This is a genomic window from Streptomyces sp. NRRL F-4489 (genome assembly GCF_001509485.1).
Classification (GTDB): domain Bacteria; phylum Actinomycetota; class Actinomycetes; order Streptomycetales; family Streptomycetaceae; genus Streptomyces.
In genome coordinates, this window is record NZ_LLZI01000224.1 from 1 (window position 1) to 57179 (window position 57179).

A 57179-nucleotide genomic window follows, 5' to 3' on the forward strand; every position below is an offset into this window, starting at 1 on the left:
CAACTGGCCCGATCCGGACCACTTCCGCCTGGTCACGCTGCCCAACAAGGACGATCTGACGGACGCCGTCACCCGAATCGGCGCCTTCCTCGAAAGCTACGGACAGTACTGAGCCGACCCCGCCCCCTATACAGCCCACAACTTTAGACACGGTCTAAGCTAGGATGGCCTCCTAGACGTTTTCAGGAGGCCGTCCCATGTACGAACCGATCCGCACCAAGTCGGTCCACACCATGGCCGTCGCCCCGGGGATCCCGCAGCGCTCCCGCGAGGAGGAGCTGGACATCCGGCTCGCCGGGCAGCTGACCGCCCTGCTCACCGTCACCGACGAGCTGCGCGCCCTGACCGAGTGCGGCGCCCGTCGCGCCGCCCTGACCGAGGCCGCGGACCGCATCGCCGCCGAGGTCGCCCGCCTCAGCGGCCACCCCCCGCTCCGCGCCGAGCCCACCGACGGCGGCGACCCCGCGCGCATCCCCGCCCTCCGCCAGCGCGCCCGCACCCTCGCCGGCAACGCCCTCGCCGTCGCCACCACCCGCGACGACCCCGCCGCCATCACCCTCATAGAGTCCCAACTCCCCCTCCACGAGGCCGGCGACCTGGCCACGGCCTAAAAAGCCCCACCGGCCACCCCACCTGAAGACGCGAGCCGTCCCACCCACCCCAGCCCCCGCCCACCCAATTCCCACCCACCCACGGGAGGGGGTGGTGTGCCGGACGTAAAGCGAAGCAGTCCGGCACGCCACCCCCTCCGGCCCGTCACCGCACCCAAAAGCCCCGCGCAGCGGCTTCCCCGCCGCAGGCGCAACAACGCACCCCGCGACGGGAAAGCCGACCACGCGGGACCGGGCTGACTCACGCCGAACAGGCGCCGCAGGCGCAACGAAAAGACCCCCACGGCGGGAAAGCCGACAACGTACGGCTCACCCCAGGCGCCGCACCAACGCCCGATACTCCTCCCAAAGCTCCTCCGGCGTGTGCTCCCCGAACGTGTTCAGGTGCTCGGGCACCAGCGCCGCCTCCTCGCGCCAGATGTCCCTGTCGACGGTGAGCAGGAACTCCAGGTCCGCGTCGGAGAGTTCCAGCCCCTCGGTGTCCAGCGCCTCCTTGGTCGGCAGCACGCCGATCGGGGTCTCGACGCCCTCGGCGGTGCCCTCCAGCCGCTCGACGATCCACTTGAGCACCCGGCTGTTCTCGCCGAAGCCCGGCCACACGAAGCGGCCCGTGTCGTCCTTGCGGAACCAGTTGACGTAGTAGATCTTCGGCAGCTTGCTCTGGTCCTTGCCGGCCCCGACCTTGATCCAGTGCGCCATGTAGTCGCCCATGTTGTAGCCGCAGAACGGCAGCATGGCGAACGGGTCGCGGCGCAGCTCACCGACCTTGCCCTCGGCCGCGGCGGTCTTCTCGGACGCCACGTTGGCACCGAGGAAGACACCGTGCTGCCAGCTCAGCGACTCGGTCACCAGCGGCACCGCGCTGGCCCGGCGGCCGCCGAAGAGGATCGCCGAGATCGGCACGCCCTTGGGGTCCTCCCACTCGGGCGCGATGGTCGGGCACTGGGCGGCGGGCACGGTGAAGCGCGCGTTGGGGTGCGCGGCCGGAACACCGGATTCCGGCGTCCAGTCGTTGCCCTTCCAGTCCGTGAGGTGCGCCGGGGTCTCCTCCGTCATGCCCTCCCACCACACGTCGCCGTCGTCGGTGAGCGCGACGTTGGTGAAGACGGAGTTGCCCCAGAGGGTCTTCATGGCGTTGGCGTTGGTGTGCTCGCCGGTGCCGGGCGCGACGCCGAAGAAGCCCGCCTCGGGGTTGATGGCGTAGAGCCGGCCGTCCTCGCCGAAGCGCATCCAGGCGATGTCGTCGCCGATGGTCTCGACCGTCCAGCCCGGGATCGTCGGCTCCAGCATGGCGAGGTTGGTCTTGCCGCAGGCGCTCGGGAACGCCGCCGCGACGTACTTGGCCTCGCCCTGCGGCGGGGTCAGCTTGAGGACGAGCATGTGCTCGGCGAGCCAGCCCTCGTCGCGGGCCATGACGGAGGCGATGCGCAGCGCGTAGCACTTCTTGCCGAGCAGGGCGTTGCCGCCGTAGCCGGAGCCGTAGGACCAGATCTCGCGGGACTCGGGGAAGTGCGAGATGTACTTGGTCGAGTTGCACGGCCACGGCACGTCCTGCTCGCCCTCGGCGAGCGGGGCGCCGAGGGTGTGCACGGCCTTGACGAAGAAGCCGTCCTCGCCGAGCTCGTCGAGTACCGCCTGGCCCATCCGCGTCATGGTGCGCATCGACACGGCGACGTAGGCGGAGTCGGTGATCTCCACGCCGATCGCGGAGAGCGGGGAGCCCACCGGGCCCATGCAGAACGGGACGACATACATCGTCCGGCCCTTCATCGCACCCCGGAAGATGCCCTGCTCACCGGTGAAGATCTCCCGCATCTCGGCGGGGGCCTTCCAGTGGTTGGTCGGCCCGGCGTCCTCTTCCTTCTCCGAGCAGATGAAGGTGCGGTCCTCGACGCGCGCCACGTCCGAGGGGTCGGAGGCGGCGTAGTACGAGTTGGGGCGCTTGATCGGGTCGAGCTTCTTGAAGGTGCCCTTTGCGACGAGCTCTTCGCACAGACGCTCGTACTCCGCCTCCGAACCGTCGCACCAGACGACCCGGTCGGGCTGGGTGAGAGCCGCTATGTCCTCGACCCACCTGCGCAGGTCCTGGTGCCGGGTGGGGACGGGAGAGGGAGCCGCGTTGTCGCGCGCCACGATCGCTCCTAGTTGAGGGGTTTGGTCGGCTTTCCGCTCATAAGGCAAGAAAACCGCTTCTTTTACTTCTCTGCCCCTTGGGGGCCGCGACCCGGATGCTTCGTGACCGCTCATCCGGTGCCGACCGCACTCATTTGATCATCCGACCCCGTTTCCGTTCTGTCCAGGGGGCACCGTGGTGACCGTCACCACTTCAGGTAGAACCCGTAACTTACGGTTGCGTAGGTAGCATTGCGCCATGACTTCCGCGCCTGACGCCGGCGTAAGCCGCCCGCCCTCCGCGCCGTCCAGGACCGACTCCGGCTCGGGGGTGGCCGCCGCGGTCGCCGCCGCTGCCGCGCCGCTCAAACCGAAGCTGCGCGGCTGGCTGCACGCCGGAATGTTCCCCGCCGTGCTGCTCTCCGGTGTCCTGCTGACCGCGCTCGCCGACAGCCCCCGCGGCCGCCTGGCCTGCGGTATCTACACCCTCAGCGCCTGCCTCCTGTTCGGCGTCAGCGCCCTTTACCACCGCGGCAATTGGAGCCCGCGGGTCGGTGGGCTGCTGCGCCGCCTCGACCACGCCAACATCTTCCTGATCATCGCGGGCACCTACACACCGCTGACCCTGCTGCTGGTGCCGGGCACCCGCGGGCAGGTGCTGCTGTGGGCGGTGTGGGGGGCCGCGCTGGCGGGCATCGCCTTCCGCGTCTTCTGGGTCGGCGCCCCGCGCTGGCTCTACACCCCGTGCTATATCGCGATGGGCTGGGCCGCCGTCTTCTTCCTCCCCGACTTCCTGCGCACCGGCGGCATCGCCGTCCTCGTCCTCGTCATCGTCGGCGGGCTGCTCTACAGCGCGGGCGGCATCATCTACGGCATCAAGCGCCCCAACCCGTCACCGCGGTGGTTCGGCTTCCATGAGGTCTTCCACTCCCTCACCCTTGCGGCCTTCGCCGTGCACTACGTCGGCATCTCGCTGGTCGCGTACACCCATCGCTGAGCCGGGCCGGGGCCGGGCGGCCGGCACCCCCGGTATCCCGGCCGGCACCCCAGGACGTCCCCCGGCCGATCTCACCTCAGACCCCCCGGCCCGTCTCGCCGCAGGTCTCCCGGCAACCGCCGCGCGCCCTCCCGGCCGGGGCCGGGAGGCGGCGGCCACCCGCCAGGCCAGCACCGCCACCCCGGCCAGCACCAACGCCGTCACCAGCAGACCACCGCCCAGCACATAGCCGCCCACACACAGCGCGGCGGCGAGCGCGGCGTACACATGAATCGCGGGTCGCATCGCGAGCCTCCCCTCCGAGCGTCACTGTCAGTAATCATGCCCGGCTCTCAGCGTGACACACCCCACTGACAATCAGAGATCTGTCAATGCGCCGGACCTCGGCCACGCGCCGCCGCCGGCGCTCCGCACCGCGGCGAGGCGTGGGTGCAGCGACGGATGGGGACAATGAGCCGCATGGTCTCCGCACGCACCCCCGCCGCGGCGCCGCCCGGAACACCCCGGCCCGGACTGCGCGAGCGGAAGAAGCTCCAGACCCGGCACGCGATCCGCCGGGCCGCCTTCCGGCTCTTCGCGGAGCGGGGCTACGAGGCGACCGGTGTCGACCGGATCGCCGAGGCCGCCGAGGTCTCCCCCAGTACGGTCTTCCGCTACTTCCCGGCGAAAGAGGACATCGTGCTCCCCGACGAGTACGACGACCTGCTGGCGAGGGGACTCCGGAACCGCCCGGCCGGTGAGCCGGTCACCGAGACCCTGCGCCAGGTCGCGGTCGGGATCCTGCGCGATATCAGCGCCGCCGACCGCGCCGAACTCCTCCAGCGCATCCGGCTGATCCGCGATGTGCCCGCCGTCCGGGGCCGCACCGCCGAACGCACCGCCCGCCACGTGGACCTCATCAGCACCGTACTGGCCGAGCGCACCGGGCGGCCCGCGGACGACCTGGGCCTGCGGGTCCTCAGCGCGGCCGCCCTGGCCGCCCTCCAGGAAGCGCTGCTGCGCTGGGCCGAGGACGCCCGGGCGGCCGGCCCGGAGCCGCTGATCCACCAGGCGATGGACGTCCTGGCCGGCGGCCTCACCCGCTGAGCGCGCGCGGTGCCAGGCCGGCCGCCACCCGCTCGATGCCGGCCGCCCAGGCGAGCAGCTCCTCGTCGGCGCCCGCCCCGCCCACGAGTTGGAGGCCCAGCGGCAGACCCCCGGCGGACCGACCGGCGGGCAGGGTCAGCGACGGCAGTCCGGCGTTGCTCCAGGGCAGGCACATCACGGAGTTCCCGGTGGTGGCCAGGCCCTCGGGCGCCGGACCGGTGGCCGCCGGGGCGATCCACAGGTCGATCCCGGCGGCCGCCCCGTCCGCGGCGAGCCGTTCCCGGAAGGCGGCGCGGCGTTCCCGGGCGGCCTCGTAGGCGGCGTCCCCGATCGTGTGACCCTCGCGGATCGCGGCCGCGGTCTGCTCCCGGTAGCGGTCGGCGTGGCGGGCGAACCACCGGGCGTGGGCGCGGGCGACCTCGTAGCGGTTCATGGTGAAGAGCTGCTCGGTGATCCGGTCGAAATCGGCCATCACGGGCACCTCGCGGACCTCGTAACCGGCCGCGGCCAGCACGGCCCGCTGCTTCCCGAAGGCGTGCCGCGCCTCGTCCCCGGCCCGCCCCAGATAGGGGCCGACCGGCACGCCGAGCACCGGGAGCCGGGCCGGGGCGCCCGCGTACCCGGTACCGCCCGCGTCCCCGGTGCCGCTGTCCTCATGGGTCCGCCAGTCGTCGCAGAGCACCGACGCGGCCAGCGCGACGCCCGCGACATCCACGGCATAGCACCCGAGCGTGTCGAAACTGACCGCGTTCGGCAGGACGCCGTCGCACGGGATCCGCCCGAACGTCGGCTTGAAACCGACCACCCCGCAGTAGGCGGCGGGCCGGATCATCGAGCCCACCGTCTGCGTCCCGATGGCCAGCGGCACCATCCCGGCGGCGACCGCGGCCGCCGACCCGCTGCTCGAACCGCCGGGCGTGTGCCCGGTGTGGTGCGGGTTGCGGGTCGGCCCCGGTGCGGTGACCGCGAACTCCGCGGTCACCGTCTTGCCCGCGATCAGCGCCCCGGCGGTCCGCAGCCGGTCCACCACGGCGGCCTGCGGACCGGCCAGCTCCTCCGGCGGCAGCGCCGAACCGGCCCGCGTGGGCAGCCCGTTGACGTGCACGATGTCCTTGACACCGACCGGGACGCCGTACAGCGCGGGCCGCCCGGCGGGGCCCGGCGGCCCGGCCGCGGCCAGCTCCCGGGCCGCTTCCCGCAGCCGATCGCGGCGCCCCGGCTCCGGGACGAAGGCGTGGATCCGGTGGTCCACCGCGTCGATGCGGTCGCAGGTGCGCAGCACCGCGGTGAGCGGGTCGTCCGCGCCGGACCGCAGCGCCGCGGCCTCCTGGACGAGGGAACGGCTCCCCAGCAAGGTCGTCACCCGTGCAGGCTACTCCCGGAATCCGCAATCCCCCGGACGAATGACCCACTCGGCGACAGCCGGCCAACGCCCTTGTGTTTTCCTCCCGTTGCTCACAGCTCGACGAGCACGGCACCCAGGTGCTCGCCCGCGATCAGCTCCCGGAGGGCCCGCGGGGCCTGCTCGATGCCCTGGAGGCGGGTGTGCGGGAAGGTGAGGGTGCCGTCGCGCAGCCCCTGGCCGAACAGCCGGTTCCACTCCGGGATCAGGTCGCGGTGATCGTGCAGGGCGACCCCGCGCAGCGTGATGCCGCGGGAGACCAGGGACAGGGTGTCGACCGGGGTCGTGACCCGCCGCCCCTCGGCCAGTTGGGCGGAGAGCGCGCCCACGAGGGCGAGCCGGGCGCCCCGTTTGGCGACCGCGATCGCGGCCTCCAGCTGCTCGCCGCCGACGTTGTCGAAGAGCGCGTCGATACCCTCGGGGGCGGCCGCGCGCAGCTGCTCCTCGATGGGCCCGGCGCCGCGCAGGACCACCGCGTCGTAGCCGAACTCCGCGCGGAGCCGCTCGGCCTTCTCCGGCGATCCGGTGCTGCCGATGACCCGGGCGGCGCCGCGCAGCCTGGCGATCTGGCCGGCCAGCGAGCCGACGCCGCCGGCCGCCCCGGTGACGAACACCGTGTCCCCGGGGCGCACTTCGGCGCCGCGGTCGATGCCCATCAGGGCGGTGGGGCCCTGCGAGAGGTAACCGGCGGGGTCGGGCAGCAGACCGGGCTCCAGGCGCCGCGCCTGGTCGGCGTCCACCAGGGCGTACTCGCGCCAGCCGAAGCGGTGCTCCACCAGGTCGCCGGGGTTCAGGCCGGTCCCCGGGGCGGCGACCACCTCGCCGACGGCCGGGCCGTGGAGCGCCTCGCCGACCACGAAGGACGGCATCGGGACGGGGGCGGTCTCATCCATCAGGGTGCGCATCACGGCGGCGACGGACATCAGGGTGTTGCGTACGAGGACCTGGCCCTCGGCCGGTTCCGGAACGGGGACCTCGGCGATCTCGAAGAGGTCGTCGGTGACCGGGCCCGAGGGACGGGCGGCGAGGCGGACCTCGCGGTGCGTGCGGTTCGTCATGTGCGGAGGCTAGAACGTGCGGCGTGCGGCACGTTCAACCAGGTCTGGGGACCTAGGACTTGAGGCGGGACGGCCGAAGCGGGGCCGGGCCCCGGGGACAGGGGCCGGAGGCCGCCCAACGGGCCACGCCCCGCCCCACCCCCTGGACCGGCGCCTCAGCTGCGCAACCGCCCCGCCAGCTCCTCCGGATCGGTCGTCGGCCGCTCGCAGGTGAAGTGACGGCACACGTACGCGGCGGGCTGCCCGTCGACCAGCGGGCGGGACATCAGCAGCGGCACCTCGGCGGCGTCGTCCGGCCCGGGGGCGCCCAGGGCGACCACCGTCCCGGGGGCGGTGCCGAGCAGGGCGGCGCGGTGCAGCGCGCGGGTGGCCGGGTCCTCCGGCGGGCCGACCACCGCGACCTCGCGCGGCCCGTCCAGCGCGGCCTCGGCGACCGCCAGCCCCCAGCCGATGAAGCGCGGCGCCCGGCCGCCGAGGGCGGTGACGATCCCCAGGGCCCGCTCCGCGGCGTCCCGGTGGAGCGCGCTGCCGGTCAGCGCCCCGTAGGAGAGCAGTGCCCCGGCCGCGGCGGTCCACCCGGAGGGCGTGGCGTTGTCGGTCGGGTCCTGGGGGCGGCGGATCAGCTTCTCGGCGTCGGCGGCGGTGTCGTAGAGGGTGCCGTCGGGCGCGGTGAACTGGACCAGCACGGTGTCCAGGAGGAAGCCGGCGAACTCCACCCAGACGCCCTCCCCGGTGACCGAGGCCAGCGCCAGGAAGCCCTCGGCGGCGTCGGCGTAGTCCTCCAGGACGCCGGTGCTGGTCCCGGCCGTACCGTCCTTGGAGGTGCGGTGCAGCCGCGCCTGCCCGTCCATGTGGACGCGGACCAGCAGATCGGCGGCGTCGGTGGCGGCCTGCACGAGGTCGGGCCGGTCGAAGTAGGCGCCGGTCTCCGCGAGCGCGGCGATGGCCAGGCCGTTCCAGGAGGTGACGACCTTGTCGTCGCGCCCCGGGCGCGGCCGCTGCGCGCGCGCCGCCAGCAGCCGCTGCCGTACGGAGGCGACGCGGTCGGCGTCCGCCAGCGGGCCGCCGGTGTCGGGGAGTTGGAGGACCGAGGCGCCCTCCTCGAAGGTGCCCTCCTCGGTGACGCCGAAATACGTGGCGGCGAACGCGGCGTCGTCCTCGCCCAGGACGGCGCGCAGCTGCTCCGGCGTCCATACGTAGTACGCGCCCTCGGCGTGCCGGCCGGTGCCGTCGTCGCTGTCCGCGTCCAGCGCGGAGGCGAAACCGCCCTGTTCGGTGCGGAGTTCGCGGACCATGAAGTCGGCGGTCTCCAGCGCGATCCGGCGGGCCAGGTCGGAGCCGGTGGCGCGCCACAAGTGGGCGTACAGGCGGCAGAGCAGCGCGTTGTCATAGAGCATTTTTTCGAAATGCGGAACGACCCATTCCCGGTCGACGGAGTAGCGCGCGAAACCGCCGCCGAGCTGGTCGTAGATCCCGCCGCGGGCCATCGCCGCACAGGTCGCCTGCACCATCTCCAGGGCGCCGGCGGAGCCGGTCCGGGCGTGGTGGCGGAGCAGGAACTCCAGCACCATGGACGGCGGGAACTTCGGGGCGCCGCCGAAGCCGCCGTGCACCGCGTCGAATTCGCGGGTCAGGCCCATCAGCGCGGTGTGCAGCTCCTCCGGGCGCGGCGGCCGCCGGCCGTCCTCCGGGAGCGACTCGGCCAGCGAGCGGCCCGCGAGGTCGGCGACGATCCGGCCGGCGACCTCCCCGACCTCCTCCCGCCGGTCGGCCCAGGCGGCCCGGACCCCCTCCAGCACCTGCCCGAACGAGGGCATGCCGTGCCGCGGCTCCGGCGGGAAGTACGTACCGAAGTAGAACGGCTCGGCGTCGGGCGTGAGAAAGACGGTCATCGGCCAGCCGCCCTGCCCGGTGGCGGCCTGGACGGCCTCCATGTAGACGGCGTCGACGTCCGGGCGCTCCTCGCGGTCGACCTTGACGGCGACGAAGTTCTCGTTGACCAGCCCGGCCAGCTCCGCGTCCTCGAAGCTTTCGCCGGCCATCACATGACACCAATGACAGGAGCTGTACCCGACGCTGAGCAGGACCGGGACGCCGCGGCGGCGGGCCTCCTCGAACGCTTCGGGGGACCAGGGCCACCAGTCGACGGGGTTGTCGGCGTGCTGGAGCAGATACGGGGAAGTCTCATGGGCCAGGCGGTTCGGCATGGGGCCATCCTCCCCCAACGGGGCGGCGGATGCCGGGTGCGGCGGGAGTTATCCACAGGGCTGACGCGATCCGCGCGGAGGGGGAACACTGTGCGTAACGGCGGTGATCGCGCCGGGGCGGAGTGCGGTGGCGTGAGCGGCGTACGGCCGGGGCACCGATGATCCGCGGGGAGTGCTGGACTCGCCAGGACTGCTGGCGACTGCTGGAGGGGGACGGGCATGCCGGGCGAAGGAACGGGGCTGCGCGACGGCCACCGCAAGGACGCGCGGGAGCTGCTGAAGCGGACCGTTGAGGAGGAGGTGCGCCGCTCGGGCGGGCGGCTGGACGGGCCGGCGCTGCTGGCCAGAGCGTCCGCGGCGCTGGACGAATTGGCCGCGCCGGCGGCGGAGGAGTACGCCGCGTATGTGCGGGCGCTGGACGAGGCGGCGGCCGGCCGGCGGCCGCTGGCGCGGCGGCTCACGCGCAAGGAGCTGGGGACGCCGGCGGTGACGGCGCTGGTGGCCGCGGTGGCCGCGTTCGGGGCCGATCTGGCGTACGGCACGGGCGGCGGCCCGGCGCTCGGCGCGGGTGGTGCGGCGCTGGTGGCGGGCGCGGCGGCCGCGGTGGTGAAGCTGGCCGCGGGGCACTTCCCGGCGGCGCACCGCCAGGCCGGGATGCGCGGTCAGCCCGGCGGCGCCGAGCAGTTGCGGCTGGCGTGGCTGACGGCACTGGAGGTGCGCGGGGTCCGCCCGTTCCTCGATCAGCAGCGGATGCTGACGGCGTCCCGGAGCGGCGGCGCGTCGTCCGGGCAGGCGGCGGGGAAGGGCTCCCGGGGGCCGCGGCTGCGCGGCGCGGACCGCAGCGCGGCGGCCCGCCGGCGGTCGGTGCTGGAGCGGTCGTTCGGCCAACTCCCGCAGCCGGACGGCCCGTTCGCCGGGCGCCGGGCGGAGCTGGAGCGGATCGACGGGTGGGTGCGGGCCGGCCGGGCGAGCAGCGGGACGCGGCCCACGGTGGTGGTGCTGCACGGCGAGCCGGGTTCGGGCCGGACGGCACTGGCGGTGCGGGCGGCCCATCAGCTGAGCGACCGGTTCCGCGGCGCCTGTGTGGTGGACCTGCGCGGCGACACCCCCGGGGAGGCGCCGCTGCCCATCCGGGACGCGCTGCTGCATCTGCTCAACCGACTGGGCGCGCCGCGCGAGCAGCTGCTGTTCCGCGAGCGCGCCTCCCAGGAGCAGCACGTCAAGCGGCTCACCGAGATCTACCACCGGCATCTGGCCGAGCTGCCGGTGGCCGTGCTGCTGGACGACGCCGCGGACGCCGAGCAGGTCCGCGCCCTGGTGCCGGACGGCTCCGACAGCCTGGTGCTGGTGACCTCCCGTACGCCACTGGACCTCCCGGCGGACCTGCCCGCGCGGGTGCACCAGCTGCCGGTGACGGGGCTGGACGCGGCGGGTACCGAGGAGCTGCTGCGCTCGCCGGCCGCCGCCGGGGAGACACCGGCGGAGGGCGCGGGCCCGTACGACGCGCAGGCCGTCGACCGGATCGCGGAGCTGTGCGGCGGACTGCCGCTGGCGCTGCGGGTGGCCGGCTCGGCGCTGGGCGACCGCTCCCCCGCCGCGCTGGCCCGGGAGCTGGCGGCGGCCGGCGGGGCGGCCCCCGTGGAGCGGGCGCTGGCGCTGCGGTACGCCGACATGCCGCCGCCGGCCCGGCAGCTGCTGCGCCGGCTGGCCCTGGTGGGCCGGGCCAGCCTGGGCACGGCGGCCGCGGCCGCGCTGCTCGGCGTGGCGGACGCGGAAGCCGGGCGGCAGCTGGCCGCGCTGGCCCGGTCCGGGCTGATCGAGCACGTCCGCGGCGAGCGCTACCGCCTGCATCCCCTGGTGCACCGCTTCGCGCACGCCCGGCTGGCGGCCGAGGAGGAGCCGGCCGAGCGCGCCGCGGCCCAGGAGCGGCTGATCCGCGGCTACGCCGAGCTGGCCGACGCGGTGATCCGCCTCGTGGACGGCAACACCTCCACCCGCGCCGACCGCTTCGGCCCGCACGGCTTCGCGTCCCTGGACGCGGCCCTGCAGTGGCTGGACGACGAGACCAGCTTCATCACCGCCGCGCTGCGCCACGCCGACCAGGACGTCGACCAGGAAGCGGTGTCCCATCTGCTGGGCGCGCTGTGCGACTACTGCCTGCTGCGCGGCGACCTCTACCGCCTCGGCGAGCTGAGCGAGCTGACCCGGGCGGCCGGCCAGGGCCTGCTGGTGCGCTCGGTGCAGTGGCGCACCGGCGTCGCGGCCCGCCAGCTCGGCGAGCTGGACCGCGCCCGGGCCACGCTGTCCTCGGTGGTCGACCTGTATTTCGAGGCGCAGCATCCGGTGGGCGCGGCCCGCGCGCTGCGCGATCTGGGCATCACCCTCCAGCAGCAGGGGCAGCTCACCGAGGCCGCGGCCCGGCTGCGGGAGGCGCTGGACCTCCAGTCCGGGCCGGAGATGCGCGGCGACCGGGCCTGGACGCTGCACGCCCTGGCGGCGGTGGAGCGGGACCGGGCGCGGCTCGCCGAGGCCGAGGAGATGCTGCGGGAGTCGCTGGCGCTGCACGAGGAGAGCGAGAGCCTGCACGGCCAGGCGTGGGCGCACTTCCAGCTCGGCCAGGTCCATCTGCGGCGCGGCGACGTACCGGCCGCCGAGACCGCGCTGCACGCCGCGCTGGAGCTGTACGGCCGCACGCACGACGACCGCGGTACGGCCTGGGCGATGACGCAGCTGGCCCGGGCCCGGCTGGTGGCCGGTGACGCCGGCCCGGCCGTGGACCGCCTCCACCAGGCGCTGCCGCTGCACCGGCAGCACGAGGACGCGCGCGGTGAGGCGTGGACGATGTACTACCTCGGCCACGCCCTGGAGGAGCGCGGCGAGCGGGACGCCGCGCTGCGCCAGCTGGAGCGCGCGCGGAACATGTTCAGCCGCATGCAGGACGGCTACGGCCTGGCCTGCGCGCGCCACCACGCGGGCCGGGTGACCCGCGATCTGCGGGCCGAGCAGACCGGCTCGCTGCGCAACAGCGGGTTCGCCCGGCAGCTGCTCCAGGACGCCCGGAGGGACTTCCAGCGGATCGGGGTGGCGCACGGCGAGGCGTGGTCCGTCCTGGAGCTGGTGATCATCGACGCCGGCAACGGGCGGTCGGCGCAGGCGCTGGAGCTGGCCGGTGAGGCGGCGGAGCTGTTCGCCGGGTACGGCGACCGGCGCGGCGAGGACTGGGCGCGGTTCCTGCGGTGCACGCTGCTGCCGTTCGCCTCACCGGGCGGTTCGGTGGTCGGTACGGCGGTGGCGCAGGAGGAGCTGGCGCGGCTGGTCGCGAAGCGGCACGGCGGCCGGGACGCCAAGCTGGCGGACTGCGCGCAGACGCTCGGGCTGCTGCTGGAGCGCGGGGTGGAGCCGGAGACGGGCTGGCAGGCGTGGCGGCTGGGCATGGTGCCGGACCGGCACGCCAGAGAGGTCATGGGCGTACCGGCCGTGCCGGCGGCGGCCGCGGAGTGAGGCCGCCGTGTCGGGTCCGTACGCGGCATCGCGCGCCGGCCGGCGGTACGGCCCGCTGACCGCGTGGGCCAGCGAGCCGCCGGGCCGGTCTGCCGGCCGCTGCCAGACGGCCGGGTCCAAGGCCGCCGCCCGGTCATCGTGCCCGCGCGCCGCGCACCGCGCCCGGAGTCGGGCGCCGGGCCGTCAGCTGGTCTTGGGCTTCGGGGCCGCGGCGGCCGGGGCGGTGGTGCCCGCCTGGCCGTCCTCGGGGGTCTCCTCGAAGTCCACCTTGCGCATGTGCTTGTTCATGGACTTCATCAGCAGCCACACGGCACCGCCGATGACCGCGAAGACGATGAAGCCGAGGACGCCGGGGGTCACCTTGTCCTTGTCGAAGCTGTCGGCAAGGGTGACGAAGTGCGTCAGGGCGAGGGTGCTGGTCGCGCTCATCATGGGCTCAATTGTTGCGGATGCCCGCGAAGAGGTCGTCCTCGGGGAGCGAAGTGTCCACGAGCGACTTCGCGAGCTCGTATTCCTCGGTCGGCCAGACCTCGCGCTGGATGTCCATCGGCACCCGGAACCACCCGCCGTCGGGGTCGATCTGGGTGGCGTGGGCGATCAGCGCCTTGTCGCGGATCTCGAAGAAGTCGGCGCAGGGGATGTAGGTGGTCAGCGTGCGCTCGCGGCGCTCGAAGGACTTCCACCGCTCCAGCCACTCGCCGTAGGGCGACTCCATACCGCGCTCCAGCAGCGCCTCGTGCAGCGCCAGGGTGCGGGGCTTGTTGAAGCCCTGGTTGTAGTAGAGCTTCTGCGGCTGCCAGGGCTCGCCGGCCTCCGGGTACTTCTCCGGGTCGCCGGCCGCTTCGAAGGCCACCATCGTGATCTTGTGGGTCATGATGTGGTCCGGGTGCGGGTAGCCGCCGTTCTCGTCGTAGGTCGTGATGACCTGCGGCTTGAATTCCCGGATCAGCTTCACCAGGCGCCCGGCCGCCTCCTCGACGTCCTGGAGCGCGAAGCAGCCCTCGGGCAGCGGCGGCAGCGGGTCGCCCTCGGGCAGCCCGGAGTCCACGAAGCCCAGCCACTCCTGCTTGACGCCCAGGATCTCGCGGGCCTCGTCCATCTCCTTCCTGCGCACCTCGTGGATGTGCTCCTCGATGTACGGATCGCCCTGGAGCTTGGGGTTGAGGATGGAGCCGCGCTCGCCCCCGGTGCAGGTGACGACCAGCACGTCCACCCCCTCGGACACGTACTTGGCCATGGTGGCCGCACCCTTGCTCGACTCGTCGTCGGGGTGGGCGTGGACCGCCATCAATCGCAGCTGCTCAGTCAAGACTCGATCCTCAGTGAAGGGCCGGAGAAGATGCCTCCTATAGTGACCGAAGCGAGGGGGCGCTGTATTCCCCGGGGCGGGGACCCCCCGGGGGTCCCACGGTCCCCGGTCCCCTACCAGGAGGATGGATCATGGCCGCGGTGCGCGAAGAGCTCCCCGAGGGACGCTACGGCCGCTCGGCCGACCAGCGCGCGGACCGCACGCTCAAGATCGTCGGCGGGGTGCTGGGCGCGGTGCTGCTCGGCGTCGTCGGCTGGCTCGGCGCCTCGTACATCTCCGGGCAGGATCTCAGCGGCCGGATCATCACCTGGGAAGCGGTCTCCGACCACGCGGTCAAGGTCCACCTCGAAGTGGTCAAGGGCAAGGACGACCGGGGCGTGTGCACGCTCCGTTCGCAGGCCACCGACGGTTCCGAGGTCGGCCGCAAGGACGTCGCCATCGACCAGCGCTCGGGGCAGGTCGATACGGAGGTCACGCTGCGTACGACGAAGCGGGCGACCAACGCCGTCCTGGTCGGCTGCACGGCGGCGTCCGGCAGCGCGGGCTGACGCGACCGCTGGACGGTTCCCCGCCGGCCGGGTCCGCGGGCTGACGCGACCGCCCGCTGACGGGACCGCCGCCCGGAGGCCCGGACCGCCCGGAGGCCCGGCGCCCGGTGACTCGTACGGCCCATCCGCCGGGAGCGGCCGCACCGCTCCTGAACTGCGGTGATGCGGTCCCGCACGACCACTGTGAAATTCCTCTTCCCCGTTTTGTGCCGGAATTGTTAGGCTCGTGGTTTCGCCCACCTGTGAAGGCGCAAACCTTCCTGGTAGGGCGTTTGATTTATCCCCAGTACCGACGAGGAGCACCTGTGACCCAGACCAGCGAGAACGTCACCTGGCTGACCCAGGAGGCGTATGACCAGCTCAAGGCCGAGCTGGAGTACCTGTCTGGTCCCGCACGCGCCGAGATCACCGAGAAGATCCAGGCGGCCCGCGAGGAAGGTGACCTGAAGGAGAACGCCGGGTACCACGCGGCCAAGGAAGAGCAGGGCAAGCAGGAGCTGCGGGTCCGCCAGCTCAAGCAGCTGCTGGAGACCGCGAAGGTCGGCGAAGCCCCCGAGGCCAACGGCACGGTCGCCCCCGGCATGGTCGTCACCATCGCGTTCGACGGGGACCCGGACGACACCCTTTCGTTCCTCCTGGCCTCGCGGGAGTACGCGAGCGGGGACATCGAGACGTACTCGCCGCAGTCGCCGCTGGGCTCCGGGGTGAACGGCAAGAAGATCGGCGCCGACGCGGAGTACGAGCTCCCGAACGGCAAGCGGGCGTCCGTGAAGATCCTCGACGCCAAGCCCTACACGGGCTGAGCGGCGGATCCGTACGGAGCGGCGGAGACGCGGAGACGCGGAGACGCGGACACGCGGACACCCCACGCGATACCGCGGAAGCGGCCCGGAGCACGATGCTCCGGGCCGCTTCGCGTACCCGCCGCCTACCGCCCTCGCCACCTACCGCCGGCCGCCTGCCGCCGCGCCACCTGCCACGAGCCGGCCAGGGGCGGCTGCTCAGGCGGTCGCCGACCGGTACTTGCGGACCGCCAGCGTCCGGAAGACCGCGATGATCAGGACCGACCAGAGCACCGAGGCGAGCACCGGGTGCTCCATCGGCCAGGCGCCGGTCACCGACCGGGGCACGCCCTCGATGGTGTTGCCGAACAGCTCCCGGGCCCCGGCGACCGTGGCACTGAACGGGTTCCACTCCGCGACGTGCTGGAGGAACGCCGGCATCCCGTTGACCGGCACGAACGCGTTGGAGACGAACGTCAGCGGGAAGAGCCAGATCAGCCCGCCGGACGTGGCCGCCTCCGGCGTCCGGACCGAGAGGCCGATCAGCGCGCCGATCCAGGAGAACGCGTAGCCGAGCAGGAGCAGCAGCGCGAAGCCGGCCAGCACACCGGCGACGTTCTCGTGGCTGCGCCAGCCGATCAGCAGCGCGACGGCGGCCAGCACCACCATGGTCAGCGCGGTCTGCACCAGGTCGGCGAGGGTACGGCCGGTGAGCACCGCGCCCCGCGACATCGGCAGCGACCGGAACCGGTCGATCAGCCCCTTGTGCATATCGTCCGCGATGCCCGCGCCCGCACCGGCCGTGGCGAACGTAACGGTCTGCGCGAAAATGCCCGCCATGAGGAATTCCCGATACGCCTGGGCATCACCGGCCGGGGCGCCCGGGACCGCGATGGATCCGCCGAAAACGTAGGTGAAGAGCACCACGAACATAATCGGCTGGACCAGGGCGAAAATGACCACTTCGGGAATGCGCCGCATGCGAATCAAGTTCCGCTGGGCCAGTACGAGTGCGTCGCGGGCGGAACGGATGAGTCCGCTGATGGGGCGTTCGCCGTGCGGGGCTCCGCTCGGGGCGGGGGCCGGGCCGGTGGCCTGGTCCAAGGGGGTCCCGCCCGGGTGTCCGCCCGGGTGTCCGCCCGGGTGTCCGATCGCGCTCATCGCACGCCCTCCCTTGCGCTCGTAGCCGTGCCGGGGTGCGGGCCGCCGGCGGGTGCATCGCCGTCCGCGGGGACGCCCCCGCCGCCCCCGCCGCGCCCACCACGACCCGCCGTCCCGGCCCGCGGGTCCCCGGCCCGCGCGCCGGACTCCGACTCCGCCGCATGGCCGGTCAGCGCGATGAAGACATCGTCGAGGGTCGGGCGGCGCAGCCCGATGTCGTCGATCTCCACGCCCCGGCCGTCCAGTTCGCGGATGACCTCGGCGAGCAGCCGGGCGCCGCCGGTCACCGGGACGGTGAGCCGCCGGGTGTGCGGATCGGCCGTGCCCTCCCCCTTGGCGACCGCGTCCAGTACCTCGCGGGCGGCCGCCAGCTGCCCGGGCTCGTGCACCACGACCTCGATCCGCTCACCGCCCGTACGGGCCTTGAGCTGGTCGGAGGTACCGCGCGCGATGACCCGGCCGTGGTCGACCACGCAGATGTCGTGGGCGAGCCGGTCGGCCTCCTCCAGATACTGGGTGGTGAGCAGCAGGGTGGTGCCGCCGGCGACCAGTTCCTGGATGACGTCCCACAGCGCCTGGCGGTTGCGCGGGTCCAGGCCGGTGGTCGGCTCGTCCATGAACATCACCGGCGGGCTGACGACCAGCGCGGCGGCGAGGTCGAGGCGGCGGCGCATCCCGCCGGAGTAGGTCTTGGCGGGCCGGTCCCCGGCGTCCGCGAGCCCGAACCGCTCCAGCAGTTCGGCGGCCCGCCGCTTGGCGTCGCGGCCGCGCATCTGGTAAAGCCGCCCGACCATGACGAGATTCTCCCGGCCGGTCAAGTACTCGTCCACGGCGGCGAATTGGCCGGAGAGACCGATGGCGCGGCGGACCGCGTCGGGCTGCGCGAGGACGTCGAGGCCGGCGACCCGGGCGATGCCGCGGTCGGGCCGGAGCAGGGTGGTCAGGACCCTGACGGCGGTGGTCTTGCCGGCGCCGTTCGGGCCGAGCAGTCCGAGGACGGTGCCTTCGGGAACGTCGAGATCGACGCCGTCCAGTGCCCTCACCTCGCCGAAGGTCTTCACCAGACCTTCGGCGTAAATGGCACCTGGCATGTGGGTACCCCCATGGTTGGCGCATTCGGAACGGTACGTACGGGAACGCACGGCAGCGCGACGCGTCGTATGACGATGTCCACGACAAGCTCTATGACGAGTTCTATGACGAGCTGACATACGGCGAACCGGCAGCGACACCGCCACATTTCCACGCCGGTCCGGCCTCCGCCACCGAAAACACCCAACCGGCAGGTGGGGGCCGTCGTACAACTCTCGTATTGCTCGTACAACTCGTACCGAAGACTCCACGCGTCACTCGGGCCCGTCCGACCCGTCCGACCCCTCCGGCCCGTCCGATCCCTCCGACCCCGTCGGCCCCTCCGGCCCGTTCGCTCAGGCCGCGACCACGTCGTAGCCGGCCTCGCGCAGTGCCGCGCACACCTCGGCGCAGTGCTCGGGCCCCTTGGTCTCCAGATGGAGTTCGACCTCGGCCTCGGTGAGCCCCAGCCGGGGGTCGGTCCGTACGTGCCCGACGTCCAGCACATTGGCGTCCACCACCGTCAGCACGCCGAGGAGGGTGGCCAGCGCGCCGGGCCGGTCGGTGAGCCGCAGCCGCAGCGAGAGGTAGCGGCCGGCGGCGGCCATACCGTGCCGCAGGATGCGCTGCATCAGGAGCGGATCGACGTTGCCGCCGGAGAGCACCGCGACCACCGGCCCCTCGAACGAACCGGGCGCCGACAGCAGCGCCGCCACCGGGCTCGCCCCGGCCGGCTCCACGACCAGCTTCGCCCGCTCCAGGCAGAGCAGCAGCGCGCTGGACAGCTCGTCCTCGGTGACCGTGCGGACCTCGTCGACCAGTTCCCGCACCATGCCGAACGGGACGTCGCCCGGCCGCCCGACCTTGATCCCGTCCGCCATCGTGGTCAGCGGCTCGATGGCCACCGGGCGGCCCGCCGCGAGCGACGGCGGGTAGCAGGCCGCGGCCGCCGCCTGCACCCCGACCACCCGCACGTCCGGGCGCAGCGCCTTGACCGCGAGGGCGATACCCGCGGCGAGCCCGCCGCCGCCCACGCCGACGACGACGGTCCGCACCTCCGGGCACTGTTCGAGGATCTCCAGGCCGACCGTGCCCTGGCCCGCGATGATGTCGCGGTGGTCGAAGGGGTGGATGAAGACCGCGCCGGTGCGCCGGGCGTACTCCTGGGCGGCGGCCAGCGTCTCGTCCACCACCTGGCCGTGCAGCCGCACCTCGGCGCCGTACTCGCGGGTCGCGGCGACCTTGGGCAGCGGGGCGCCGGCCGGCATGAAGACGGTCGACTCGACGCCCAGCAGGGAGGCCGCGAGGGCGACGCCCTGCGCGTGGTTGCCGGCGCTCGCCGCGACCACGCCGGCCCCGCGCTCCGCCGCCGAGAGGCCGGCGATCCGCACGTAGGCGCCGCGGATCTTGAACGAGCCGGTGCGCTGGAGGTTCTCGCACTTGAGGTGGACGGGCGCGCCGACCAGCGCGGAGAGGTAGCGGCTGCCCTCCATGGCGGTCGTCCGGGCGACGCCGGAGAGCAGCTTCTGGGCCTCGCGGATGTCGTCGAGGGTGAGGGTGGTGGGGGCCGGGGCGGGGGCGGTCGGCCCGGGGAGCGCGTCCCACCCGTCCGGCCCGTGCGGGGGTACGTCCGGGCCCTCCGGCCCGTGCGGACCCTCCGGCCCGTGCGGCGTGCGCGGCGGCGTGTGGTCGGCCATGCGGCCAGTCTCGCAGTTCGGCCACGATCCGGGCTTTTCCGGCCGGATGCCGGACACCGGCGCGTCCCGGCCCCCGTCCGGCCAGGTACGGCGCGGCCCGGAGGCGGCAGCGCCGGTACGGGCCGCGCCGCCGCCGCGTACCCTGTCTTCCCCAGCCATCCATGCCCATCCCGATGAAGCGAGCCCCGGCCATGCCCACCTCTCCGGACATGACGACCCACACCGACACCGCTCTTCTCGACGCGCTCCAGCACCAAGTGGCGGTCTTCGCCCGCCGCGCCGAACAGAGCCGGCTCGGTGGCGTCGGACAGGCGCGCAACTCCATGGACCGCGCCGCCTACCTGCTCCTCAACCGCCTGGACCAGGAGGGCCCGATGGGCGTCAAGGCCCTGGCCTGCGGGATGGGGATCGACTCCTCGACGGTCACCCGGCAGGTGGCGCCGCTGGTCGACGCCGGGCTGGTCGACCGCGCCACGCACCCGGAGGACGGCCGCGCGGTGGTCCTGGAGCTCTCCGAGCGCGGCCACGCCCGCCTGGACGAGGTCCGCGCCTCGCGGCGGGCCCTGATGGCGCTGGTGACGGAGGAGTGGAGCGAGGAGGAGCGCGAGGCGTTCACGTCCCTCCTGACGCGCTTCAACACCTCCCTGGCCGAGATCACGGCACTGGCCCCGGGGGGCGGGGCGGGGGCGGCGTCCTGACGGGTGCCGTGGTGAGGGGTGCTGTCCTGGGCGGCGTCCTGACGGTGCCGCCTTGGGGGCCGCGCCGAACGGTCGGTCGCGCACGGCGCGCCACACCTGGCCTTCCCCCTGTCCGACCCCTTGACCCCGTTGGCCGGACTGCCGTGCCATAGGGGCCAGAGGGCTGTCCGGCGGTTCCCGGGGGCGTCGCCACAGGGGCCGGGGCGCCCGGGGGCCGTCATCCGGGAGGCGCGGTGGGAGAGCGGCGGCTGGTGCGGGAACGGTGCCGGGCCCGGGAGTTCGAGGCGTTCACCGCGGGCGCGGCGGGGCGGCTGCTGCACGCCGCGGCCCTGCTGACCGGTGAGCCCGCCGACCGTCCGGCCCCCGCCGCCGAGGACCTGCTGGTCCGCGCGCTGGCCCGGACGTACGCCGGCTGGGACCGGCTGCGCGGCGAGGACCCGTACGAGCGGGCCCGCCGCGAACTGGCCGCGCTGTTCGCCCAGACCGCCCGGCGGCACCGGCGGCCGCGCGGCGGGCTGCTCGGCCGGCTGCCCCCACGGGAGCGCCTGGTGCTCGTCCTCCGCCTCCACGAGGACATCGCCGAGGAGCAGACCGCGGCCCAACTGGGGCTGCCCGCCGAGCGGGTGCAGGCGCTGTACCGGAACGCCCTCTCCGAGCTCCGCAGCCACCGCCCCCGGCCGGCCACCCCGTCACCGTGAACCCGGCCCCCACCAGCCCCGACCTGCCCCATCCGCCGCCGGACCGCAAGGAGACCGAGGCGCGGCGGACGCTGTGGGCCGGACCGTGGCCGCCGGTGCCGCCGGACCTGGCCGCGCGGGCCGCCGCCCGGGGCCGCCGGCTGCGGGCCCGGCGCCTGCTGCTGCACCGCGCCGGCTCACTGCTCGCCCTGCTGGCGCTGCTGTCCCTCGCCCTGTGGGCGGCGGCCGACCAGCCCTGGCGCCCGCCCCCGGCCCGTACGACGCCACCCGTGGTGGGGTACTGAACGGGCCGGGGCGGGCCGTGGCCAGACGGACGTACGGGGACGAGCCGGGGCGCACGGGGCCGGGCCGGGGCGTACGGGGACGAGCCGGGCCTACGGGCACAGGCCGACCAGCCCGCCGCCCAGCCCCCGCGCCCCCTCAGCGCCAGCCTGGGCCCGGGCCTCAGCCCAACGCCTGCGTCAGATCAGCCAGCAGATCATCAACCGACTCGATGCCCACCGAGAGCCGCACCAGATCCGCCGGAACCTCCAGCGCCGACCCGGCCGTGGACGCGTGCGTCATCCGCCCCGGGTGCTCGATCAGCGACTCCACGCCGCCCAGCGACTCCCCGAGCGTGAACAGCCGGGCGCGGTTGCAGACCTCCACCGCCGCCTCCTCGCCGCCCGCCACCTGGAACGACACCATCCCGCCGAAGGCCCGCATCTGCTTGGCCGCGACCTCGTGGCCGGGGTGCTCGGCCAGCCCCGGGTAGTAGACCCGGGTCACCTTCTCGTGCGAGGCGAGGAGTTCGGCGACGCGGGCGGCGTTGGCGCTGTGCCGGTCCATCCGGACGGCCAGCGTCTTGATGCCGCGCATCACCAGCCAGGCGTCGAACGGCCCGGCGATCGCGCCCATGGCGTTCTGGTGGTACGCCAGCTCCTCGCCGAGCGCGTCGTCGTTGACGACCAGCGCGCCGCCGACCACGTCCGAGTGGCCGCCCATGTACTTGGTGGTGGAGTAGACCACCACATCCGCGCCGAGGGCGAGCGGCTGCTGGAGGTACGGGCTGGCGAAGGTGTTGTCCACCACCAGACGGGCCCCGGTGTCCCGGGCGACCGCGGCCAGCGCCGCGATGTCGCTGATGCCGAGCAGCGGGTTGCTGGGCGTCTCCACCCAGATCGCCTTCGTACGCGGCGTGACCGCGGCCCGGACCGCCTGCGGGTCGGAGGTGTCGGCCACCGACCACTGCACGCCCCACCGCTCGGCGACCTTGGCGAACAGGCGGAACGTGCCGCCGTAGGCGTCGTTGGGGATCACCACGTGGTCGCCGGGGACGAGGAGGGTGCGCAGCAGGCAGTCCTCGGCGGCGAGGCCGGAGGCGAAGGCCAGGCCGCGGCGGCCGCCGTCGAGGGCGGCGAGGTTCTCCTCCAGGGCGGTGCGGGTCGGGTTGGCGCTGCGGCTGTACTCGTAACCGCCGCGCAGCCCGCCCACGCCGTCCTGCTTGTAGGTGGACACCTGGTAGATGGGCGGTACCACCGCGCCGGTCGCCTGGTCGGGCTCCTGACCTGCGTGGATGGCAAGGGTTTCGAAGTGCTGGTGGCGCTTGTCGCGCGGATCGCTCATGTCTGCCGAGGGTAGTCGGCCGCGCCACCGAACTTTCCGGAACTTTCCCGTTCCCTGGATAGTGAATACAGAGGGAGTTCCTGCCCACCCCGTGACCACCCCGCCCGAACGCCCCCTGAAACCTCCGGGCAACCCCGGAACGACCCACCCTCCGCCCCTCCGTCCTCCACTTCCGCCCCTCCGACCAGGACACACACCACATGGACGCACTGCTGCTTCTCCTCGTCGCGATCGCGCTCGGCGGTCTGGTCTTCCTGCCCTGGATGCGGCGCCGGCGGGCCGTCCGGCACGCCGTGCAGGGGCACGCGGTCGCCACCGACCCCATGGCCGGCTACGGCTTCGTCCCCGTGGAGCGGCTCGACGTACGGCTGCCCGGCCCCGACGAGGCGCTGGACGCGGCGCTCGCCGAGATCCGCCGGACCCACGACTGGCGGCCGGCCGCCGAGCTGCTGCGGTCCACCGGGGACGACTGGGAGCTGCGCTGGCAGCGGGTGCAGACGCTGGCCGGCGCCGCCGCGTTCGAGCTGGCACGCACGCCCGGCGACCCGTCCGCCCCGGGCGGTACGCGCACCGGCGGCATCTGGCTGCGCAGCTGGCGCGCCGAGGCACCCAAGGACCCCGGGGGCGCGGAGACGCACGCGCAGTTCCTGGTCGTCCAGGCGCTGCGCGACCCCGGCTCGCAGGACTTCCGGATGATCCTGGAGGAGGCCCGTACGGTCTGCCGGGAGGCGGCGCTGCTGGCGCCCGGCAGCCCAATCCCGTACATCACCGAGCTGGCCGTGGCCCGGGGGCTGGGCGCCCGCCCCGCCGACTACGAGGAGCTGTGGTCCCGGGTCCTCCAGCGGGCCCCGCACCACATGGGCGCGCATCTGGCCGCGCTCCCGTACTGGTCGGAGAAGTGGCACGGGTCCCGTAAGGAGGCGGAGGCGTTCGCCGAGCGCGCCGCCTCCGGGGCGCCGGCGCAGAGCCTGCTGCCGGCCCTCCCCCTCTTCGCGGTCTACGAGCACCTGCCCGAGGCCAACATGGTCCACAGCCTCTTCCAGAGCGCGGTCATCGAACGCGCCATCGAGGGCGCCCACTTCGCCCTGCGCCAGGCCCCGGCCGACCATCCGATGGCGCCGCACGTCCGCCATCTGCTCGTCTGGTTCCTGGTCCACGCCGAGCGGTACGCCGAGGCGATGGAGCAGCTCCGCCTCGTCGACGGCCATGTGGGCGCCGTCCCGTGGTCCTACGGGCGCAGCCCGGCCGCCGAGTACGCCGCGTACCGCGCCGTCGCCATCGCCGGCTGGGAAAAGCTCGGCGGCACCCCCGCCACCTTCCGCCCCCACGACTGACGCCCGGGCCACCGGGCCCGGCCCCGGAATGCGACCCGTCCGCGAGACGTTCTCCCTTACGAACCAACGCCCGCCCCACAGGGCCCCCGGCCCCGACGCACGACACACAACGCTGAAGAAGCTAACGCCGCTAAAGAAGCTAACGAAGCAGAGCCGAGCCCACCCCCTGGAGCCCACCCCATGCTGTTCTCCCGCTTCAAGACGCACCTGCCCACCCCCGAGGAAGCGCTCCAGGGCCGCCCGGAGCGGGACTTCCCGGTCCCCGACCGCCACACCGTCCTCGGCAACCCCCTGCTCGGCCCGTACCCGGACGGCCTGGAGATCGCCGACTTCGGCCTGGGCTGCTTCTGGGGCGCCGAGCGGAAGTTCTGGCAGACCGAGGGCGTCTGGACCACCCTCGTCGGCTACCAGGGCGGCCACACCCCCAACCCCACCTACGAGGAGGTGTGCAGCGGCCACACCGGCCACACCGAGGCCGTCCGCGTCGTCTTCGACCCGTCCGTCGTCCCGTACACCGCCCTGCTGAAGCTCTTCTGGGAGTCCCACGACCCCACCCAGGGCTTCCGCCAGGGCAACGACGTCGGCACCCAGTACCGCTCGGCGATCTACACCCACTCCCCCGCCCAGCAGCAGGCCGCCGAAGCCTCCCGCGACGCCTACCGCACCGTCCTCCACTCCTCCGGCTACGGCGACATCACCACCGAAATCCTCCCCGCCGCCCCCCGCCCCTTCTACCCGGCCGAGGCGTACCACCAGCAGTACCTCGACAAGAACCCCGCCGGCTACTGCGGCATCGGTGGGACCGGCGTCTCCTGCCCTGTTGGTGTCGCCCCGGCCGGCGACTGACGGTTCAGCGTTCCTCACACGGGGAGCGCTGGGCTCCACGATGCCCACGCCGATGTCGCCGGCCACGGACGTGCGTTCTCACGGGCTCAGGGCAGGTTTTCGAACCATCCTGTCCCGAGCCCATGGCGCACCAGACTTCCTGGCACCCGATTCAGCCATAACCCGCCGTGCGGGCATGGCCCAGGAGGCACCGCGCCACGTTTGAGGGCATGAGGACTTCGGGGGCCAGGGCCAGTCGGTTCGGTGGCCTGGGGCAGTGGTGGGGCGTCCTGGCCGGCGGTCTGCTCATCGCCGCATGGATCAACAGAACCGCAGGACCTGCGGTGATCACCGGCCTCTCCGCCGTCGTCCTGCTCTGGTCCTTCTTTCAAGCACCGGTGACGTGCGGGGCTCCGGTCAGAGGGCGGGACGACGGCTGCCGCAACAACGCGACCGGCCTCCTCATGGGCTGCCACATCCGCCAACACCGTTGGCAGAAGCTCAAGATGCTGATCCTTCGGTGACGAGTACGCGCTTTCTGCTCCGGACTGTTCTCCGATGGCAAGGCCACCCTCGTCACACTCGCGGCAGCAGGCAGCTTCCTCTCCGGACTCGTCGCACTGGTCCCCGGAGTGGCCGTTCACTGACCGAAGCGGCAAGGGACCAGCTGCTACTGGGGCGGGCCGAGGTCACGCCGCGGCGGTGCGCAGGGCGGTGAGGGCGGAGGTGATTTCGTTGGTCCAGTAGGAGGTGACGGCGGCGCTGTCGGCCGTGATGGCGATCTGGGCGTTGGGGGCGGCCTTTCTGGGGACGCGGAACTCGCAGACCGTTTCGCCGCGGGTGAGCCGGCCGGTGGTTTCGAAGTCCAGGCGGGCGGGCCGGAACGTGTAGAACTCCGGGTGGGCGAGGTAGACGGCGGTGTTGGGGTCGTGCAAGGGCATGGGGACGTTCTTGTCCTTGTCGCGTATGCGCAGGTAGAAGTCGGTGTGGTGGGCCAGGGCCTCGGCGACGGGGCCGCCGGCGGCGCGCATCGCGTCCTCGAAGGACGCGTCGATCAGCGTCTGGTTGGTGAGGTTGAGGCCGAACATGCGCAGGGGAATGCCGCTGTCGCACAGCACCTGTCCCGCTTCGGGGTCGGCGTAGGCGTTGAACTCGGCGGCCGCCGTGTGGTTGCCACGCCCCACCCCGCCTCCCATGAAGACGAGTTCGCGGATCTTCGGGACGATGTCGGGGGCGGTGCGGACGGCGAGGGCGATGTTGGTCAGGGGGGCGGTGGCGACGATCGTCACCTGCCCGGGGTGGGCGCGCAGGCAGTCGATCAGGGCGGGAACCGCGTGCTGGGGTTCGGGGCGCCGGTCGGTGGCGGGCAGGCCCGTCCCACGGGCGCCCAGGCCGTCCTCGCCCAGCAGGCCCTCGATCGTGCAGGGTTCGGCCGCGAGGGGTTTGGTCGCGCCCGCGTGGACGGGCGCCTGGATGCGGAAGGCGTCGACGACGCGGAGGGTGTTGCGCAGGGTGTTGGCGAGGGTGGTGTTGCCGACGACAGCGCTGACGCCCAGGAGGCGGACGTCCGGCTGGTGGGCGAGCAGGACGAGGGTGATCATGTCGTCGTAGCCGGTGTCGCAGTCGTACCAGATGTCGGTCATGGGGTGAGCTCCTGGTCGGTGTCGGGTCGGATACGGGGGGCGTGGGGGCCGAACGGCCGATGGGGGCGAGGGCCCGTGGGTCAGCCGAGCCCTTGGGGCAGTGGGCCCGTGGTCAGTGGGGGATGAGGAGCCAGGTGAGGGTCAGGCTGACGAGGATTCCGGCGCCCATGGGGACCGCGGTCCGCTTGACCAGCTCGGTCGGCGCCACCTTCAGCACGGACGCGACGATGATCACGACCGCGGAGATGGGGGACATGGCGCGCGTGAGGTTGCCCATGAACTGCATGGGCAGCGCCAGCAGGGCGCCGTTGAGGTGCGCCTGCCGGCTCACCTCGCCCAGCGCGCCGCTGACGGCGTAGAAGACGGACATACCGCTGCCGGTGATCAGCGTCATCAGCAGTTCCGCGCCGGCGAAGCAGATCATCAGGATGAACCCGGCCCCGTGGGCGTTCTTGACCGCGTCGATCAGCTGGGCGAGCACGCCCATCCGCGTGATGCCCTCCACCAGCAGGGCGGCGCCGATCAGAAGGGCGACGGTGGTCTTCAGCCCGGCGGCCATGCCCTCGTAGAACTGGCGGGCGTCCTCGAAGGACGCGGCGACCTGCCGCCTGCGCAGCAGTTCGACGGCGAGCGTGATCAGCAGGCAGGCCAGGGTGATCGGCACCAGGCCGGTGTCGAGCCCCGCGCCGACCTTCAGCGCCACCACCATCAGCAGGGGCAGCAGGGGGAAGACGGCGTACCACGAGGGCGGCAGGTCGGTGCGGATGTCGAGCCGCTCGTCCTCCAGCGTGTCCGCGGTGGGCGCGGGACCGGCGCCGGCCGCCCGGGCCCTGGCGTCCATGTACTTCTGCCAGAAGTAGTGGACGACCGCGATGACCAGCAGCGTCGGTACAGACACCTTGGCGTGCATGCCGTACGTGTAGTCCAGCAGGCCCACGCCCAGGGACTTGGCCGCCACGATGTTGTCGGCGCCCAGCGGGGTGGGGACGATGGTGGCGGTGGTGGCGATGACGGCGCCGGCGGTGAGGCGGGAGAGCCCCACGCCCACCAGGGTCGGGTAGAGGGTGGCCATGAGCAGGATGCCCAGGCTGGAGGCGCTGGGCACGACGAGCGAGAGCACATTGCCGAGCAGGAAGGTGAGCGGCACCAGGAGGTAGGTGGCCCTGATCTTCCGCAGCGGGCGCGTCAGGACGTGCACGGCCACGTCATTGGCGCCGATGCGCGTCATGTAGGTGGAGAAGCCGAACAGCACCATGATGGTGAGCCCGACCTCCGCGAGGCGGTTGCTGATCACCGCGCCGACGAACGCGAAGACGTCGAAGAAGGCGTTGCCCGTGGAGTCGAACTCCAGCTTGCCGTCGGGTCCGTGGCCGAGCAGGGCGGCCACCAGCAGCAGGACCGTGCCGAGGGTGAAGAGCACGATCGTCGGGTTCAGCTTCTTCCCGATCATGTAGGCCGCTGCCGCCACCACGACCAGCACTATGGCGATTTCGAGCATCGTCCTTCCTCGGGGAGTCCAGGTGCGGCGGGCCCGGGTGGCGCGCAGCCGCAGGAGCGGCGCAGCGTGAGGCTGCTGGGGACAGTGACGCGGCGGGCCACCTCGCGGCCCCGTAAGACGTCCCGGATCAGGTCCAGGGCGCGCCCGGCGAGGGCGGGCACCGGCTGGACGACGGTGGAGAGCGCCGGCCTGGTGAAGCGGGTCTCCTCCGTACCGTCGAACGTGATGACGGCCAGGTCGTCCGGGACCCGCACCCCCGCCTCCTGCACGGCGGCGAGGAACCCGGCGGCCTGCTGGCCGCTGCTGACGAACACCGCGCGGGGCAGCGGCCGTTGGGTCCGGCGGCGGCCGTCCAGCAGCGCGCGGGCCGCCGCGTGGCCGCCGCGCCGGGTGAAGTCGGCGGTGACCGCCGGTCCGGGCGCGAGCCCGGCGGACGCCACCGCGGAACGCCACCCCAGCACCCGGTCCTGGGCGACCGGCAGATCGACGGGACCGGCGACGCAGCCGATCCGGCGGTAGCCGTGCGCGGCGATCAGGTGCGCGGTGGCCGCCCGCGCACCGGCCCGGTGGTCGACGGTGACCAGCCCCATCCGCGGGTCGCCGGGGTCCCGGTCCACGGCGACGACGGGGACGCCGGCGTCGATCAGGGTGCCGAGCCGGTCGGGGTGGTCGGCCCCGACGGTGATGACCGCCTCGACCCGGCGGGCGAGGAAGGTCTCGGCCAGGCTGCTCTCGCTGACGCGTCCGCGCGCCGCGGAACCGAGCACCACGGTCCGGCCCCGGGCCTGGGCGCAGGTGGCGACGGCGTCGGCCAGCGCCGCGAAGAACGGGTTCTCCAGGGTGGGCACCAGCATCCCGTAGCTGTCCGACCGCTGGGAACGCAGCGCGCGGGCAAGGGAGTTGGGGCGGTAATCCAGTCTCCGTACCGCCGCCAGGACCCGCTCCCGGGTGCCCGGGGCGACCGGCCGCGGCCCGTTGTTGAGGACGTAGGAGACCACCGCGGTGGAGACGCCGGCCAGCCGGGCGACGTCGTCGCGGGTGGCGCGGGCCGGCCGCGCGGGGTGCGGCGGCCCCTCGGCGGACGCGGTCACCGGACGCCCTGCCGGCCCGGCGCCCCGGGGCACCCCTCGCCGTCATGCCCGGTGACCCGAACACCGTTACTGCGGGCGGTCCCTGACGGGGCGGGACCTTGGACGCGCGACGCCATCGTCACACCACTTCCCAGTGCGCACACGAGCGTCTACTCGTGTAGAGAGGATGTCGCGTCCATGCTGCGTGCCCCGCCGCTTCCGGCTGAAGTGGCCAAGGTCCTTACTTCCCGGGGCCATTGCCCCCGACCGGGCCGGACGGCGGCCCCCGCAGCTCACGGAGGCAGGGGCGCGGAGCGGTCAGTCCTGCGGCGGCGGTGTGGGGTGGCCCAGGCGGGCGCGGTCGGCGGCGGCGGTGCCCTGGTGCCAGCCGGCGGCGTCGCGGACGCCGCGGAGGCGGACCGGCGCGGTGTCCGGGAAGAGGGCGCCCGCGGTCTCCTCGACGGCGAGTTCCCGGGCGGCGAGCACCGGCAGGAGCCGGTCGGCGGTGGCGGGCGTCCGGTCGGCGGCCTCGGTGGTGGCGGCGGCGGTGGCCGCGGCGAGCCGGGTGCGGATGCGGTCCGCGTACGCCACGAGGAACGTCTGGCGGAAGTCGCGGGTACGGCGGGAGCGGCCGCGGGCGTGGTGGTCGTCGGCCGCGCGGTTCATCGCGGTGGTGGCCTGGAGGAGCAGCGAGGTGTAGAGCAGTTCGGCCGCCTCCAGGTCGGGCGGGAAGCCGATGACGGTGGAGAAGCCCAGGTCGGAGGCCCAGACGGCCTGGCAGCGGTTGGCGGAGGCGACGGCGTCCAGGAGGAGGGCACGGGCTTGCTCGTAGGGGCCCTCGATGCCGACGCGGATCGCCGCGGGGCCGTCGGCGGGCCGGCCCGGGTCCCCGGCGTGGGCGAGCAGGGCCTCGTCGATGCTGTGCCGGGCGATCAGTTCCTGGGCCTTGGCGGACAGCGCCTCGGCCTCCACGGGGTACGGGGTCGCCTCGGCCTTGGCGAGCAGGCCGCGGATCCGGCCGAGCGCGCGGGAGGCGGCCATACCGCCGGCGGGGGCAGCCGTACCGGTGGGGGACGGAGGTGGCAGCGGCGTGATCCGGGGCAGCCGGGCGAGCAGGCGCAGGGTGGTCAGGACGTCGCAGGCGGTTTCGAAGCGGGTGGCGCGGCGGCGGGCGGCCAGCGCGTCCAGGTAGCCGGCGTCGGTGTCCCACCAGACGCGGGCGTCGAGGCGGGTGAGCTGGGCCTGCCAGCGGGCGTCCCGGGCGGGGCCGCCGGCGGGCCGGGGCCGGGCCTCCTCGGCGGCGATGGCGTCGAGGACCACGGCCGCCGGCGCGGTGTCCTGGGCCTCGCGCCGGACGATCCGTTCGAGGTCGGCGGGGTGCCAGCCGCCCGCCCAGCAGCGGCGTACGGCGTCCGCGGCGGCCGCGATCACGGCGGTGCTCATGGCCGGCCAGCCGGGGGGCGCAGCGGTCAGCTGAGAGGCGCCCGCTTCGATGGCGTCCTCGGCGGCCGTCCCGTCCGCCGCGTAGCGGACCCGGCCGAGGATGTCGCCCAGGACGGCCGTGGCGGACCTGGTGGCGGCGGGGTCGGGGGCGGGCTGCCCGGTGCCGCGAGGTTTCCGGGTGCCGCGCCCCGTGCGGCGGTTGTTCGTGCGGTCGTCGCTCACCTGGCCACTGTACGGAGGGGCGGGTGGGCCTGCGCATACGGACCAAGCGGAAGCGGAAGCGGAACGGCCCGGCCCCCGCGCCGAAGCGTCGGGACCGGGCCGTGACGAGCGCCGTGCCGGGCCGTGGCCGGCCGGCGTCAGCCGCTTCGAGACAGCAGCCGCTTGAAACGTCAGCCGCTGGGAGGCGTCAGCCGCCCGCAGGCATCAGACCGCGCTGCCCGCCACCCACTGCGACCAGGACATGTTCCAGCCGTTGAGGCCGTTGTCCGGCTTGATGGTCTTGTCCGGGGAGTTGATCACCTTCACCACGTCGCCGAGCTGCGAGTGGTTGTAGAACCACGCGCCGTCGGTGGACGGGTCGCCCGCGCCCTTGACGTCCTTCAGGCCGATGCAGCCGTGGCTGGTGTTGGCCTTGCCGAAGATGCCCTTGCCCCAGTAGTTGCCGTGGATGAAGGTGCCGGAGTTCGACAGCCGCATGGCGTGCGGGACGTCGGGGATGTCGTACTCGCCCTTGCCGTCGGTCTTGTTGGTGAAGCCGACGGTGGAACCGTCCATCCGGGTCTGCTGGAACTTCTCGGAGATGACCATCTGACCGTTGTAGGTCGGGTGGTCGGCGCTGCCCGAGGAGATCGGGATGGTGCGGAGCGTCTTCCCGTCCCGGACCACGGTCATCATGTGGGTCTTGGTGTCAACAGTGCTGACCTGCGAGTGACCGACGTGGAAGTGGACGGTCTTGTTCTGGATGCCCTTGACACCCGGCGACGCCTCGACGCCGTCCAGCGCGAGCTTCAGCGTGACGTCGGAGTTCGGCTTCCAGTAGTCCTTGGGCCGGAAGTCCAGCCGCTTGTCGCCGAACCAGTGGCCGACGACCTGCTGGTTGCTGCTGGACGCGACCGAGATCGCTGACTGCACGGCCTTACGGTTCTTGACCGGCTTGTCGAAGTTGATCGACACCGGCATACCGACGCCGACCGTCGAGCCGTCCTCGGGAGTGAAGTTCCCGATGAAGCTGTTGGCCGGGGAGACGGTGGTGAAGGTGGAGTTCTCCACCGCCGTACGGCCCTGGGCGTCCTTCGCGTGCGCGGTGATCTTGTAGGTGGTGGCGCGGGAGAGCGCCTGGTCCGGCTTCCAGGAGGTGCCGTCCGCCGACAGCGTGCCCGGGACGGTCTTGCGCTGCGTCTGCTGCGACTGGTGCGCGGTGACCGTGGTCAGGGTGACGTCGGTGAGCTTGCCGCCACTGGCGGTCACCTTCGCGCTGTTGAGACCGGCGTCGGTGGAACCGTCCTGCGGGGCGATGGTGATCTTGGCCTGCGAGGCGTCCTGGGCGGCCGCCTCGTCCACCTGCTGGGTGCTGTCGTGCTGTCCGTTCTCGTGGCGTCCTGCGTTGGCACCGCCGCCGTGGCCGGTGGCGCTGCTGGCGCCGCACGCGGCGACCGTGAGTACCCCGCCGAGCAGCGCGGCACTGGCTATGAGGCCCTTGCGGCGCTTGCGGTCCGTCATCACACGCTTCTCCATTGTTACCGATTGCGAAAAATCCCCGAGCGAGCCGCCAACTGACCGCAGACATATCTGGACGCAGGCATTCCGGCCGACTCCCATGGAACGCCTTATCCGTTTCGTCTGCTCCATTCCTGGCGGAAATGTGGGGAAGGACACGCAAGAACACGTAAGCGCGGCAAAACGGCCATGGGGGGATGAATGATATGGGTCACGTAGAGGTCTGCGGGGTGGCGCATGGGGTGCGTCCCGTCCGTTGCGGCACGGTGCGTGCCGACAGCCAGACCACGGCCCGGCTGTTCAACGAGTACCGGGCGGAGAGGGCATCGGCCGCGCGTGGCTTTCCTTCCGGGCGGGTTCCCCGGAACCGGCCGGATATGTCGCGCCGCGGGGATTCGTCCGTCCACGCGGGATACGGCCCCCGTAGGGCGCGGCGTCGTGCCGTGTTCCACCGGGGGCCGGGGGTCGGGGCCCGTTGCGCCGCGGGGCGTGGCGGACCGGTCGGGCCTCAGTCCTCGCCCTCCGCGTCCTCCGCGAGGTCCCATTCCGCCGCGTCCCACTCGGCGTCCGGGTCGTAGTCGGTCATCTCCTCGCTGCTCCAGGACGCCTGGGCGAGTTCGGTGCCGGGCACCCCGGTGACCAGGTCGAACGGGTCGATGAGGTGGGCCAGCGCCTCCGCCGGGTCGTCTCTGACCGTTTCCAGCGATTGCCTGCGTTCGTCCTCGGGGACCGCGGCCTCGCCCTTGATGTGGTCGACGGCGGCGCCGGTGAGGCGATCGGCGTCGGTGACCTCCATGACGAGTTCGACGTGAAGCCGTACAAAGCGTGATGTCTCACCATTGCTCATGGACGGAGGGTAAGCACGTCCGGGTCCCGACTACCGCGCGACCCGCGGCGGTCACTAACATCTGCGGGCAACGGCCAATTCGCCGAACCCACAAGGGGGATCGCTTTCGTGACCGCACGTCGACCACTACTGACCGCCGCTGCCGCGGGATCGGTGCTGTTCGCCCTGTGGTTCGTACCCTCCGCCAATGCCCTGGTGGGAGATGACGGAGCGACACATTCCGCGCTGCGGGCGGATTCCGCTTCCGCCGGCCAGGGCCGGGCGAATGTCTCGGACGCTTCCGGCGCGGGGAAGCATTCCGGCAGCCGGTCCGGGGACACCGAAGCGGGCAATACCGGCAGCGGTTCCACGACCACCCGGCCGGGCGGCGGGCCCGCCGCGGACGGCGGGGCGCACCACTACCTCGCGGACACCGGCAGCCCCGACACCACGCCCTACGTGGTCGGCGGCGCGGGTTTCCTCGTACTCGGTGCCGCGCTGGTCAGTTACTCGGTACACCGCACCCGCGACGAGACGGTCTGAGCGGGAGCACCGCGTCACCCCGGGCGGCACCCCCGCCACCGCGCCGCGTCACGCCACAGCACAGGGCGCGTCACAACCGGTGTCGATCCCGGTCATGACGCGCCCCGGCGCGTACCGCAGCCCGCTCCCCCGCGCCGGTCAAGCGCGTCAGTCAAGCGGAGTAACGGCATAGGACAGCCACGTGACGGCACAGGACAGTCACATGACGCCGAGCAGCACAGTCATATGACCCAGCGTCAGGCCAGCTCCCCCGTGACCGTCTCGGCCGCCGCCACCAGCTTGCCGTCGCGCACGAAGGCGTAGGCCGCCTCCAGGTCGGGGGCCAGGAAGCGGTCCTCGCCCGGGCCCTGCACGCCCGCGGCGCGTATGGCGTCCAGGACGGCGCGGGTCGCCGGCGCGGGGGTCAGGCCCTCGCGCAGTTCGATGGCGCGGGTCGCGGCGTAGAGCTCGACGGCGATGACGCGGGTGAGGTTGTCGACCGCGGTGCGCAGCTTGCGCGCCGCCGACCAGCCCATCGAGACGTGGTCCTCCTGCATGGCGGACGACGGGATGGAGTCCACCGACGCCGGCGCGGCCAGCCGCTTCAACTCGCTGACCAGGGCGGCCTGGGTGTACTGGGCGATCATCAGGCCCGAGTCGACGCCCGGGTCGCCGGCCAGGAAGGCGGGCAGGCCGTGCGAGCGGTTCTTGTCCAGGAGGCGGTCGGTGCGGCGCTCGGCGATCGAGGCCAGGTCGGCCGCGGCGATGGCCAGGAAGTCCAGGACGTAGGCGACCGGCGCGCCGTGGAAGTTGCCGTTGGACTCCACCCGGCCGTCCGGCAGGACGACGGGGTTGTCGACGGCGGCGGCCAGCTCGCGCTCGGCGACCAGCCGGGCGTGCGCGAGGGTGTCCCGGCCGGCGCCGGCGACCTGCGGGGCGCAGCGGACGGAGTACGCGTCCTGGACGCGCGGGGCGTCGTCCTGGTGGTGGCCGGTGAAACCGGAACCGGCCAGGAACGCCAGCATGTTGGCGGCCGAGGCGGCCTGGCCCGGGTGCGGGCGGATGGCGTGCAGCTCGGGCGCGAGGACCTTGTCCGTACCGAGCAGCGCCTCCAGGGAGAGCGCGGCGGTGATGTCCGCGGAGGTGAACAGCCGGGCCAGGTCGGCGCAGGCCATCACCAGCATGCCGAGCATGCCGTCGGTGCCGTTGAGGAGCGCCAGTCCCTCCTTCTCGCGCAGCTCGACGGGCGCGATGCCGTGCTCGGCGAGCAGCTCGCCGGACGGCCGGACGGTGCCGTCGGGGCCCTCCGCCTCGCCCTCGCCCATCAGCGTCAGCGCGCAGTGCGACAGCGGGGCGAGGTCGCCGGAGCAGCCGAGCGAGCCGTACTCGTGGACGACCGGGGTGATACCGGCGTTGAGCAGGGCGGCCATGGTCTCGACGACCACCGGGCGGACGCCGGTGTGCCCGGAGGCCAGCGTCTTCAGCCGCAGGAACATCAGGGCGCGGACCACCTCGCGCTCGACCCGGGGGCCCATACCGGCCGCGTGCGAGCGGACGATGTTGCGCTGGAGCTGGGCCCGCAGCTCGGGGCTGATGTGCCGGACGGCGAGCGCGCCGAAGCCGGTGGAGACGCCGTAGACCGGGTCGGGCTTGGCGGCGAGCTCGTCGATGAAGGCGCGCGAGGCGGCGACGGCGGCGCGGGCCTCCTCGGAGAGCTCGATCCGGGCCGCGCCCCGGGCCACCGCGATGACGTCCTGTGCGGTGGTGCCGGACGTCCCCAGCACCACAGTGTGCATACTCATATTCAGGCACCCTAGAGACTGAATCGCCGAATGTCACCACCGGATTTCGGGATCACCCCTTACCGATCGCATACGGCCACCCTGTCCATCATGCGCGCCCGCCGTACGGACCACCGTCCGCCGGCCGGGCCGCACCGGCCGCACGCACCGGCCCCACCAGGCGCACCCAGCGCCCCGGCCCCATCCCCGTCACCTCCGGAACTTCCGCCGCTCCGGCCCCGGCGCCGGCTCCGGCGAGTCCGCGAGCCGTACGACCGGATCGGCCGCGCCGCCGTGCCGCCCGGCCACCACCGGCTCCGCCGACCGGGCCGCCTTGGCGCGGTACTGGGCGGCGTCCGCGAGCCGGAAGAGGCGGCGGGCGCTGCGCACCGGGCCGATCGGGTCGCCGGTCGAGGCGACGCCCACCGCGACGCCCTCGCCCAGGTCCAGTTCCGCGGCGCGTCCGCACAGCTCACCGGCGATCTTCACCACCTCGTCGGACGCCGGGCCGACCGCCAGCAGGCAGAACTCGTCGCCGCCCAGCCGCGCCGCGAGCGTCCCCGGCAGCATCGCGCCGCACAGCGACAGCACCGATCCGAAGCGCTCCAGCAGCCGGTCGCCGACCGCGTGCCCGCGCGAGTCGTTCACCCGCTTGAGCCCGTTCAGATCGCACACCACCAGGCTGACCACCACACCGTCGGCGCGGTGCTGCTCCAGCGCCTGGTCCAGCCGCATATCGACCGCGCGGCGGTTGGCCAGCCCGGTCAGCGCGTCGGTGAACGCCAGCCGCCGGACCTCGGCCAGCCGCTCGCTCTGCGCGATCCCGGCGGCGGCCACGGCGGCCAGTACGGTCGCGAAGTCGGCGTCCGCCGGGCCGAAGACCGGCTCCCCCGGCCGCCGCGCCACATACAGCTCGCCCCACGCCCGGCCGTGCAGCACGATCGGGGCGACCACGCAGCAGCCCCGGCCGCGGCGGCGCAGCGCGGCCACTCTCTGGTGGTTGTAGCGGGCCCCGTCCGGGGCGCCGGCCGGCTCCTCCCCGGCGGTCTCCACCCAGGCGCTCGGCTCCCCGCCCCCGGACCACCGCTCGCCCAGGAACCCGACGATCTCCGGGAACTCGTGCACCGGATACGCCTCGTCGTCGGGGAACTCCCGCTCGCCCGGCGCCAGTTCGCCGACGTTCACCAGCACCCGCAGCCGCCCCCGCTCGCGTTCCCACTTGGAGACCGCCGCGAAGGAGCCGCCCAGCGCCCGGCACGCGCCGCGCGCCGCGGCCCGGGCCGATTCGCGCGGTGTGTGCACGGCCGCCATGGCCTGCGCCAGCTCCACCACGGCCCGCAGCCTGGCGTCACCCTCGTCCGTCACCGGATCCTCACATTCCGTTACTGTGAGCACGCTCTGTACTACAGCGTAGGAACGATTGACCCGATTCGCCCCTTCCTCCCGCGGATCGGCCCCGGAAGGACCGGGCGAAGGCGGCCCGGCAACGCACCCCGGCCCGCCCCGGCGCTCACTCCCCCGGCCAGTCCGGCTCCCGCTTCTCGTTGAACGCCGCGACGCCCTCGGCCCGGTCGCCGGAGAACGCCACACTCCGCCACGCGCCGTCCTCCACCTCCAGCCCGGCCCGCAGGTCCAGCCCGTGGCCCAGCCGCAGCGCGCGCTTGGCGGCGCGCAGCCCCACCGGCGAGTTGCGGGCGATCGCCGCGGCCAGCGCCAGCGCCTCCGCCCGGTCCTCGCCGTCCGCCACCAGCCGGTCCACCATGCCCAGCTCCGCCGCCTCCGCCGCGGCCACCCGGCGCCCGGTGAAGACCAGCTCGGCCGCGCGCGCCGCGCCCACCCGGCGCGGCAGCAGCTGCGTCCCGCCGCCGCCGGGGACCACGCCCACCGACACCTCCGGCAGCCCGACCACCGCGGTGCCGTCCGCGACGATCAGATCGCAGGCCAGCGCCAGCTCGTAGCCGCCGCCGAGCGCGAAGCCGTGGACCGCGGCGATGGCCGGCACCGGCAGCTCCAGGACGCCGGTGTACGCGGCGCGGGTGCGCGGGCGCTGCCGCATCAGATCGGCGTCCGTGAAGGAATTGCGCTCCTTGAGGTCGGCGCCCACGCAGAACGCCCGCTCATGCGTGGAGGTGAGCACCACCGCCCGTACCGAGCGGTCGGCGGCCAGCGCGGCGCACGCCTCGGCCAGCGCGTCGGCCAGCGCCGTGGACACCGCGTTCATCGCCTTGGGCCGGTCCAGGACCAGCTCCGCCACGAAACCGTGGCGCTCGATCCCGATCCACTCCTCCGCACCGAACCGCTGCATACCGCCCTCCGAATGCCGGTTAACGCTCGTTGACCTGTCCTCGGGATCATGTCAGGTCGGCGGCGATCGCGGCAGGGGCCCGCGGGCGGTCAGCCGCGCCGGGTCAGCATCCAGGGCTCGACGACGCCCAGGCCGCGCACCGGGCGCTGCCACATCGGCTGGAGCGCGAAGCGGTACGGGGGCGGCGGGCTGCCGGTGCCCTCCTGGGCGGCCTTCTCGGCGGCCGCCGCGTCCGCCTCCGACACCGGCGCCTCACCCGTACGCCCCAGCTCCTCCGCGAACGCCTCGTCCACCAGCACGGTGTCCTTCGGCGCTATCGACGTCAGCCGGCTGGCCAGATTCACGGTCGTGCCGAAGACATCGCCCATCCGGGTCGTGACCGTGCCGAACGCGATGCCCACCCGCAGCTCGGGCATCGTCTCGTCGTGGCCCATGGTCTCGATCAGCCGCAGCCCGATCTCGGCGGCGACCCCGGCGTCGTCCGCCGCGAACAGCACCTCGTCGCCGAGCGTCTTGATCAGCCGACCGCCGTGCGCGGCGACCAGATCGGCGGCGGTGGTCTCGAACGCCTCGACCAGCTCGCCCAGTTCCTCCTCCTCCAGCCGCCGGGTCAGCCGGGTGAAGCCCACCAGGTCCGCGAAGCCGACGGCCAGCCGGCGGTCCACCATCTCCGCGTCGTCCTGCGCCTGGACGACCCGCCCGGTGGCCGCGGCCAGCTGCCGCCGCCACACGTAGACCAGGAACTCCTCCAGCTCCGGCAGCAACAGCTCGACCAGCGGATACGTGATCTCCGTACGCGTCAGGCCGGAGTCCTGCGGCTCGGTCAGCCCCTCCAGGAACGAGTCGATCTGCCAGTCGGCGAGCCGGGCCGTGGTCTGGCCGGTGGAACGGGCGACCTGCACCGCCATCGCCTCGCTGAGCAGCCCCGCCTCGACGAGGCCGGCGAGCCGGCGCAGCGCGAGGACGTCGGCCTCGGTGAGCGCCTTGACCTGGCCGATGTCGGCGAAGCCCATGGCCCGCCAGAAGCGGGCCGCGAGGTCCATGGAGACGCCGGCGCTGCGGGCCGCCTGGAACGGCGTGTAGCGGCGCTCGGCGCCGAGGATGAGTTGTTCGAGCTTGACGGCGATGTTGTTCTCGCCGTTGCCGTCGCCCCTCCCGGGGTCGCCAGCGGGCTCGTCCGCGGGGGCCTCGCCCGCCGCGTCGCCCCCGGCGGCCGCGTCGCGCGGGGTGGCCCCGGCGTCGTCGGCGCTCACCGGCCGCTCCCTGTCCGCTCCCTGCGCACTGCCCTTCCGATCTCGCTGCTCGCCCCGTGGTGGCACGGCCTCAACGATACGGGGTTGCGTCCCACGTTGTGGTTTCTCGCGGCGGGTTGTTCCGCCGGGCCCTGTCTGTTCGTGGTTGCTCGCCGTACCGGCGGTTGGGGTTGTTTGTGGCCACCCCACGTTGTTGTGTGCCGCGCCGTTGTCGGTTGCGGTGGCCTCGCCTACGCGGCGGTGGGTGGGGGGCGGAGGGGTTTGTTTGTGGCCGCCCCACGTTGTTTGGTGCCGCGCCGTGGTGGCTGGGGCGGCCTCGCCTACGCGGGGTGGGTGGGGGGCGGAGGGGATGTCCCGGGGTGCGCCCGCAGGATCTGGAGCGAACCGCGGGGCATTCCTCATCACACGCACCAGATGCGCCCGCACCGAGGACGTACCCCGGGACAGCCCCTCCGGCCCCCACCAACGGCGGAACGCCGAGGCCACCCCAGCGCCCACGGCGGGAAAGCCAACAACGTGGGGCGGCCACAAACTACGCCACCGGCCGAAGGTGCACGATGTCACCGGCGCCGACCGCCTCACGGCCCCCACCCGGCAGCCCCAGCACCAGCCGCCCGTCCGAGTCGAGCGCGAGCGCCTCGCCCTCGACGAACCGCTCCCCGGGCAGCGAGGCCCGAACCTGGCGGCCCAAAGTCGAGCACCCCGCCACGTACGCCTCCTGGAGGCGGCTCGCCCCAGGGTCGCCGCCCGCCGCCCGCCACTCCCCGTACCACCGCTCCAGCGACCGCAGGACGGCCCGCAGCAGCGGGTCCCGGTCGGTGGAGTGCGCGCCGGCGAGGGCGAGGGAGCCGGCCGTCGGGACGGGCAGCTCGGCGGCGGTCAGCGAGACGTTGAGGCCGATGCCGAGGACGACGCCGTCGCCGGCGCGTTCGGCGAGGATGCCGCCGGCCTTGCGTTCCGCGCCGTCCACGGTGACCAGCAGGTCGTTGGGCCACTTCAGGGCGGTGTCGACGCCGGCGGTGCGGGCGACCGCGGTGGCGGTGGCGACGCCGGCCAGCAGCGGCAGCCAGCCCCAGCGGTCGGCGGGGACGCCGGGCTCCAGGTAGACGGAGAAGAAGAGGCCCGAGCGGGGCGGCGCGGACCAGCGGCGGTCCAGGCGGCCGCGGGCGGCGGACTGCTCCTCGGCGACGAGCACCGCGCCCTCCCGGAGGGTGCCGGCCGCGGCGCGCCCCACGAGGTCGGTGTTGGTCGATCCGGTGGCGGGGACGACGTCCAGGGAGGACCACAGCGAGCCGGGCCGGACGAGGGCCCGGCGCAGCGCGGCGGCGTTCAGCGGCGGGCGGTCCAGATCGGACCAGCGGCCGGCGTCTTTGTCCCGGTTTTCCGGAGGTTGAGGCGTCATGGCCCCAGCCTAGGTGTGGTCAACGACGCAGTGCCGGAGAGCAGTCCCGCCGATACGCTACGAGGCGGTAGCCACACCCGTACACCTCCCTTTCGTACGAGTGCCAGTCCAGGACGAGCAGGAGCCGCATCCCGATGTCCGAACCGGAAGCAAACATCCACACCACCGCGGGGAAATTGGCGGATCTTCAGCGGCGGGTCGAGGAGGCCACGCATGCCGGCTCCGCCCGCGCGGTGGAAAAGCAGCATGCCAAGGGGAAGTTGACGGCGCGTGAGCGCATCGACCTCCTGCTGGACGAGGGCTCGTTCGTCGAGCTGGACGAGTTCGCGCGGCATCGGTCGACGAATTTCGGGATCGAGCAGAACCGCCCGTACGGGGACGGCGTCGTCACTGGTTACGGCACGGTCGACGGGCGGCCGGTGTGCGTCTATTCGCAGGACTTCACCATTTTCGGCGGATCGCTCGGCGAGGTCTACGGCGAGAAGATCGTCAAGGTGATGGATTTCGCGCTGAAAAACGGCTGCCCGGTCATCGGGATCAATGACGGCGGCGGCGCCCGGATTCAGGAGGGGGTGGCCGCGCTCGGGCTGTTCGCGGAGATTTTCCGGCGGAATGTGCACGCGTCGGGCGTGGTGCCGCAGATTTCCCTGATCGTGGGGCCGTGTGCGGGCGGCGCGGTGTATTCGCCGGCCATCACGGACTTCACGGTGATGGTGGACCAGACCTCGCACATGTTCATCACCGGCCCGGACGTCATCAAGACCGTCACCGGTGAGGACGTCGGTTTCGAGGAGCTGGGCGGGGCCCGTACGCACAACACCACCTCGGGCGTGGCGCACCACATGGCGGGTGACGAGAAGGACGCCATCGAGTATGTGAAGGGCCTGCTGTCCTACCTTCCGTCGAACAACCTCTCCGACCCGCCGGCGTTCCCGGAGGAGGCGGATCTGGCGGTCTCGGACGCGGACCGCGAGCTGGACACGCTGATCCCGGATTCGGCGAACCAGCCGTACGACATGCACACCGCGATCGAGCATGTGCTGGACGACGGCGAATTCCTGGAGACGCAGGCGCTGTTCGCGCCGAACATCCTCACCGGTTTCGGGCGGGTCGAGGGCCATTCGGTGGGCGTGGTGGCGAATCAGCCGCTGCAGTTCGCCGGCTGCCTGGACATCAAGGCGAGCGAGAAGGCCGCGCGGTTCGTGCGGACCTGCGACGCGTTCAACATCCCGGTGCTGACGTTCGTCGACGTGCCGGGATTCCTGCCGGGCACGGACCAGGAGTACGACGGCATCATCCGGCGCGGCGCCAAGCTGATCTACGCGTACGCGGAGGCGACGGTTCCGCTGATCACCGTGATCACCCGGAAGGCGTTCGGCGGCGCGTACGACGTCATGGGGTCCAAGCACCTGGGCGCGGATCTGAACCTCGCCTGGCCGACCGCGCAGATCGCGGTGATGGGCGCGCAGGGCGCGGTGAACATCCTGCACCGGCGGACGCTGGCCGCCATCGAGGACCCCGCCGCCCAGGAGGCGCGCCGGCAGGAGCTGATCCAGGAGTACGAGGACGCGCTGCTGAATCCGTACGTCGCGGCCGAGCGCGGCTATGTCGACGCGGTGATCATGCCGTCGGAGACCCGCCGCCACATCGTCCGGGGCCTGCGCACGCTGCGCAACAAGCGCGAGGCGCTGCCCCCGAAGAAGCACGGCAACATCCCGCTCTGACGGGACGCCGGATCGCTGGTCGTGTTGCGCGTTGCAGTCCCCGCCACAGGAGGTCGTTGACGATGATCAAGGTCGTACGGGGCAATCCCACGCCCGAGGAGCTGGCCGCCGCGCTGGCGGTGGTCAAGGCCCGGGCGGCGGCGGTGGCCGCGGGTCCCGGCCAGGAGGCCGCCGGGCGCGGCAGCGAGTGGTCCGATCCGGCGGCGACGGTGCCGGCCCGCGCGCGGCTGCCGCACCCGGGGCCGCGGGCCTGGCGGACCAGCTTCTGGCCGCGATGACCTGGCCGGATCCGGTCGGTGCACACTGCACTGACTAGTCCTTGACGCCGTGGCGCCTGAGTACGCGTACTCAGGCGCCGCCGTCGTCCGGGGCGGGAGGATCGAGGTCATGCTGTGGTCAGATCCGCCCGATGAGCCGCCCGAGGAGCTGCGCGAGGCGCAGGCGAAGCTCCGCCGGATGGGCTTTGTGCTCGCCACAGCGATCATGGTGGGGACGCTGGTCCTCCTGGTGCGATGACGCTCCTACGGGGCGCGCGGTTCCCCCCGGGGCCCCGGTTCCCGCCGGTGCGGCGGGCCGCCGCCGTAAAACGCGTCACCCGCCGCAACCGCCGCGCGCGGAAGCGCATCTTTCTCTCCTGACAGCGCAATTCGGACAGGCGGCCGCCGGGTGACCGGGCGGCCGCCGCCCGGTGGAGGGGAGACCATGAACAGGCCGCTCAGACACATAGCCGTCTTCTGCGGGGCCCTGGTGCTGGCCCTGCTGGTCCGGGTGACCTGGGTGCAGTTCGTGCAGGCCGACGAGCTGGCGAACGACGACCACAACCGGCGGGTCAAGATCGAGGCGTACTCGTACCCGCTCGGCAACATCATCGTGGACGGCAAGCCGGTCACCGGGTCGGTGGAGACCAGCGGCGACTTCAAGTACAAGCGCACGTACACCGACGGCGCGATGTACGCCCCGGTGACCGGGTACGCCCGGCAGGCGGCCGGCGAGACCATGCTGGAGGGCGTCTACAAGAAGGTGCTCAACGGCAAGGACGACCGGCTGTTCTTCAACCGGGCGCGCGGGATGCTGACGGGCGAGAAGCCGCGCGGCGGCGATGTCGTCACCACCATCAGCGAGAAGGCCCAGAAGGCGGCCTACAAGGGCCTCACGGACCTGCACGCGACCGGCGCGGTGGTCGCCCTCGACCCGCGCAGCGGCCGGATCCTGGCGCTGGCCAGCACGCCGTCGTACGACCCCTCGGTCTTCGCCGGGCTGTCCACCGCGGAGGGCGAGAAGTACCTCGCGCTCGACCGGGACGAGGCCAAGCCGATGAACAACCGGGCGCTGCGGGAGATCTACCCGCCCGGTTCGACGTTCAAGGTCCTGACCGCGGCGGCGGCGCTGGAGCACGGCCTGGTCACCGACATCAACGCCTCCTCCGGCGCGCCCGCCCCGTACACCCTGCCGCAGACCCGCACCCAGGTGGGCAACGACGTGGCCGGGGCGCCGTGCGACAAGGCGTCGCTGAAGACCGGTATGCAGTGGTCGTGCAACAACGTCTTCCTGGACGTCGCGCACAAGCTGGGCACCGGCAAAATGCGGGAGACCGCGGAGAAATTCGGTTTCAACGAGGAGCATTTCGTCCCGGTCCGTTCGGCGGTGAGCGGTTATCCGAGCAAGCTGGACCAGCCGCAGACCGCGCTGACCGGTATGGGCCAGGGCAGCCTGACCAGTACGCCGCTGCAGATGGCGATGGTGGCGGCCGGTATCGCCAACAACGGCAAGGTGATGAAGCCGTTCATGGTGGAGGAGTTGCGCGGCCCGGATCTGTCCACGATCGAGAAGTTCGAGCCGCAGCCGCTGCACCCGAAGGAGCCGCAGGCGGTTTCCGAGAGCACCGCGAAGAAGGTGCAGGAAATGATGGAGTACACCGTTTCGGACGGCACCGCCTCGAAGGCGAAGATCGCCGGGGTGACCGTCGGCGGCAAGACCGGTACGGCCCAGCACGGTGCGAATGTGAACGATGAGCGGCCGTACGCGTGGTTCGTCTCGTACGCGAAGCTGCCGGACGGCAGTTCGCCGGTGGCGGTCGCGGTGTTCGTCGATCCGAAGGACATGGACATCCCGCGGTCGGAGATCGCCGGTGGAAAGCTGGGCGGGCCGATCGCGAAGTCGGTGATGCAGGCGGTGCTGAACAAGTCCTGATCATGGACTGGTGCTGATCATGGCCTGGCGCTGATCACGGCCTGATGAGGGGCCGGTTGCCACGGGGGGCGGGCCGGAAAAGAGGAACGGGTCGGACGGCCGGGAAAAAGGGGAAATTCTCTCCCCTGAGGACCGGTATCCGGCCCGTTTTCCGTGTTGACCATGGGGGCGACTGTGCGGTTCCTGTGTATTCCGCCGGCCGCTTACGGAGGATTTACGGCCGGCACGCCTACCTTCGCCTAATGCTCACCATTAAAAAGTTCCCGGTGCGGCGGCCGGCGACCCGGCTCGTGGCGGTGGCCGCCGGTCTCGGCGTCCTGGCCGCCGGTGCCGCCGGCTGTGCGTCCGGGCCCGCGCGGGAGACCGCGAGCGGCCGGTCGGGCAGCGCCGCGCGGGCCACCGCCGCCTCCGCCCCCGCCCCCCGCTCCCTGGGCCTGCGGGACGCCCCCAACGCCCGCGACCTCGGCGGTTACCGCACCGCCGACGGCCACCGGGTCCGCCGCGGCGTGGTCTACCGCGCGGACGCCCTGAACAACCTCACCCCCGCCGAACAGCGCACCCTCACCAAGGACCGCATCGCCCTGGACCTGGACTTCCGCTCCCTGGCGGAGGCCGCGCCCGCCGCGGACAAGCTCCCGGCCGGCGTCCGGCACACCGCCCTGCCCGTCTACAACCCGCACGCCGATCTGTCCCGGACCATGAACACGCTGGTGGCGGGCGGTCCGGCGGCCCAGCAGCGGGCGCTCGGCGGCGGCCGGGCGGTGCGGATGATGGACGCGTACTACGCCTGGATGGTCAGCGACCCGGCCGCGAGCCGGCAATTCGGCACGGCCCTCCGGGACATCGCCGACAGCACCGCGCCGGTCCTCTACCACTGCACCCAGGGCAAGGACCGCACCGGCTGGCTGAGCGCGGTGCTGCTGACCGCCGCGGGCGTACCGCGGGCCACCGTGGACCAGGACTACCTGGCGTCCAACCACTACCTCGACGCCGGCAACGACCGGCAGTTGGACGCGCTGAAGGCGGCCGGCAAGGTCAAGGACCCGGCGTTGCTGGAACCGGTGCTCGGGGTGCGGCAGAGCTATCTCGACGCGGCGTTCCACGAAGTCGCGGCCAGTTACGGGTCGTTCGACGGCTACCTGACCAAGGGGCTCGGGCTGGACCAGGCCACCCAGCGCAAGCTCCGGCAGCGGCTCGTCACCGGGTGAGCGAGGAGGCACCGATGTCCCCGGAGGCGCACGCCCTGGTGATGGCCGCCTGGTGCGCGGTCATGCTCCTGGCCGCCCTGGCGCTGTGGCGGCCGCTGACCCGCCGCCTGGGCCGGCGGTCCGCGCCGGCCCTCCTCTTCCTGCTCACCCTCGCCCTCTGCGCCGGGATCACGCTGCCCGACCAGATCCAGCCGGGCGCCCTGACGCGGCTGCACCAGTGCGTCGTCGAGGGCGGCGCGGGCCCCCGGACGCTGGGCGCGGGCCCCGGCCACCAGCTCGTCAACGTCGTGCTGTGGATCCCGCTCGCGCTCTGCGGGGTCCTGGCGACCCGGCGGGCGCTGCTCGTCCCGCTGGGCATCTCCGCGACCTGGGCCGGGATCGAACTGCTCCAGACCCTCGACCCGGTGCGGGACTGCCAGCCGGCCGACTGGGCGCACAACACCCTGGGCGCGGCGCTCGGCGCGCTGCTCGGCTGGGCGCTGCTGCGGGCGGCCCGGGCCCGCTCCCGGACCGCGCTCCGCTGACCGCCGCACCTCCGTACGATGGCGGGCATGACCGAAGCGCCGCGCCCCCGCCGTCTCGTCCTCGCCTCCCAGTCCCCGGCCCGGCTCGGCCTGCTCCGGCAGGCCGGGCTGGCACCCGAGGTGGTGGTCAGCGGGGTGGACGAGGACGCGCTGACCGCCGCCACCCCCGAGGAGCTGGCCCGCGTCCTGGCCGAGGCGAAGGCCGCCGCGGTCGCCGCCCGCCCGGAGACCGCGGGCGCGCTGGTGATCGGCTGCGATTCGGTGCTGGAGCTGGACGGGCGGGCGCTGGGCAAGCCGGCCGACGCCGAGGACGCCACGGCCCGCTGGAAGTCGATGCGCGGCCGCTCCGGCGTCCTGCGCACCGGCCACTGCGTGATCGACACCGCGAACGGCCGCCGGGTCTCGGCCACCGCGTCCACCACGGTCCGCTTCGGCGAGCCCTCCGACGCCGAGATCGCCGCCTACGTGGCCAGCGGCGAGCCGCTGCACGTCGCGGGCGCCTTCACCCTGGACGGCCGCTCGGCCCCGTTCATCGACGGCATCGACGGCGACCCGGGCAACGTCATCGGCCTCTCCCTGCCGCTGCTCCGCCGCCTGCTGGCCGACCTGGACGTGGCGATCACGGAGCTTTGGGCGTAAGGGGGCGGACGGGGCGGGCTGCGGCGGCTGAGCGCCGCTACGAGGCCAACGGGGCGTTCCCGGGCCGGAGTTCGACGAAACGACCGGCCGCACCGCCAGGCCCGCCGGGCCGGCCTGAGCGCGCGGCTCAGGCCGGCGCGCCCCCGGGCGCCGTACCCTCGCCCGGCGCGGCGCCGTCCACCGAGGCCGCCCCCGCGCCCTCATCCCCGTAAGCCACCAGGTTCAGCACGAGCAGCGCCAGCACCACCATGGCGGCGCCGAACGCCGGCCAGCCGAGCAGGCCGACCGCCACCGCGCCGAGCACGCCGTGCAGCACCGCGCAGCAGATCAGCCCGATGCGCCCCAGGCGGCCGGGCGCCCGGTCCCGTGCGGCGGCGCGCAGCAGCACCGCCGCGCACAGCAGGAGGAACAGGGCGCAGACCGCGCCGCCGGCCCAGGAGCCGGCGGCCATCGCGCCCGGCCGGAGCCCGGCCAGGGACATCTGCTGCCGGTCGACCACGATGCTCAGGATCCAGTTCAGCAGCAGGAATCCGGCCGCCTCCAGGACCAGGACCAGCGCCGTCGCCGCCGCCACCGGTCTGCGTACCGCCACCACCCCGTCCACCCCACTTCCGCCGTCGTGACTTCCACCGTCGTCGCCGCGCGCGCCGGGGCCGAGCGCCTCGGCCCGTCCTGCGCCCTTCCCCCGCCCGCCTCACGCCGAACCGCTGACCGCCCCAAGCCGTTCCACTGACCCGTGACCCGTCTTACGCCGTCCCGCCCGCCGCGCCCGTTCCATCCCGCCCTGTGCCGCCTTGCCCCACCCCGTCCCACCCGGACGCCGCCCCGCGCAACCCTCACGGGACTGTTACCAGGAGTACGGAAGGTATCCCGCACGCTACTGCTGGGTAACACTCACGGCAAGGGGTCCGCATCACCGCATCCGACCCCCCTCCGCCATGCCCCCGCGCCCCCGCCCCCCGCCGCGCCCACCCGAAAACTTTCACTCGCCCATTCGTAGGGACTCCACAAAGAATTGACGGTGCGCCGGGAGGCCGCGGGCCGAGACCTAGACCACACCGCGCCGTGCGCCGGAGCCGCGAAATCCGGGCCTACCCTGGGATTCCAACGGACTTCACTCCCTCACTCGCGCCGCGTGCACGCTCCGTGTGGGCAAGCTCACCCCCGGGAACGGGTCGGCACGCGGTGTCGCCAGTCCCTAAACTCGCTGCGTTCAGTGTGTTGCGGCGTAGCGCCAAGGAAGGACCCATCGTGCGCAAGGTGCTCATCGCCAACCGTGGCGAAATCGCTGTCCGCGTTGCCCGTGCATGCCGGGACGCCGGGATCGGGAGCGTGGCGGTCTACGCCGACCCCGACCGGGACGCTCTGCACGTCCGTGCCGCGGACGAGGCATACGCCCTGGGCGGTGACACCCCTGCCACCAGCTACCTCGACATCGCCAAGGTCCTCCAGGCCGCCGCCGACTCCGGCGCGGACGCCATCCACCCCGGCTACGGCTTCCTCTCGGAGAACGCCGAGTTCGCCCAGGCCGTCCTGGACGCGGGCCTGACCTGGATCGGCCCGCCCCCGCAGGCCATCCGCGATCTGGGTGACAAGGTCGCCGCCCGCCACATCGCCCAGCGCGCCGGCGCCCCCCTGGTCGCCGGCACCTCCGACCCGGTCTCCGGCGCGGACGAGGTCGTCGCCTTCGCCCGCGAGCACGGCCTGCCGATCGCCATCAAGGCGGCCTTCGGTGGCGGCGGCCGCGGCCTGAAGGTCGCCCGGACGCTGGAAGAGGTCCCCGAGCTCTACGACTCCGCGGTCCGCGAGGCGGTCGCCGCGTTCGGCCGCGGTGAGTGCTTCGTCGAGCGCTACCTCGACCGCCCCCGCCACGTCGAGACCCAGTGCCTGGCCGACAAGCACGGCAACGTCGTGGTGGTCTCCACCCGCGACTGCTCCCTGCAGCGCCGCCACCAAAAGCTCGTCGAGGAAGCCCCCGCCCCCTTCCTTACCCCCGAGCAGAACGCCGAGCTCTACCGCGCCTCCAAGGCCATCCTCAAGGAGGCCGGCTACGAGGGCGCCGGCACCTGCGAATTCCTCGTCGGCCAGGACGGCACCATCTCCTTCCTGGAGGTCAACACCCGCCTCCAGGTGGAGCACCCGGTCACCGAGGAGGTCACCGGCCTGGACCTGGTCCGGGAGATGTTCCGCATCGCTGATGGCGAGGAGCTGGGCTACGACGACCCGGTCCTGCGCGGGCACTCCTTCGAGTTCCGCATCAACGGCGAGGACCCCGGCCGCAACTTCCTGCCCGCCCCCGGCACCGTCACCCGCTTCGACGCGCCCAGCGGCCCCGGCGTCCGTCTGGACGCGGGCGTGGAGGCCGGCAGTGTCATCGGCCCGGCCTGGGACTCCCTGCTGGCCAAGCTGATCGTCACCGGCGCCACCCGCGAGCAGGCCCTCCAGCGCGCCGCGCGGGCGCTGAACGAGTTCCAGGTCGAGGGCATGGCCACCGCCCTGCCCTTCCACCGCACGGTGGTCAAGGACCCCGCCTTCGCCCCTGAACTGACCGGCTCCACCGAGCCGTTCACCGTCCACACCCGGTGGATCGAGACCGAGTTCGTCAACGACATCCCGCCGTTCACCGCCCCCGCCGGCGAGGCGGACGCCGAGACCGACTCCCGCGAGACGGTCGTGGTCGAGGTCGGCGGCAAGCGCCTGGAGGTCTCGCTGCCGGCGTCGCTGGGCATGCCGCTGGCCCGCGCCGCGGTCGCCGGCGGCGCCAAGCCCAAGCGCAAGGCCGCCAAGAAGTCCGGCAGCGCCGTCTCCGGCGACACCCTGGCCTCCCCCATGCAGGGCACCATCGTCAAGGTCGCCGTCGAGGAAGGCCAGCAGGTCGCCGAAGGCGAACTCGTCGTCGTCCTCGAAGCGATGAAGATGGAACAGCCCATCAACGCCCACCGCGCCGGCACCATCAAGGGCCTGACCGCCGAGGTCGGCGCCGCCCTCACCTCCGGCGCCGCCATCTGCGAGATCAAGGACTGAACGGCCTCCGGCCCGTAAGGGGCGGGCTCCCGGTACCGCGTGTACCGGGAGCCCGCCCCTTTGCCGTGGTCCTTCTGCCGCGCCCAGGGGGTCAGGACTTCGCCGCGACCTCCTCCGGGAAGACCAGCGTCCGGCTCATCCACTGGAGCGCGGCGGGCAGTTCGCGCCGCCAGGTGGCGAAGTTGTGGCTGCCGTGGTCGAGCACGATCGAGTCCGCGGTCATCGGCGGCCGGACCGCGGCCAGGAACGCCTTCGCCGCCGGGTAGTTCTTCTCGCCGCTGCGGCTGGTGCCGATCAGCACGCTGACGTCGGGGGCGGGCAGGTGCGCGAGCCGCCACATCAGGTCGTGCTCGGCGCGGCGCCGCCCGCGGTCCTTGCCGTCGCCGAAGAGGTTCCCGGTGGTCGGGTCGTTGGCGACCTTGTAATCGGGCGAGAGGGCGGCCGCCGCGGTGTACGTACGGGGGTGGCGCATGGCCAGCTGGAGGGCGCAGCTGCCGCCGGAGGAGTAGCCGAGCACGCCCCAGGCGCCCGGGTCGTGGCCCACCCGGTAGTGCGACTTCAGCGCCTCCGGGACGTCCTGCGCGAAGAAGGTCTCGGCCTGCGGCCCGCCGGGCACGTCGACGCACTGGGTGTCGCGCGGCGGGGCGATGGTGGGCCGCAGCATCACGATGACGGTCGGCTGGAGGGTGCCGCCGCGGATCAGCCGGCCGGCCGTCTCCGGCAGCCGCAGGTGCTGCCCGAGCAGGAAGATCCCGCCCGGGTAGCCGCTGAGCGCGACGATCACCGGGAAGCGCTGGCGGGCGTACTGCGGCTGGAAGTACTGCGGCGGCAGGTAGACGTAGGCCGGGTCCACCACCTTCGTCCGCTTGCCGACGATCCGCACGGTCTCGACCCGGCCGTTCACCTCCGGCGGCCCCTTGGGCACCCCGTGGACCTTGTCCAGTCCCTCGGGGCCGGAGGGCTGCACCAGGCCCTTGGACGGGTCGCCGGCGGGCCCGGCGCTGCCCTCGCCGCCCCATTTGCCGACCGCGGCCGGCGCCCCGTCGTAGAGGCCGAGCAGCTCGTGCCAGGAGGCGTAGAACTGGAAGCTGCGGTTCACCACGAGGCCGAGCAGCGCGACGACGGCCAGCTGGGTCCCGGCGATCACACCGAGCCGCCCGAGCACCGCCCGCGTCCCGCGCCCGGCGAACCGCGGCCAGAGCCGGACCGTCAGCCCCACACAGACCACAACGACGACGATCATGGCGCAGAGCAGTGGCCGGCCGGTCAGTCCCATGCGTTCTTCCCCAGACATCCGACGGCTCCCGGACGCTCCCGGAAGACCTCTTATCGCCTGGTTTGATGACCCCCGGCAGCCCCCCGTTGCGGCCCCGCCCCGGAGTTCGCCACCCCGCCGCCCCCGGTACGGCGTCCCGTTACCGGGTGGCGGCCGGGTGTCCACCGGGGGCCGGGGGTGGACGGGCGGCCCGCGGGCCGGTGGTGCGATGGCATCCTGGACGCATCCGGTCCGGGTCCTGCCGGCGTGTCGTTCGCCGGGAGCGCGGCGGCCGGGCGTGCGCTGCGGGGCCCAGGACCGGAGCGGACCGAGGAAGGACGGGCGATGGCGACCGAGACGGCAGGGCAGCGGGCGGAGCGGGCCGCTGCGGGGCACGCACCGGCGGGGGCGGCCGCGGCGCGCCCCATGCGGGCCGACGCGCGCCGGAACTACGAGCGGCTGCTCGCCGAGGCCCGTACGGCGTTCACCGAACACGGCACGGACACCTCGCTGGAGGACATCGCGCGCCGCGCCGGTGTCGGCATCGGCACCCTCTACCGGCACTTCCCCAACCGCACCGCGCTGATGGGCGCGGTCTTCCAGGGCGAGGTGGAGGCGCTGATCGGCTACGCCCGGGAGCTGGCCGACGCCCCGCAGCCGTGCACCGCGCTGGTCGACTGGCTGCGCACGCTGATCACGCACGCGAGTACGTACCGGGGCCTGTCGCGGGCGCTGATGACCGCGTCGGCGGACGAGACGTCGGGGATGGCGCGGTGCAGTGTGCCGCTGGGCGAGGCCGGCGCGGCGCTGCTGGCCCGCGCGCAGCGGGCCGGGGCGGTGCGCCGGGACGTCTCGATCGGCGATCTGATGCAGCTGATCAACGGCATCGCGCTGGCCGCCGAGGAGTCCCCGGACGATCCGGAGCTCGCCGACCGGCTGCTGACGCTGACGCTGCGGGGGCTGAAGGCGGAGGCGGGATCCGGGGACGGGTGCGCGGAGGCGGCCACAGGGGCGGGAGCCTCCGGCACCGGGGCCTGAGGCCGTCCCGATGGGCCGTGGCCCAGTGGGCCATGCCCCGGTGCGCCGCGCCCCGGCGGGCCGTTACGCACCCGGCCCGCCCGGACCGCCCACCCCGGGGACCTCACCGCCGCCCCGGCGGCCTCACCGTCTCCGCGGCGCCAGGTCCGCCACCCGCCCGTCCCCCAGCGACCCCGCCGGGCGGAGCTGCGGCGCGCCGGGCGCGCCCGGGTGGCTGCGGCGCTGGCCCGGCAGCGGCACGTCCCGCCGCGGGCCCCGGCGCTCCTGGGGGGCGGCGTCCAGGCCCGGACGGTCCGGTGCCTGGCCGCCGGGCGAACCGCCGGCCACGGCGATCTGGACGCCCTGGTCGGCCAGCGCCTGGAGCTCGGTCGCGGCCCGTTCGTCGTGGGCGGGCGGCTCGTCGGTCACGAGCCGGGTGATCACGTCCGTCGGCACGGTCTGGAACATCGTGTCGGAGCCGAGTTTGGTGTGGTCGGCGAGCACCACCACCTCCCCCGCCGCCTGCACCAGCGCCCGGTCGACGCTGGCCGAGAGCATGTTGGACGTGGACAGGCCCCGCTCGGCGGTCAGACCGCTGCCCGAGAGGAAGGCGCGCGAGACCCGCAGCCCCTGGAGCGACTGCTCGGCCCCGCTGCCGACCAGCGCGTAGTTGGACCCGCGCAGGGTCCCGCCGGTCATCACCACCTCGACGCGGTTGGCGTGCGCGAGGGCCTGGGCGACCAGGAGGGAGTTGGTGACGACGGTCAGGCCGGGCACCCGGGCGAGCCGGCGGGCCAGCTCCTGGGTGGTGGTCCCGGCGCCGACGACGATGGCCTCGCCCTCCTCGACGAATCCGGCCGCGAGGTCGGCGATGGCCGTCTTCTCGGCCGTGGCGAGATGCGACTTCTGCGGGAAGCCGGACTCCCGGGTGAAGCCTCCGGGCAGCACCGCACCGCCGTGCCGGCGGTCCAGCAGCCCCTCGGCCTCCAGCGCCCGCACATCGCGCCGTACGGTCACTTCGGAGGTCTGGACGACGCGGGCGAGCTCACGGAGCGAAACCGCTCCATTGGCCCGCACCATTTCTAGGATCAATTGGCGACGTTCTGCAGCGAACACGAAACTGACAGTAACGCCAACGACCGTCTGTTTTCAGCAGGTTGCACCAATTAACGGAAGTTGTTCACACGGCAACGCATTACGTGGTATGCGGCGTGCACATGCCTCGATCCCCGTTACGGAGCGTGCCCAAACCCGCCCGGGACCTGGTCAGTTGCGCCCGCCCCGGGCCGACCGCGGCCTCCCGGGGCGAGATGTCCCGACCCGACCGTGCAGGACCGTTTCACCCCAAGTGCCCACCGTGGGCACAAATATTCCATGGGCCCGTGCGGGGCTTCCTTGGGCCCGTGCGGGGCCCGGCGTCACTCCCCTGCGGCCTTGCGGGTGTGCAGCTGGCGGGCGACCTCGGCGATCGAGCCGGACAGCGACGGGTAGACGGTGAAGGCGCTGGCGATCTGCTCGACCGTGAGGTTGTTGTCCACCGCGAGCGAGATCGGGTGGATCAGCTCGCTGGCCCGCGGCGAGACCACCACACCGCCCACGACGATGCCCGTACCGGGGCGGCAGAAGAGCTTCACGAAGCCGTCGCGGATGCCCTGCATCTTGGCGCGCGGGTTGCGCAGCAGCGGGAGCTTGACCGCCCGGGCGTCGATCACGCCGTTGTCGATATCGGCCTGGGAGTAGCCGACGGTGGCGATCTCGGGGTCGGTGAAGACGTTCGCGGAGACGGTCTTGAGGTTCAGCGGGGTGACCGCGTCGCCGAGGAAGTGGTACATCGCGATCCGGCCCTGCATCGCGGCGACCGACGCCAGCGCGAACACGCCGGTGCAGTCGCCGGCCGCGTAGACGCCGGGGGCGGTCGTCCGGGAGACCTTGTCCGTCCAGATGTGACCGGATTCCTTCAGCCTGACGCCGGCGCCCTCCAGGCCGATGCCGGCCGTGTTCGGGATCGAGCCGACCGCCATCAGGCAGTGCGACCCGGAGATCGTCCGGCCGTCGGCGAGGGTGACCTCGACGCGGTCGCCGACCCGCTTGACGGACTGCGCCCGGGAGCGCGCCATGACGTTCATCCCCCGGCGGCGGAAGACGTCCTCCAGGACGGCGGCGGCGTCCGGGTCCTCACCGGGCAGCACGCGGTCGCGCGAGGAGACCAGGGTGACGCGGGAGCCGAGCGCCTGGTAGGCACCGGCGAACTCGGCGCCGGTGACACCGGAGCCGACGACGATCAGTTCCTCGGGCAGCTCGGTGAGGTCGTAGACCTGCGTCCAGTTCAGGATCCGCTCGCCGTCCGGCTGGGCGTCGGGGATCTCGCGCGGGTGGGCACCGGTGGCGATCAGCACGGCGTCGGCGATCAGGCCCTCGGTGGTGCCGTCCGCGGCGGTGACCGTGACCTTGCGCGAACCGTCCGGGGCCTGGCCCGGCTCCAGCCGGCCGCGGCCGCGCATCACCCGGCCGCCGGCCCGGGTGACCGACGCGGTGATGTCGTGCGACTGGGCCAGCGCCAGGCGCTTGACCCGGCGGTTGACCTTGCCCAGATCGACGCCGACCACCCGCGCCGGGCGGTCCTTGTACGGCGTGTCGTCCTCGACGATGATGCCCAGCTCCTCGTAGGAGGAGTCGAACGTCGTCATCACCTCGGCCGTGGCGATAAGAGTCTTCGAGGGCACGCAGTCGGTCAGTACCGACGCCCCGCCCAGACCGTCGCAGTCGACGACGGTCACCTCCGCGCCGAGCGAGGCCGCCACCAGGGCCGCTTCGTATCCGCCGGGTCCACCACCGATGATCACGATCCGAGTCACGTACTCCATTGTCCCGCACGCCCACCGGTGCCTCTCCCCCGGGGGCGCGGGCCCCGCCCGGCGGGCGCCGGTCACGTGCTCTCGCCAGCCGGTTGTACGAACCTCCGGTACCACGAGCCCAACGGGGAACCTCCCGTACCCTCAGAAGCATGTCGCTCTACGCCGCGTACGCCGGCAACCTCGACGCGCGGCTGATGTCCCGCCGCGCACCGCACTCCCCGCTGCGCGGCACCGGCTGGCTGAACGGCTGGCGGCTCACGTTCGGCGGCGAGCAGATGGGCTGGGAGGGCGCGCTGGCGACGGTGGTCGAGGACCCCGCCTCCCAGCTCTTCGTCGCGCTCTACGACATCGCCCCGATGGACGAGGAGTCCATGGACCGCTGGGAAGGCGTCGGCCTGGGCATATACCGCCGGATGCGGGTCCGCGCGCACACCCTCGACGGCGACGAGGCGGCGTGGATCTACGTCCTCAACGGCTACGAGGGCGGTCTGCCCTCGGCGCGCTATCTGGGCGAGATCGCCGACGCCGCGGAGTCCGCGGGCGCCCCGCACGACTACGTCATGGAGATCCGCAAGCGCCCCTGCTGACCGGCCGCCGCCCGGGCGCCCCGGGGGCCGCGCCGCAGCCGTTTGGCAGAAGCCACAAAGGCACCTCCGCAGGCCCGTGGGCAGCGACATCTACGCGCGTAGGGGATTACCGGCTACCCTCGTCCGCGTGAACGCAACCATTACCCCCGACATCGACCCGAAGGGCGCCGCCGACGCCGCGGCCGCCCGCCTCCGCGAGCTCACCGGCGCCGAGACCCACGACGTCGCCCTGGTCATGGGCTCGGGCTGGGCCCCCGCCGCCGAGGCGCTGGGCGCCCCCGAGCACGAGTTCCCCGTCACCGAGCTGCCCGGCTTCCCGCCGCCGGCCGTCGCCGGCCACGGCGGCAAGATCCGGTCGTACGCGATCGGCGAGAAGCGCGCCCTGGTCTTCCTGGGCCGCACCCACTACTACGAGGGCCGCGGGGTCGCCGCCGTCGCGCACGGCGTCCGCACCGCCGTCGCCGCGGGCTGCAAGACCGTCGTGCTCACCAACGGCTGCGGCGGTCTGCGCGAGGGCATGCGCCCCGGCCAGCCGGTGCTGATCAGCGACCACCTGAACCTCACCGCCACCTCCCCGATCGCCGGCGCGAACTTCGTCGACCTGACCGACCTGTACTCGCCGCGGCTGCGCGCGCTGTGCAAGGAGGTCGACCCGAGCCTGGAGGAGGGCGTCTACGTCCAGTTCCCCGGCCCGCACTACGAGACCCCGGCCGAGATCCGCATGATCCGCACCCTGGGCGCGGACCTGGTCGGCATGTCCACCGTCCTGGAGGCGATCGCCGCCCGTGAGGCGGGCGCCGAGGTGCTGGGCCTCTCCCTGGTCACCAACCTCGCCGCCGGCATGACGGGCGAGCCGCTGAACCACGAGGAGGTGCTCCAGGCGGGCCGCGACTCGGCGACCCGGATGGGCGCGCTGCTCGGCGAGGTCCTCGGCAAGATCTGATCCGTCACCCCGGACGCCGGCGGATCCGCTACGCCGCCAGGGTCCGGAACCCCCGTACGGCCGGACCCGGCCCTGGCCGGAACCGGCCGCCGTACGGACCGGCGGACCGTCCCGGGCGGCAGGATCCCGCTGCCGGCGCGGGCCGGCGACGGATCCGGCGGGCGCGCCCCCACCGGGCGGCCGGGCCCGCAGGCATCCCCCCAACGCACCCACAGGCAGGAGCATCACGTGGCTACCGTTCCCGCGGAGCTGATCGGCCGGGCCCAGGCGTGGCTGGCCGAGGACCCCGACCCGGAGACCCGGGACGAGCTGGCCGGGCTCATCGACGCCGGCCGGCACGACGAGCTGGCGGCCCGGTTCGCCGGCACCCTGCAGTTCGGCACCGCCGGACTGCGCGGTGAGCTGGGCGCCGGGCCGATGCGGATGAACCGCGCGGTGGTCATCCGGGCCGCGGCCGGGCTCGCCGCGTACCTCAAGGACACCGGCCAGGGCGACGGCCTGGTGGTCATCGGCTACGACGCCCGCTACAAGAGCGCCGACTTCGCGCGGGACACCGCGGCCGTCATGGTCGGCGCGGGCCTGCGCGCCGCGCTCCTGCCGCGCCCGCTGCCCACGCCCGTCCTGGCGTTCGCCATCCGCCACCTGGGCGCGGTGGCCGGTGTCGAGGTGACCGCCAGCCACAACCCGCCGCGGGACAACGGCTACAAGGTCTACCTGGGCGACGGCTCGCAGATCGTGCCGCCCGCGGACGCCGGTATCGCCGAGCGGATCGCCGCCGTCCGCTCGCTGGCCGACGTACCGCGCCCGGAGTCCGGCTGGGACATTCTGGACGACGCGGTCCTGACCGCCTACCTGGAGCGCACCGACGCGGTGCTGACCCCCGGCTCCCCGCGCGACCTCTCCGTCGTCTACACCCCGATGCACGGCGTCGGCCGGGACACCCTCACCGCCGCCTTCGCGCGGGCCGGCTTCCCGGCGCCCACGGTCGTCGCCGAACAGGCCGACCCGGACCCGGCGTTCCCCACGGTCGCGTTCCCCAACCCCGAGGA

At 73.3% G+C, this 57179-nt stretch carries 50 protein-coding genes and 1 pseudogene (1 of these 51 running past the window's edge); 26 read left to right on the forward strand and 25 right to left on the reverse strand.

Translation table 11 applies throughout. From position 1 onward, the window contains the following. Both ADL22_RS34845 and ADL22_RS17575 read left to right on the forward strand, forming a co-directional pair. Positions 1–112: pseudogene (locus ADL22_RS34845) on the forward strand (pyridoxal phosphate-dependent aminotransferase); the annotation flags it as partial. Positions 113–197: 85 nt separating this feature from the next. Beyond that, positions 198–611 carry a hypothetical protein gene (locus tag ADL22_RS17575; RefSeq protein ID WP_066979976.1) on the forward strand — a complete coding sequence of 138 codons (414 nt, stop codon included), beginning with the start codon at positions 198–200 and terminating at the stop codon, positions 609–611. 309 nt (positions 612–920) lie between these two features. Here ADL22_RS17575 and ADL22_RS17580 read toward each other — a convergent pair whose 3' ends face one another. After that, a complete protein-coding gene (locus tag ADL22_RS17580) occupies positions 921–2744 on the reverse strand; it encodes a phosphoenolpyruvate carboxykinase (GTP) (protein ID WP_066979979.1) in 1824 nt (607 codons plus the stop codon). 238 nt (positions 2745–2982) lie between these two features. Between ADL22_RS17580 and trhA the strand changes: the two genes are divergently transcribed. Together trhA and ADL22_RS17590 are read left to right on the forward strand one after the other, a co-directional pair. Then, the gene (gene trhA / locus ADL22_RS17585; RefSeq protein WP_079064220.1) at positions 2983–3720 is read left to right on the forward strand and encodes a PAQR family membrane homeostasis protein TrhA; all 738 of its coding nucleotides are present in this window, start codon (positions 2983–2985) and stop codon (positions 3718–3720) included. A 459-nt stretch (positions 3721–4179) separates the two neighbouring features. After that, entirely contained in the window at positions 4180–4806 is a 627-nt protein-coding gene (locus tag ADL22_RS17590; RefSeq protein WP_079064221.1) for a TetR/AcrR family transcriptional regulator, read from the forward strand. Here the strand turns inward: ADL22_RS17590 and ADL22_RS17595 are convergent. The 3 genes from ADL22_RS17595 to ADL22_RS17605 form a co-directional block, all read right to left on the reverse strand. Beyond that, a complete protein-coding gene (locus tag ADL22_RS17595) occupies positions 4796–6169 on the reverse strand; it encodes an amidase (protein ID WP_066979985.1) in 1374 nt (457 codons plus the stop codon). The two genes, ADL22_RS17590 and ADL22_RS17595, sit on opposite strands and share 11 nt — an antisense overlap. 92 nt (positions 6170–6261) lie before the next feature. Beyond that, positions 6262–7266, reverse strand: coding sequence for an MDR family NADP-dependent oxidoreductase (locus ADL22_RS17600; protein ID WP_066979989.1), 1005 nt, complete (start codon positions 7264–7266; stop codon positions 6262–6264). Positions 7267–7421: 155 nt separating this feature from the next. Further along, positions 7422–9473 carry a thioredoxin domain-containing protein gene (locus ADL22_RS17605; RefSeq protein WP_066979992.1) on the reverse strand — a complete coding sequence of 684 codons (2052 nt, stop codon included), beginning with the start codon at positions 9471–9473 and terminating at the stop codon, positions 7422–7424. 219 nt (positions 9474–9692) lie between these two features. On the opposite strand from ADL22_RS17605, the gene ADL22_RS17610 reads away from it, so the two are divergent. Further along, on the forward strand, positions 9693–12974 hold the full coding sequence (locus tag ADL22_RS17610; RefSeq protein ID WP_199836323.1) for a tetratricopeptide repeat protein: 3282 nt from the start codon (positions 9693–9695) through the stop codon (positions 12972–12974). 183 nt (positions 12975–13157) lie between these two features. Here ADL22_RS17610 and ADL22_RS17615 read toward each other — a convergent pair whose 3' ends face one another. Together ADL22_RS17615 and mca are read right to left on the reverse strand one after the other, a co-directional pair. Next, entirely contained in the window at positions 13158–13406 is a 249-nt protein-coding gene (locus tag ADL22_RS17615) for a hypothetical protein (protein ID WP_066979995.1), read from the reverse strand. A 4-nt stretch (positions 13407–13410) separates the two neighbouring features. Then, complete coding sequence (mca, locus tag ADL22_RS17620) at positions 13411–14283, reverse strand: mycothiol conjugate amidase Mca (RefSeq protein ID WP_079064222.1); 873 nt, start codon at positions 14281–14283, stop codon at positions 13411–13413. 131 nt (positions 14284–14414) lie between these two features. On the opposite strand from mca, the gene ADL22_RS17625 reads away from it, so the two are divergent. Beyond that, positions 14415–14831: a DUF4307 domain-containing protein gene (locus ADL22_RS17625; RefSeq protein WP_066980002.1), complete on the forward strand. Its 417-nt coding sequence runs from the start codon at positions 14415–14417 to the stop codon at positions 14829–14831. A 305-nt stretch (positions 14832–15136) separates the two neighbouring features. Continuing rightward, a complete protein-coding gene (greA, locus tag ADL22_RS17630; protein WP_066980005.1) occupies positions 15137–15634 on the forward strand; it encodes a transcription elongation factor GreA in 498 nt (165 codons plus the stop codon). Positions 15635–15832: 198 nt separating this feature from the next. Here the strand turns inward: greA and ADL22_RS17635 are convergent, their stop codons facing one another. The 3 genes from ADL22_RS17635 to ilvA all read right to left on the reverse strand — a co-directional run bounded on the left by ADL22_RS17635 (position 15833) and on the right by ilvA (position 19542). Then, positions 15833–16774, reverse strand: a complete 942-nt coding sequence (locus tag ADL22_RS17635) for an ABC transporter permease (RefSeq protein WP_234430746.1) — start codon at positions 16772–16774, stop codon at positions 15833–15835. Next, positions 16771–17865, reverse strand: coding sequence for an ATP-binding cassette domain-containing protein (locus ADL22_RS17640; protein ID WP_234430747.1), 1095 nt, complete (start codon positions 17863–17865; stop codon positions 16771–16773). The genes ADL22_RS17635 and ADL22_RS17640 overlap by 4 nt, the downstream gene beginning before the upstream one ends. Before the next feature lie 336 nt (positions 17866–18201). Further along, the gene (ilvA, locus tag ADL22_RS17645; RefSeq protein ID WP_079064223.1) at positions 18202–19542 is read right to left on the reverse strand and encodes a threonine ammonia-lyase; all 1341 of its coding nucleotides are present in this window, start codon (positions 19540–19542) and stop codon (positions 18202–18204) included. Between the two features lie 191 nt (positions 19543–19733). Between ilvA and ADL22_RS17650 the strand changes: the two genes are divergently transcribed. The 3 genes from ADL22_RS17650 (at position 19734) to ADL22_RS17660 (ending at position 21222) form a co-directional block, all read left to right on the forward strand. After that, positions 19734–20240 (forward strand): MarR family transcriptional regulator, encoded by a 507-nt coding sequence (locus ADL22_RS17650; RefSeq protein ID WP_066980011.1) that lies wholly within the window; start codon positions 19734–19736, stop codon positions 20238–20240. 233 nt (positions 20241–20473) lie between these two features. Then, positions 20474–20938, forward strand: coding sequence for a sigma factor-like helix-turn-helix DNA-binding protein (locus tag ADL22_RS17655; protein ID WP_066980014.1), 465 nt, complete (start codon positions 20474–20476; stop codon positions 20936–20938). Beyond that, positions 20935–21222 (forward strand): hypothetical protein, encoded by a 288-nt coding sequence (locus ADL22_RS17660; protein ID WP_234430748.1) that lies wholly within the window; start codon positions 20935–20937, stop codon positions 21220–21222. Before ADL22_RS17655 ends, ADL22_RS17660 begins: the two co-directional genes overlap by 4 nt. Positions 21223–21382: 160 nt before the next feature. Here ADL22_RS17660 and ADL22_RS17665 read toward each other — a convergent pair whose 3' ends face one another. After that, positions 21383–22543 carry a cystathionine gamma-synthase gene (locus tag ADL22_RS17665; RefSeq protein ID WP_066980017.1) on the reverse strand — a complete coding sequence of 387 codons (1161 nt, stop codon included), beginning with the start codon at positions 22541–22543 and terminating at the stop codon, positions 21383–21385. Positions 22544–22743: 200 nt separating this feature from the next. Between ADL22_RS17665 and ADL22_RS17670 the strand changes: the two genes are divergently transcribed. From ADL22_RS17670 to ADL22_RS36270, 3 genes are all read left to right on the forward strand, one after another. Beyond that, entirely contained in the window at positions 22744–23877 is a 1134-nt protein-coding gene (locus tag ADL22_RS17670) for a hypothetical protein (protein WP_066980020.1), read from the forward strand. 180 nt (positions 23878–24057) lie between these two features. Beyond that, positions 24058–24723: a peptide-methionine (S)-S-oxide reductase MsrA gene (gene msrA / locus ADL22_RS17675; RefSeq protein WP_066980022.1), complete on the forward strand. Its 666-nt coding sequence runs from the start codon at positions 24058–24060 to the stop codon at positions 24721–24723. 209 nt (positions 24724–24932) lie between these two features. Continuing rightward, on the forward strand, positions 24933–25226 hold the full coding sequence (locus ADL22_RS36270; protein WP_234430749.1) for a hypothetical protein: 294 nt from the start codon (positions 24933–24935) through the stop codon (positions 25224–25226). A gap of 165 nt (positions 25227–25391) precedes the next feature. On the opposite strand, the gene ADL22_RS17685 is transcribed toward ADL22_RS36270, so the two are convergent. The 6 genes from ADL22_RS17685 to ADL22_RS17710 all read right to left on the reverse strand — a co-directional run bounded on the left by ADL22_RS17685 (position 25392) and on the right by ADL22_RS17710 (position 32922). Further along, positions 25392–26345 carry a nucleoside hydrolase gene (locus tag ADL22_RS17685; RefSeq protein WP_066980030.1) on the reverse strand — a complete coding sequence of 318 codons (954 nt, stop codon included), beginning with the start codon at positions 26343–26345 and terminating at the stop codon, positions 25392–25394. 112 nt (positions 26346–26457) lie between these two features. Continuing rightward, a complete protein-coding gene (gene dcuC / locus ADL22_RS17690) occupies positions 26458–27843 on the reverse strand; it encodes a C4-dicarboxylate transporter DcuC (protein WP_066980033.1) in 1386 nt (461 codons plus the stop codon). Then, entirely contained in the window at positions 27825–28934 is a 1110-nt protein-coding gene (locus ADL22_RS17695) for a LacI family DNA-binding transcriptional regulator (protein ID WP_066980036.1), read from the reverse strand. The genes dcuC and ADL22_RS17695 overlap by 19 nt, the downstream gene beginning before the upstream one ends. 297 nt (positions 28935–29231) lie before the next feature. Then, positions 29232–30578: a DUF2786 domain-containing protein gene (locus tag ADL22_RS17700; protein WP_199836324.1), complete on the reverse strand. Its 1347-nt coding sequence runs from the start codon at positions 30576–30578 to the stop codon at positions 29232–29234. 204 nt (positions 30579–30782) lie between these two features. Beyond that, entirely contained in the window at positions 30783–32078 is a 1296-nt protein-coding gene (locus ADL22_RS17705; RefSeq protein ID WP_066980039.1) for a L,D-transpeptidase, read from the reverse strand. Between the two features lie 505 nt (positions 32079–32583). Next, on the reverse strand, positions 32584–32922 hold the full coding sequence (locus ADL22_RS17710) for a hypothetical protein (RefSeq protein ID WP_066980042.1): 339 nt from the start codon (positions 32920–32922) through the stop codon (positions 32584–32586). A 108-nt stretch (positions 32923–33030) separates the two neighbouring features. Here ADL22_RS17710 and ADL22_RS17715 point away from each other — a divergent pair, with 108 nt between their 5' ends. Then, the gene (locus ADL22_RS17715) at positions 33031–33444 is read left to right on the forward strand and encodes a hypothetical protein (protein ID WP_066980045.1); all 414 of its coding nucleotides are present in this window, start codon (positions 33031–33033) and stop codon (positions 33442–33444) included. A 236-nt stretch (positions 33445–33680) separates the two neighbouring features. Here ADL22_RS17715 and hutH read toward each other — a convergent pair whose 3' ends face one another. From hutH to ADL22_RS17740, 5 genes are all read right to left on the reverse strand, one after another. Next, positions 33681–35219: a histidine ammonia-lyase gene (gene hutH / locus ADL22_RS17720; RefSeq protein ID WP_066980048.1), complete on the reverse strand. Its 1539-nt coding sequence runs from the start codon at positions 35217–35219 to the stop codon at positions 33681–33683. Positions 35220–35414: 195 nt separating this feature from the next. Further along, a complete protein-coding gene (locus tag ADL22_RS17725) occupies positions 35415–36515 on the reverse strand; it encodes a GGDEF domain-containing protein (RefSeq protein ID WP_066980171.1) in 1101 nt (366 codons plus the stop codon). Between the two features lie 199 nt (positions 36516–36714). After that, the gene (locus ADL22_RS17730) at positions 36715–37509 is read right to left on the reverse strand and encodes an enoyl-CoA hydratase/isomerase family protein (RefSeq protein ID WP_066980051.1); all 795 of its coding nucleotides are present in this window, start codon (positions 37507–37509) and stop codon (positions 36715–36717) included. 89 nt (positions 37510–37598) lie between these two features. Next, entirely contained in the window at positions 37599–38762 is a 1164-nt protein-coding gene (locus ADL22_RS17735) for an adenylate/guanylate cyclase domain-containing protein (RefSeq protein WP_066980054.1), read from the reverse strand. Positions 38763–39294: 532 nt separating this feature from the next. Further along, positions 39295–40164: a biotin--[acetyl-CoA-carboxylase] ligase gene (locus tag ADL22_RS17740; RefSeq protein WP_066980057.1), complete on the reverse strand. Its 870-nt coding sequence runs from the start codon at positions 40162–40164 to the stop codon at positions 39295–39297. Between the two features lie 134 nt (positions 40165–40298). On the opposite strand from ADL22_RS17740, the gene ADL22_RS17745 reads away from it, so the two are divergent. From ADL22_RS17745 to ADL22_RS17775, 7 genes are all read left to right on the forward strand, one after another. Then, the gene (locus ADL22_RS17745) at positions 40299–41888 is read left to right on the forward strand and encodes an acyl-CoA carboxylase subunit beta (RefSeq protein ID WP_066980060.1); all 1590 of its coding nucleotides are present in this window, start codon (positions 40299–40301) and stop codon (positions 41886–41888) included. 62 nt (positions 41889–41950) lie between these two features. Next, entirely contained in the window at positions 41951–42166 is a 216-nt protein-coding gene (locus ADL22_RS17750) for an acyl-CoA carboxylase epsilon subunit (protein ID WP_066980063.1), read from the forward strand. A gap of 109 nt (positions 42167–42275) precedes the next feature. Further along, positions 42276–42404, forward strand: coding sequence for a morphogenic membrane protein MmpB (gene mmpB / locus ADL22_RS36685; protein ID WP_267890182.1), 129 nt, complete (start codon positions 42276–42278; stop codon positions 42402–42404). 186 nt (positions 42405–42590) lie between these two features. Next, on the forward strand, positions 42591–44078 hold the full coding sequence (locus tag ADL22_RS17760; RefSeq protein WP_066980068.1) for a peptidoglycan D,D-transpeptidase FtsI family protein: 1488 nt from the start codon (positions 42591–42593) through the stop codon (positions 44076–44078). Positions 44079–44320: 242 nt separating this feature from the next. Continuing rightward, positions 44321–45286, forward strand: a complete 966-nt coding sequence (locus tag ADL22_RS17765; protein WP_066980071.1) for a tyrosine-protein phosphatase — start codon at positions 44321–44323, stop codon at positions 45284–45286. Positions 45287–45300: 14 nt separating this feature from the next. Next, a complete protein-coding gene (locus ADL22_RS17770; RefSeq protein ID WP_066980074.1) occupies positions 45301–45810 on the forward strand; it encodes a VanZ family protein in 510 nt (169 codons plus the stop codon). 27 nt (positions 45811–45837) lie between these two features. Further along, positions 45838–46449 (forward strand): Maf family protein, encoded by a 612-nt coding sequence (locus tag ADL22_RS17775; protein WP_066980174.1) that lies wholly within the window; start codon positions 45838–45840, stop codon positions 46447–46449. A gap of 127 nt (positions 46450–46576) precedes the next feature. Here the strand turns inward: ADL22_RS17775 and ADL22_RS17780 are convergent, their stop codons facing one another. Further along, the gene (locus ADL22_RS17780; RefSeq protein ID WP_420711572.1) at positions 46577–47041 is read right to left on the reverse strand and encodes a hypothetical protein; all 465 of its coding nucleotides are present in this window, start codon (positions 47039–47041) and stop codon (positions 46577–46579) included. 659 nt (positions 47042–47700) lie between these two features. On the opposite strand from ADL22_RS17780, the gene ADL22_RS17785 reads away from it, so the two are divergent. Continuing rightward, positions 47701–49473 (forward strand): acetyl/propionyl/methylcrotonyl-CoA carboxylase subunit alpha, encoded by a 1773-nt coding sequence (locus ADL22_RS17785; RefSeq protein ID WP_066980080.1) that lies wholly within the window; start codon positions 47701–47703, stop codon positions 49471–49473. A 91-nt stretch (positions 49474–49564) separates the two neighbouring features. Here ADL22_RS17785 and ADL22_RS17790 read toward each other — a convergent pair whose 3' ends face one another. Continuing rightward, positions 49565–50749, reverse strand: coding sequence for an alpha/beta hydrolase (locus ADL22_RS17790; protein WP_066980083.1), 1185 nt, complete (start codon positions 50747–50749; stop codon positions 49565–49567). A gap of 324 nt (positions 50750–51073) precedes the next feature. On the opposite strand from ADL22_RS17790, the gene ADL22_RS17795 reads away from it, so the two are divergent. Next, a complete protein-coding gene (locus tag ADL22_RS17795) occupies positions 51074–51766 on the forward strand; it encodes a TetR/AcrR family transcriptional regulator (RefSeq protein ID WP_066980086.1) in 693 nt (230 codons plus the stop codon). A gap of 123 nt (positions 51767–51889) precedes the next feature. Here ADL22_RS17795 and ADL22_RS17800 read toward each other — a convergent pair whose 3' ends face one another. Next, positions 51890–52861, reverse strand: a complete 972-nt coding sequence (locus tag ADL22_RS17800) for a DeoR/GlpR family DNA-binding transcription regulator (RefSeq protein WP_079064227.1) — start codon at positions 52859–52861, stop codon at positions 51890–51892. 302 nt (positions 52862–53163) lie between these two features. After that, positions 53164–54609 (reverse strand): NAD(P)H-quinone dehydrogenase, encoded by a 1446-nt coding sequence (locus ADL22_RS17805; protein ID WP_066980092.1) that lies wholly within the window; start codon positions 54607–54609, stop codon positions 53164–53166. A gap of 140 nt (positions 54610–54749) precedes the next feature. Between ADL22_RS17805 and ADL22_RS17810 the strand changes: the two genes are divergently transcribed. From ADL22_RS17810 to ADL22_RS17820, 3 genes are all read left to right on the forward strand, one after another. Beyond that, on the forward strand, positions 54750–55187 hold the full coding sequence (locus ADL22_RS17810) for a gamma-glutamylcyclotransferase (protein ID WP_066980095.1): 438 nt from the start codon (positions 54750–54752) through the stop codon (positions 55185–55187). Between the two features lie 127 nt (positions 55188–55314). Continuing rightward, positions 55315–56130 (forward strand): purine-nucleoside phosphorylase, encoded by an 816-nt coding sequence (locus tag ADL22_RS17815; RefSeq protein ID WP_066980097.1) that lies wholly within the window; start codon positions 55315–55317, stop codon positions 56128–56130. A 228-nt stretch (positions 56131–56358) separates the two neighbouring features. Then, on the forward strand, positions 56359–57179 hold the beginning of the coding sequence (locus ADL22_RS17820; protein WP_066980099.1) for a phospho-sugar mutase. Its footprint extends 862 nt past the window's final position; only the first 821 of its 1683 coding nucleotides appear in the window; its start codon is at positions 56359–56361; its stop codon lies beyond the right edge, outside the window.

Excerpts from the sequence above, each read along its gene's own strand:
- ADL22_RS17810 (WP_066980095.1), top strand. The coding sequence starts at position 54,750 with ATGTCGCTCTACGCCGCGTACGCCGGCAACCTCGACGCGCGGCTGATG.
- ADL22_RS17730 (WP_066980051.1), bottom strand. The coding sequence starts at position 37,509 with ATGCAGCGGTTCGGTGCGGAGGAGTGGATCGGGATCGAGCGCCACGGT.
- msrA (WP_066980022.1), top strand. The coding sequence starts at position 24,058 with ATGCTGTTCTCCCGCTTCAAGACGCACCTGCCCACCCCCGAGGAAGCG.
- ADL22_RS17610 (WP_199836323.1), top strand. The coding sequence starts at position 9,693 with ATGCCGGGCGAAGGAACGGGGCTGCGCGACGGCCACCGCAAGGACGCG.
- dcuC (WP_066980033.1), bottom strand. The coding sequence starts at position 27,843 with ATGCTCGAAATCGCCATAGTGCTGGTCGTGGTGGCGGCAGCGGCCTAC.
- ADL22_RS17600 (WP_066979989.1), bottom strand. The coding sequence starts at position 7,266 with ATGACGAACCGCACGCACCGCGAGGTCCGCCTCGCCGCCCGTCCCTCG.
- ADL22_RS17705 (WP_066980039.1), bottom strand. The coding sequence starts at position 32,078 with ATGACGGACCGCAAGCGCCGCAAGGGCCTCATAGCCAGTGCCGCGCTG.
- ADL22_RS17710 (WP_066980042.1), bottom strand. The coding sequence starts at position 32,922 with ATGAGCAATGGTGAGACATCACGCTTTGTACGGCTTCACGTCGAACTC.
- ADL22_RS17790 (WP_066980083.1), bottom strand. The coding sequence starts at position 50,749 with ATGGGACTGACCGGCCGGCCACTGCTCTGCGCCATGATCGTCGTCGTT.
- ADL22_RS17795 (WP_066980086.1), top strand. The coding sequence starts at position 51,074 with ATGGCGACCGAGACGGCAGGGCAGCGGGCGGAGCGGGCCGCTGCGGGG.
- ADL22_RS17765 (WP_066980071.1), top strand. The coding sequence starts at position 44,321 with ATGCTCACCATTAAAAAGTTCCCGGTGCGGCGGCCGGCGACCCGGCTC.
- ADL22_RS17665 (WP_066980017.1), bottom strand. The coding sequence starts at position 22,543 with ATGAGCGATCCGCGCGACAAGCGCCACCAGCACTTCGAAACCCTTGCC.
- ADL22_RS17590 (WP_079064221.1), top strand. The coding sequence starts at position 4,180 with ATGGTCTCCGCACGCACCCCCGCCGCGGCGCCGCCCGGAACACCCCGG.
- hutH (WP_066980048.1), bottom strand. The coding sequence starts at position 35,219 with ATGCACACTGTGGTGCTGGGGACGTCCGGCACCACCGCACAGGACGTC.
- ADL22_RS17805 (WP_066980092.1), bottom strand. The coding sequence starts at position 54,609 with ATGGAGTACGTGACTCGGATCGTGATCATCGGTGGTGGACCCGGCGGA.
- ADL22_RS17605 (WP_066979992.1), bottom strand. The coding sequence starts at position 9,473 with ATGCCGAACCGCCTGGCCCATGAGACTTCCCCGTATCTGCTCCAGCAC.
- ADL22_RS17740 (WP_066980057.1), bottom strand. The coding sequence starts at position 40,164 with ATGACGCCTCAACCTCCGGAAAACCGGGACAAAGACGCCGGCCGCTGG.
- ADL22_RS17650 (WP_066980011.1), top strand. The coding sequence starts at position 19,734 with ATGCCCACCTCTCCGGACATGACGACCCACACCGACACCGCTCTTCTC.
- ADL22_RS17575 (WP_066979976.1), top strand. The coding sequence starts at position 198 with ATGTACGAACCGATCCGCACCAAGTCGGTCCACACCATGGCCGTCGCC.
- ADL22_RS17770 (WP_066980074.1), top strand. The coding sequence starts at position 45,301 with ATGTCCCCGGAGGCGCACGCCCTGGTGATGGCCGCCTGGTGCGCGGTC.
- ADL22_RS17635 (WP_234430746.1), bottom strand. The coding sequence starts at position 16,774 with ATGAGCGCGATCGGACACCCGGGCGGACACCCGGGCGGACACCCGGGC.
- ilvA (WP_079064223.1), bottom strand. The coding sequence starts at position 19,542 with ATGGCCGACCACACGCCGCCGCGCACGCCGCACGGGCCGGAGGGTCCG.
- ADL22_RS17615 (WP_066979995.1), bottom strand. The coding sequence starts at position 13,406 with ATGATGAGCGCGACCAGCACCCTCGCCCTGACGCACTTCGTCACCCTT.
- ADL22_RS17760 (WP_066980068.1), top strand. The coding sequence starts at position 42,591 with ATGAACAGGCCGCTCAGACACATAGCCGTCTTCTGCGGGGCCCTGGTG.
- mmpB (WP_267890182.1), top strand. The coding sequence starts at position 42,276 with ATGCTGTGGTCAGATCCGCCCGATGAGCCGCCCGAGGAGCTGCGCGAG.
- ADL22_RS17725 (WP_066980171.1), bottom strand. The coding sequence starts at position 36,515 with ATGGCGGCCGTGCACACACCGCGCGAATCGGCCCGGGCCGCGGCGCGC.
- ADL22_RS17750 (WP_066980063.1), top strand. The coding sequence starts at position 41,951 with ATGATCAAGGTCGTACGGGGCAATCCCACGCCCGAGGAGCTGGCCGCC.
- ADL22_RS17685 (WP_066980030.1), bottom strand. The coding sequence starts at position 26,345 with ATGACCGACATCTGGTACGACTGCGACACCGGCTACGACGACATGATC.
- ADL22_RS17670 (WP_066980020.1), top strand. The coding sequence starts at position 22,744 with ATGGACGCACTGCTGCTTCTCCTCGTCGCGATCGCGCTCGGCGGTCTG.
- ADL22_RS17775 (WP_066980174.1), top strand. The coding sequence starts at position 45,838 with ATGACCGAAGCGCCGCGCCCCCGCCGTCTCGTCCTCGCCTCCCAGTCC.
- ADL22_RS17745 (WP_066980060.1), top strand. The coding sequence starts at position 40,299 with ATGTCCGAACCGGAAGCAAACATCCACACCACCGCGGGGAAATTGGCG.
- ADL22_RS17640 (WP_234430747.1), bottom strand. The coding sequence starts at position 17,865 with ATGCCAGGTGCCATTTACGCCGAAGGTCTGGTGAAGACCTTCGGCGAG.
- trhA (WP_079064220.1), top strand. The coding sequence starts at position 2,983 with ATGACTTCCGCGCCTGACGCCGGCGTAAGCCGCCCGCCCTCCGCGCCG.
- ADL22_RS36270 (WP_234430749.1), top strand. The coding sequence starts at position 24,933 with ATGAGGACTTCGGGGGCCAGGGCCAGTCGGTTCGGTGGCCTGGGGCAG.
- ADL22_RS17625 (WP_066980002.1), top strand. The coding sequence starts at position 14,415 with ATGGCCGCGGTGCGCGAAGAGCTCCCCGAGGGACGCTACGGCCGCTCG.